This window comes from Streptomyces sp. NBC_00483 (genome assembly GCF_036013745.1).
Lineage (GTDB): Bacteria > Actinomycetota > Actinomycetes > Streptomycetales > Streptomycetaceae > Streptomyces.
The window spans coordinates 795,704-851,018 of record NZ_CP107880.1; the positions used below are offsets into that span (position 1 = coordinate 795,704).

At 70.6% G+C, this 55,315-nt stretch carries 55 protein-coding genes (2 of these 55 cut by a window edge); 36 read left to right on the plus strand and 19 right to left on the minus strand.

Annotated features, from left to right (window positions below):
- Positions 1–437 carry the 3' end of a phytase gene (locus OHA73_RS03385; RefSeq protein ID WP_327654103.1) on the plus strand. The gene continues 847 nt to the left of window position 1, outside the view, so 437 of the gene's 1,284 nt are visible here — the last part of the coding sequence; the start codon falls outside the window, past its left edge; it ends in the stop codon at positions 435–437.
- Here the strand turns inward: OHA73_RS03385 and OHA73_RS03390 are convergent.
- Positions 415–885, minus strand: a complete 471-nt coding sequence (locus tag OHA73_RS03390; protein WP_327654104.1) for a MarR family winged helix-turn-helix transcriptional regulator — start codon at positions 883–885, stop codon at positions 415–417. The two genes, OHA73_RS03385 and OHA73_RS03390, sit on opposite strands and share 23 nt — an antisense overlap.
- 164 nt (positions 886–1,049) lie before the next feature.
- Between OHA73_RS03390 and OHA73_RS03395 the strand changes: the two genes are divergently transcribed.
- The 3 genes from OHA73_RS03395 to OHA73_RS03405 all read left to right on the plus strand — a co-directional run bounded on the left by OHA73_RS03395 (position 1,050) and on the right by OHA73_RS03405 (position 3,719).
- On the plus strand, positions 1,050–1,607 hold the full coding sequence (locus OHA73_RS03395; protein WP_266717537.1) for a quercetin 2,3-dioxygenase: 558 nt from the start codon (positions 1,050–1,052) through the stop codon (positions 1,605–1,607).
- On the plus strand, positions 1,592–2,476 hold the full coding sequence (locus OHA73_RS03400) for an alpha/beta hydrolase (protein ID WP_327654105.1): 885 nt from the start codon (positions 1,592–1,594) through the stop codon (positions 2,474–2,476). Before OHA73_RS03395 ends, OHA73_RS03400 begins: the two co-directional genes overlap by 16 nt.
- A 73-nt stretch (positions 2,477–2,549) precedes the next feature.
- Positions 2,550–3,719: an alpha-hydroxy-acid oxidizing protein gene (locus OHA73_RS03405; protein ID WP_327654106.1), complete on the plus strand. Its 1,170-nt coding sequence runs from the start codon at positions 2,550–2,552 to the stop codon at positions 3,717–3,719.
- Positions 3,720–3,744: 25 nt separating this feature from the next.
- Here OHA73_RS03405 and OHA73_RS03410 read toward each other — a convergent pair whose 3' ends face one another.
- A complete protein-coding gene (locus OHA73_RS03410) occupies positions 3,745–4,593 on the minus strand; it encodes a LysR family transcriptional regulator (RefSeq protein WP_327654107.1) in 849 nt (282 codons plus the stop codon).
- A gap of 469 nt (positions 4,594–5,062) precedes the next feature.
- Between OHA73_RS03410 and OHA73_RS03415 the strand changes: the two genes are divergently transcribed.
- Genes OHA73_RS03415 through OHA73_RS03440 form a run of 6 tightly spaced genes read left to right on the plus strand, consistent with a single transcriptional unit; the run spans position 5,063 to position 11,168 of the window.
- Positions 5,063–6,007: a sulfurtransferase gene (locus OHA73_RS03415; RefSeq protein WP_327654108.1), complete on the plus strand. Its 945-nt coding sequence runs from the start codon at positions 5,063–5,065 to the stop codon at positions 6,005–6,007.
- Complete coding sequence (locus OHA73_RS03420) at positions 6,004–6,879, plus strand: ABC transporter permease (RefSeq protein ID WP_327654109.1); 876 nt, start codon at positions 6,004–6,006, stop codon at positions 6,877–6,879. Before OHA73_RS03415 ends, OHA73_RS03420 begins: the two co-directional genes overlap by 4 nt.
- Positions 6,876–7,667 carry an ABC transporter ATP-binding protein gene (locus tag OHA73_RS03425; protein WP_327654110.1) on the plus strand — a complete coding sequence of 264 codons (792 nt, stop codon included), beginning with the start codon at positions 6,876–6,878 and terminating at the stop codon, positions 7,665–7,667. The genes OHA73_RS03420 and OHA73_RS03425 overlap by 4 nt, the downstream gene beginning before the upstream one ends.
- Positions 7,664–8,635, plus strand: a complete 972-nt coding sequence (locus OHA73_RS03430; protein ID WP_327654111.1) for an ABC transporter substrate-binding protein — start codon at positions 7,664–7,666, stop codon at positions 8,633–8,635. Before OHA73_RS03425 ends, OHA73_RS03430 begins: the two co-directional genes overlap by 4 nt.
- A gap of 40 nt (positions 8,636–8,675) precedes the next feature.
- Positions 8,676–9,773 carry an LLM class flavin-dependent oxidoreductase gene (locus tag OHA73_RS03435; RefSeq protein WP_327654112.1) on the plus strand — a complete coding sequence of 366 codons (1,098 nt, stop codon included), beginning with the start codon at positions 8,676–8,678 and terminating at the stop codon, positions 9,771–9,773.
- 18 nt (positions 9,774–9,791) lie between these two features.
- The gene (locus tag OHA73_RS03440) at positions 9,792–11,168 is read left to right on the plus strand and encodes an FAD-binding oxidoreductase (RefSeq protein ID WP_327654113.1); all 1,377 of its coding nucleotides are present in this window, start codon (positions 9,792–9,794) and stop codon (positions 11,166–11,168) included.
- A gap of 18 nt (positions 11,169–11,186) precedes the next feature.
- Here the strand turns inward: OHA73_RS03440 and OHA73_RS03445 are convergent, their stop codons facing one another.
- Positions 11,187–11,981, minus strand: coding sequence for an N-formylglutamate amidohydrolase (locus OHA73_RS03445; protein ID WP_327654114.1), 795 nt, complete (start codon positions 11,979–11,981; stop codon positions 11,187–11,189).
- 128 nt (positions 11,982–12,109) lie between these two features.
- Between OHA73_RS03445 and OHA73_RS03450 the strand changes: the two genes are divergently transcribed.
- From OHA73_RS03450 to OHA73_RS03470, 5 genes are read left to right on the plus strand one after another with little or no spacing between them, the layout of a single operon-like run.
- On the plus strand, positions 12,110–14,125 hold the full coding sequence (locus OHA73_RS03450) for a CocE/NonD family hydrolase (protein WP_327654115.1): 2,016 nt from the start codon (positions 12,110–12,112) through the stop codon (positions 14,123–14,125).
- Between the two features lie 2 nt (positions 14,126–14,127).
- A complete protein-coding gene (locus OHA73_RS03455) occupies positions 14,128–15,024 on the plus strand; it encodes an ABC transporter substrate-binding protein (RefSeq protein ID WP_327654116.1) in 897 nt (298 codons plus the stop codon).
- A gap of 23 nt (positions 15,025–15,047) precedes the next feature.
- On the plus strand, positions 15,048–16,013 hold the full coding sequence (locus OHA73_RS03460) for an ABC transporter ATP-binding protein (RefSeq protein WP_327654117.1): 966 nt from the start codon (positions 15,048–15,050) through the stop codon (positions 16,011–16,013).
- Positions 16,010–16,744 carry an ABC transporter permease gene (locus tag OHA73_RS03465; RefSeq protein ID WP_327654118.1) on the plus strand — a complete coding sequence of 245 codons (735 nt, stop codon included), beginning with the start codon at positions 16,010–16,012 and terminating at the stop codon, positions 16,742–16,744. Before OHA73_RS03460 ends, OHA73_RS03465 begins: the two co-directional genes overlap by 4 nt.
- Positions 16,744–17,388, plus strand: coding sequence for an ABC transporter permease (locus OHA73_RS03470; protein WP_327654119.1), 645 nt, complete (start codon positions 16,744–16,746; stop codon positions 17,386–17,388). The genes OHA73_RS03465 and OHA73_RS03470 overlap by 1 nt, the downstream gene beginning before the upstream one ends.
- 48 nt (positions 17,389–17,436) lie before the next feature.
- Here the strand turns inward: OHA73_RS03470 and OHA73_RS03475 are convergent, their stop codons facing one another.
- The gene (locus tag OHA73_RS03475; protein WP_327654120.1) at positions 17,437–20,685 is read right to left on the minus strand and encodes an amidohydrolase family protein; all 3,249 of its coding nucleotides are present in this window, start codon (positions 20,683–20,685) and stop codon (positions 17,437–17,439) included.
- Between the two features lie 252 nt (positions 20,686–20,937).
- Positions 20,938–21,909, minus strand: a complete 972-nt coding sequence (locus OHA73_RS03480; protein WP_266717507.1) for an esterase/lipase family protein — start codon at positions 21,907–21,909, stop codon at positions 20,938–20,940.
- A gap of 318 nt (positions 21,910–22,227) precedes the next feature.
- On the opposite strand from OHA73_RS03480, the gene OHA73_RS03485 reads away from it, so the two are divergent.
- A complete protein-coding gene (locus OHA73_RS03485; protein WP_327654121.1) occupies positions 22,228–23,643 on the plus strand; it encodes a helix-turn-helix domain-containing protein in 1,416 nt (471 codons plus the stop codon).
- 146 nt (positions 23,644–23,789) lie between these two features.
- The gene (locus tag OHA73_RS03490) at positions 23,790–24,074 is read left to right on the plus strand and encodes a tetratricopeptide repeat protein (RefSeq protein ID WP_443063196.1); all 285 of its coding nucleotides are present in this window, start codon (positions 23,790–23,792) and stop codon (positions 24,072–24,074) included.
- 340 nt (positions 24,075–24,414) lie between these two features.
- Here OHA73_RS03490 and OHA73_RS03495 read toward each other — a convergent pair whose 3' ends face one another.
- Positions 24,415–25,326, minus strand: coding sequence for an aminoglycoside phosphotransferase family protein (locus tag OHA73_RS03495; RefSeq protein WP_327654123.1), 912 nt, complete (start codon positions 25,324–25,326; stop codon positions 24,415–24,417).
- Entirely contained in the window at positions 25,323–26,096 is a 774-nt protein-coding gene (locus OHA73_RS03500) for a hypothetical protein (RefSeq protein ID WP_327654124.1), read from the minus strand. The genes OHA73_RS03495 and OHA73_RS03500 overlap by 4 nt, the downstream gene beginning before the upstream one ends.
- 313 nt (positions 26,097–26,409) lie before the next feature.
- On the opposite strand from OHA73_RS03500, the gene OHA73_RS03505 reads away from it, so the two are divergent.
- Positions 26,410–27,609, plus strand: a complete 1,200-nt coding sequence (locus tag OHA73_RS03505) for a methyltransferase (RefSeq protein WP_327654125.1) — start codon at positions 26,410–26,412, stop codon at positions 27,607–27,609.
- Positions 27,610–27,615: 6 nt separating this feature from the next.
- Here OHA73_RS03505 and OHA73_RS03510 read toward each other — a convergent pair whose 3' ends face one another.
- Complete coding sequence (locus OHA73_RS03510; protein ID WP_327654126.1) at positions 27,616–28,275, minus strand: HAD family hydrolase; 660 nt, start codon at positions 28,273–28,275, stop codon at positions 27,616–27,618.
- Between the two features lie 56 nt (positions 28,276–28,331).
- Positions 28,332–28,790: a hypothetical protein gene (locus tag OHA73_RS03515; RefSeq protein WP_327654127.1), complete on the minus strand. Its 459-nt coding sequence runs from the start codon at positions 28,788–28,790 to the stop codon at positions 28,332–28,334.
- Between the two features lie 240 nt (positions 28,791–29,030).
- On the opposite strand from OHA73_RS03515, the gene OHA73_RS03520 reads away from it, so the two are divergent.
- Complete coding sequence (locus OHA73_RS03520) at positions 29,031–29,270, plus strand: chaplin (protein ID WP_323179649.1); 240 nt, start codon at positions 29,031–29,033, stop codon at positions 29,268–29,270.
- Positions 29,271–29,376: 106 nt separating this feature from the next.
- On the plus strand, positions 29,377–30,054 hold the full coding sequence (locus OHA73_RS03525) for an AIM24 family protein (protein ID WP_327654128.1): 678 nt from the start codon (positions 29,377–29,379) through the stop codon (positions 30,052–30,054).
- 63 nt (positions 30,055–30,117) lie between these two features.
- Here OHA73_RS03525 and OHA73_RS03530 read toward each other — a convergent pair whose 3' ends face one another.
- Positions 30,118–31,011, minus strand: a complete 894-nt coding sequence (locus OHA73_RS03530; RefSeq protein WP_327654129.1) for an NADP-dependent oxidoreductase — start codon at positions 31,009–31,011, stop codon at positions 30,118–30,120.
- 87 nt (positions 31,012–31,098) lie between these two features.
- Here OHA73_RS03530 and OHA73_RS03535 point away from each other — a divergent pair, with 87 nt between their 5' ends.
- Positions 31,099–31,737 carry a TetR/AcrR family transcriptional regulator gene (locus OHA73_RS03535; RefSeq protein ID WP_327654130.1) on the plus strand — a complete coding sequence of 213 codons (639 nt, stop codon included), beginning with the start codon at positions 31,099–31,101 and terminating at the stop codon, positions 31,735–31,737.
- An 8-nt stretch (positions 31,738–31,745) separates the two neighbouring features.
- Here OHA73_RS03535 and OHA73_RS03540 read toward each other — a convergent pair whose 3' ends face one another.
- Positions 31,746–32,204, minus strand: a complete 459-nt coding sequence (locus tag OHA73_RS03540; RefSeq protein ID WP_266717485.1) for an SRPBCC family protein — start codon at positions 32,202–32,204, stop codon at positions 31,746–31,748.
- A 179-nt stretch (positions 32,205–32,383) separates the two neighbouring features.
- Here OHA73_RS03540 and OHA73_RS03545 point away from each other — a divergent pair, with 179 nt between their 5' ends.
- From OHA73_RS03545 to OHA73_RS03565, 5 genes are all read left to right on the plus strand, one after another.
- Positions 32,384–33,901: an MFS transporter gene (locus OHA73_RS03545; RefSeq protein ID WP_327654131.1), complete on the plus strand. Its 1,518-nt coding sequence runs from the start codon at positions 32,384–32,386 to the stop codon at positions 33,899–33,901.
- Between the two features lie 119 nt (positions 33,902–34,020).
- Positions 34,021–34,785 carry a GNAT family N-acetyltransferase gene (locus OHA73_RS03550; RefSeq protein WP_327658398.1) on the plus strand — a complete coding sequence of 255 codons (765 nt, stop codon included), beginning with the start codon at positions 34,021–34,023 and terminating at the stop codon, positions 34,783–34,785.
- Positions 34,786–35,049: 264 nt separating this feature from the next.
- Positions 35,050–36,405: an MFS transporter gene (locus OHA73_RS03555; protein ID WP_327654132.1), complete on the plus strand. Its 1,356-nt coding sequence runs from the start codon at positions 35,050–35,052 to the stop codon at positions 36,403–36,405.
- Between the two features lie 183 nt (positions 36,406–36,588).
- Positions 36,589–37,026, plus strand: coding sequence for an NfeD family protein (locus OHA73_RS03560; protein ID WP_266717480.1), 438 nt, complete (start codon positions 36,589–36,591; stop codon positions 37,024–37,026).
- A 34-nt stretch (positions 37,027–37,060) separates the two neighbouring features.
- Positions 37,061–38,164, plus strand: coding sequence for an SPFH domain-containing protein (locus tag OHA73_RS03565; protein WP_327654133.1), 1,104 nt, complete (start codon positions 37,061–37,063; stop codon positions 38,162–38,164).
- Between the two features lie 80 nt (positions 38,165–38,244).
- On the opposite strand, the gene OHA73_RS03570 is transcribed toward OHA73_RS03565, so the two are convergent.
- Genes OHA73_RS03570 through OHA73_RS03580 form a run of 3 tightly spaced genes read right to left on the minus strand, consistent with a single transcriptional unit; the run spans position 38,245 to position 41,828 of the window.
- A complete protein-coding gene (locus OHA73_RS03570; RefSeq protein ID WP_327654134.1) occupies positions 38,245–39,261 on the minus strand; it encodes a 3-hydroxyacyl-CoA dehydrogenase NAD-binding domain-containing protein in 1,017 nt (338 codons plus the stop codon).
- Positions 39,258–40,370, minus strand: coding sequence for an NAD/NADP-dependent octopine/nopaline dehydrogenase family protein (locus tag OHA73_RS03575; protein ID WP_327654135.1), 1,113 nt, complete (start codon positions 40,368–40,370; stop codon positions 39,258–39,260). Before OHA73_RS03575 ends, OHA73_RS03570 begins: the two co-directional genes overlap by 4 nt.
- Positions 40,371–40,424: 54 nt before the next feature.
- Positions 40,425–41,828 (minus strand): spinster family MFS transporter, encoded by a 1,404-nt coding sequence (locus tag OHA73_RS03580; protein ID WP_327654136.1) that lies wholly within the window; start codon positions 41,826–41,828, stop codon positions 40,425–40,427.
- Positions 41,829–42,080: 252 nt separating this feature from the next.
- On the opposite strand from OHA73_RS03580, the gene OHA73_RS03585 reads away from it, so the two are divergent.
- Entirely contained in the window at positions 42,081–42,287 is a 207-nt protein-coding gene (locus OHA73_RS03585; protein ID WP_266719140.1) for an EF-hand domain-containing protein, read from the plus strand.
- Positions 42,288–42,450: 163 nt separating this feature from the next.
- Positions 42,451–42,912: a pyridoxamine 5'-phosphate oxidase family protein gene (locus OHA73_RS03590; protein ID WP_327654137.1), complete on the plus strand. Its 462-nt coding sequence runs from the start codon at positions 42,451–42,453 to the stop codon at positions 42,910–42,912.
- Here the strand turns inward: OHA73_RS03590 and OHA73_RS03595 are convergent.
- On the minus strand, positions 42,884–43,450 hold the full coding sequence (locus tag OHA73_RS03595) for a VanZ family protein (RefSeq protein ID WP_327654138.1): 567 nt from the start codon (positions 43,448–43,450) through the stop codon (positions 42,884–42,886). The two genes, OHA73_RS03590 and OHA73_RS03595, sit on opposite strands and share 29 nt — an antisense overlap.
- A 292-nt stretch (positions 43,451–43,742) precedes the next feature.
- Between OHA73_RS03595 and OHA73_RS03600 the strand changes: the two genes are divergently transcribed.
- From OHA73_RS03600 to proP, 3 genes are all read left to right on the plus strand, one after another.
- A complete protein-coding gene (locus tag OHA73_RS03600; protein WP_266717468.1) occupies positions 43,743–44,261 on the plus strand; it encodes a lytic polysaccharide monooxygenase auxiliary activity family 9 protein in 519 nt (172 codons plus the stop codon).
- A gap of 120 nt (positions 44,262–44,381) precedes the next feature.
- On the plus strand, positions 44,382–45,107 hold the full coding sequence (locus OHA73_RS03605) for a chitinase (protein ID WP_266717466.1): 726 nt from the start codon (positions 44,382–44,384) through the stop codon (positions 45,105–45,107).
- Between the two features lie 213 nt (positions 45,108–45,320).
- On the plus strand, positions 45,321–46,787 hold the full coding sequence (gene proP / locus OHA73_RS03610; protein WP_327654139.1) for a glycine betaine/L-proline transporter ProP: 1,467 nt from the start codon (positions 45,321–45,323) through the stop codon (positions 46,785–46,787).
- 13 nt (positions 46,788–46,800) lie between these two features.
- Here the strand turns inward: proP and OHA73_RS03615 are convergent, their stop codons facing one another.
- A complete protein-coding gene (locus OHA73_RS03615; protein ID WP_327654140.1) occupies positions 46,801–47,649 on the minus strand; it encodes a helix-turn-helix transcriptional regulator in 849 nt (282 codons plus the stop codon).
- A 224-nt stretch (positions 47,650–47,873) separates the two neighbouring features.
- Here OHA73_RS03615 and OHA73_RS03620 point away from each other — a divergent pair, with 224 nt between their 5' ends.
- Positions 47,874–48,632: an SDR family NAD(P)-dependent oxidoreductase gene (locus OHA73_RS03620; protein ID WP_327654141.1), complete on the plus strand. Its 759-nt coding sequence runs from the start codon at positions 47,874–47,876 to the stop codon at positions 48,630–48,632.
- Positions 48,633–48,673: 41 nt separating this feature from the next.
- Positions 48,674–49,036 (plus strand): hypothetical protein, encoded by a 363-nt coding sequence (locus tag OHA73_RS03625; RefSeq protein ID WP_327654142.1) that lies wholly within the window; start codon positions 48,674–48,676, stop codon positions 49,034–49,036.
- Between the two features lie 97 nt (positions 49,037–49,133).
- Here the strand turns inward: OHA73_RS03625 and OHA73_RS03630 are convergent, their stop codons facing one another.
- Positions 49,134–49,952, minus strand: a complete 819-nt coding sequence (locus OHA73_RS03630; protein ID WP_327654143.1) for a TetR/AcrR family transcriptional regulator — start codon at positions 49,950–49,952, stop codon at positions 49,134–49,136.
- 89 nt (positions 49,953–50,041) lie between these two features.
- Between OHA73_RS03630 and OHA73_RS03635 the strand changes: the two genes are divergently transcribed.
- Together OHA73_RS03635 and OHA73_RS03640 are read left to right on the plus strand one after the other, a co-directional pair.
- The gene (locus tag OHA73_RS03635) at positions 50,042–50,983 is read left to right on the plus strand and encodes an ATP-binding cassette domain-containing protein (protein WP_327654144.1); all 942 of its coding nucleotides are present in this window, start codon (positions 50,042–50,044) and stop codon (positions 50,981–50,983) included.
- Positions 50,980–51,801, plus strand: coding sequence for an ABC transporter permease (locus OHA73_RS03640; protein WP_327654145.1), 822 nt, complete (start codon positions 50,980–50,982; stop codon positions 51,799–51,801). The genes OHA73_RS03635 and OHA73_RS03640 overlap by 4 nt, the downstream gene beginning before the upstream one ends.
- Before the next feature lie 376 nt (positions 51,802–52,177).
- Here the strand turns inward: OHA73_RS03640 and OHA73_RS03645 are convergent, their stop codons facing one another.
- Positions 52,178–53,935, minus strand: coding sequence for a family 43 glycosylhydrolase (locus OHA73_RS03645; RefSeq protein WP_327654146.1), 1,758 nt, complete (start codon positions 53,933–53,935; stop codon positions 52,178–52,180).
- Between the two features lie 135 nt (positions 53,936–54,070).
- Positions 54,071–54,580 (minus strand): hypothetical protein, encoded by a 510-nt coding sequence (locus OHA73_RS03650; RefSeq protein WP_327654147.1) that lies wholly within the window; start codon positions 54,578–54,580, stop codon positions 54,071–54,073.
- A gap of 242 nt (positions 54,581–54,822) precedes the next feature.
- On the opposite strand from OHA73_RS03650, the gene OHA73_RS03655 reads away from it, so the two are divergent.
- Positions 54,823–55,315 carry the 5' portion of an alpha/beta fold hydrolase gene (locus tag OHA73_RS03655; protein WP_327654148.1) on the plus strand. It continues 380 nt past the right edge of the window, so only the first 493 of its 873 coding nucleotides appear in the window; it begins with the start codon at positions 54,823–54,825; its stop codon lies off the right edge, out of view.

A 55,315-nucleotide genomic window follows, 5' to 3' on the forward strand; every position in this document is an offset into this window, starting at 1 on the left:
ACAAGGTGAAGGAGTACGGGGTTCCGGGCACGTACGACGAGGCGACCGAGGAGTGTGTCGCGGGCGCCGACCCGGGCTTCGGCGGCAAGCGCCTCACCGCGGACGTCGAGGGCCTGACCCTGGTCACCGAGAAGGACGGCGACGGCCTGCTCCTCGCCTCCAGCCAGGGCGACAACACCTTCGCCGCGTACGACCGCGAGGTCTCCGACGCGAACGAGTACGAGGGCGGCTTCCGCGTCACGCCCGCATCGGCGGAGCTCGACGGCTCCGAGGAGTGCGACGGCGCCGCCGCACTGAACGAGCCGCTGGGCCGCCGCTACCCGAACGGTCTGCTGGTCGTGCAGGACGGCCACGACGCCCCGGGCGAGACGGACCGCCCCTCCACCAACTTCAAGTTCGTGGACCTGGGCGCGGTCACGGACGCGGTCGACGACTGACGGCCTCGGCGGGCCGCTCGTCGAACGGCCCGCCCCACGGAGCCTCCAGCGCCGCACGCAGCCCGCCGAGCACCTCCTCCCCGATGCGCTCCGCCAGCCGGGCCTCGAGACCGTCCAGGGCCCGCCGCGCCCGCTCATGGGCGCGCCGCCCCTCCGCGGTACGGCGGACCAGGCGCTGCCGGGCCGACGCGGGGTCCGGCACCTGCTCCAGGAGGCCGTCGTCGATCAGGGCGCGGACGGCCTGATGGACGGTCTGCCGGGTCACGCCCATGCGGCGGGCCAGCTCGGAGACGGTGGTGCCGTCCGCGTCGAGCATCGCGAAGAGCTGCACCTGGGTGGGCGTTATCGGCGCCACACCCTGCGCCTCCAGAGCCGCGAGCAGCCCGTCCTCGAACCAGCGCCGGGCGTCACCGAGGAGCTGCGGCAGATCACGTCGGGGCTGGCTCATCACTTCTTCGTCCTCCCGGACTCCCGGATTTCTCGGCACAGGCCCTGCCCTTGCTCTTGCCCGTCGACCCCTTGCTTGTCGACCTCTTGCCTGTCGACCGCTTCACATGTCAGGCTACCTGACACAGAACGTCAGGCACCCTGACACAGGCAAGGATGATCCGCATGACCATGGAGTTCGCGACGCGCTACCGCAGCGCCTCCCGCATACCGGCCGACCCGTCGAAGCCGTACGTGATCGAGAAGGGCGAGGGCGACCGGGCCCACCTCTTCGGCGATCTCGTCACCGTCTACGCGGGCGGCGAGCAGACCGACAACACCTTCAACTTCTTCACCGTCGAGGGCCCGAAGGGCGACATCATCCCGGCGCATGTGCACGCGGACACCCACGAGGTGTTCTACGTGACGCAGGGCGCGGTCCGGCTCTTCGCCGAGGACCCCGAGGGCGAGCAGCTGGAGCGCCTGCTCACGCCGGGCGACTTCGGTTTCGTGCCGAAGAACTGCGCGCACGCCTACCGCATGGAGCGCCACCACTCCCAGGTCGTCGGCGTCGCCGCGGGCCCCGGCGGAACCTTCGAGCGGTTCTTCGAGACGCTGGGCACACCGGCGGAGGAAATGGGCCTGCCGGCCCGGCCGTTCGTCCCCGAGCCGCACAAGTTCGGCACGGTCCCGCAGGAGTACGACGTGCGCTTCCTGCCCGACCACCAGTGGCGGACCTCGTGACGCCGGGCGAACTGCGGCAGTTGATCGCCGCGCCGCACCCGGACGTCACGCCGCTGCCCCGGTCGACCGAGTACGCGGGTGGCGTGCGCGCGCTGCGCGGCGTCCCGTACGCGGACGTGGAGGGCGCCCGCCCGCTGGAACTCGACCTGTGGCTGCCCGCGTCGGCGGGCCCGGCGCCGCTGGTGCTGTTCGTGCACGGCGGGGCGTGGCGGCGCGGCCGGCGTGACGACATGGGTGTGCGTACGCGGGGGTGGGCTCCCGGCCCGTTCGAGCAGCTCGCGGCGGCGGGCCTCGCGGTGGCCTGCGTGGACTACCGGCTCAGCGGCGAGGCGACGTTCCCCGCGCCGCTGGAGGACCTGCGGTCGGCGCTGCGCTGGCTCGGCCTGCGCGCGGACGAGTTGGGCATCGACCCCGAACGCACCGTCGTCTGGGGCGAGTCGGCGGGCGGCCATCTGGCCTCGCTGCTCGCGCTCACGCACGACGAGCCACGGCTCGCGGGAGCGGTCGTCTGGTACGGCCCTGCGGACCTGACGACGGCGCGGCCCCCGTTCGATCCGGCCAACCCGGCCACGCCCGAGGCGCTGCTCCTGGGTGACGCCCCATCTTCGGTGCCCGAACTGGCGGACGCAGCAAGCCCGTTGAAACGGGTGCACGCGGACGCACCGCCCTTCTTCGTCGTGCACGGCGAGGCCGACTCGATGGTGTCGTGCTCCCACGGCCGTGACCTGTCGGACGCGCTGCGGGCGGCCGGGGCGCCGGTCGAGCTGCGGACGGTGCCGGGGGCCGACCACGGCTGGCACGGCGCGGACGACGCCGAGGTCCGGCGGATCTTCACCGCTTCCCTGGACTTCGTACGGCAGCACACCTGACCACCCCTTTGCGCCGCGCAGTCGACCTGGCAGATTGGTGTGTCCCTGCCCCCGCCCGGTGAAGAGGTGCGCGATGAGCCCGCAGTTCGGCGACTACCAATTCGAGATCTACCTCGACGGACTGCGGGGCGTCACGCCCTCGCAGCCGATGGACTTCGCCACCCTCGAACAGCGGGCCCAGGCGGCCCTCTCCCCCTCCATCTGGTCCTACGTCGCCGGGGGCGCGGGCGACGAGCACACGCAGCGCGCCAATGTGCGGGCCTTCGAGCGGTACGGACTCGTGCCCCGGATGATGGTGGGTGCCACGCAGCGCGACATGTCCGTGGACCTGTTCGGGATGCGCCTCGCCTCACCGCTGTTCATGGCGCCGGTCGGCGTGATCGGGCTGTGCGCGCAGGACGGACACGGAGACCTGGCGACGGCGCGGGCCGCGGCGCGCACCGGTGTGCCCATGGTGGCGTCGACACTGACGGTCGACCCGATGGAGGACGTGGCCGCCGAGTTCGGTGACACACCTGGCTTCTTCCAGCTGTACACACCCACCGACCGGGCGCTCGCCGAAAGCCTCGTCAAGCGGGCGGAGGCGGCGGGCTACAAGGGCATCGTGGTCACGCTCGACACATGGGTCACCGGCTGGCGTCCACGCGACCTGTCGACCTCCAACTTCCCGCAGCTGCGGGGCCATTGCCTCGCCAACTACATGTCGGACCCGCGCTTCCAGGAGATCGCCGCGAGCACCGACCCCACGGACCTCGTACGGTCCTGGGTCGGCCTCTTCGGCAATCCGCTCACCTGGGACGACCTGCCGTGGCTGCGCTCGCTCACCGATCTGCCACTGATCCTCAAGGGCATCTGCCACCCCGAGGACGTGCGCCGTGCCAGGGACGGCGGCGTGGACGGCATCTACTGCTCCAACCACGGCGGCCGCCAGGCCAACGGCGGCCTTCCCGCGCTCGCCGCGCTGCCGGGAGTCGTCGAGGCGGCGGAGGGCATGCCAGTGCTCTTCGACTCCGGAATCCGCTCGGGCGCCGATGTCATCAAGGCGCTCGCGCTGGGTGCCACGGCGGTGGGCGTCGGGCGCCCGTACGCGTACGGACTCGCGGTCGGCGGCGACGACGGCCTCGTGCACGTCCTGCGCTCCCTGCTCGCCGAGGCCGACCTGATCATGGCGGTGGACGGCTATCCGACCCTGGCGGACCTGACACCGGAGGCGTTGGTGAAGTCGGGTCCCTACGGCGATTGAGCAGCGGAGCCCCGTGGCGTGGGGGCTATCGCAACAGGTCCCGTACCGCCGTGAGCGCGGCCTCGGCCGTGGCCGGGTCCACGCCCGGACGGGCGAGCGCGCTCATCGGGATGGGGGCGGCGTCGGGCAGTCCGGTGCAAGGGGTCAGGCCTTCGGGTTCCTGGCCGACCGCCGCGAGCAGCGCCACGCCCTGGCCCGTGCGGGCGAGGTCCAGGACCCCCGCGAGATAGCCGGCGTCGCCGACGACCGAGGCCGGCACCCCGCGCGCGGCCAGGGTCGCGATGGCCCTGCGGCGAATGGCGCAGGGGTCCTCGATCGCCACGAGAGGTACGGGCTCCGGGGCGGTCGGCGGCTGCCAGCCGGGGACGGCGTACCAGGTGAGCGGGAGTCCGCCGACGGGTGTGCCCTCGGTGGCCGCGGCCTCGGTGACGTACACCGCGACGTCGACCCCGCCCCGTTCCACGGCCTCCACCAGGCGGGCGGAGCGGTCGATGCGGAAGCGGACCCGGCAGCCGGGGCGCACCTCCTGGACGGCCGCGGTGAGCCGGGGCAGGAACTGGTCCGCGGCGTGCTCGGTGGAGCCGATGGTCACGGTGTCGCCGTCGGCGTCGAGCAGCGTGCGTACGGCCTCGTCGTGGACGGCGAGTATCTTCCGCGCCTGTTCGAGCAGCAGCCGCCCGTCGGGGGTGAACCGGGTGCCTCTGCCCTCGCGTTCGACGACTGGCCGCCCCAGGGTCTTCTCCAGCTTCCGGACGTGCTGGCTCACCGCGGACTGGCTCAGGGACAGGGCCTCACCGGCGCGGTGGAAGCCGCCGCAGTCGGCTATGGCCGTCAGGCTGCGCAGGGCGACGAGGTCCAGGAGGGGTCGGGGCATGCCGTGACAGTAGTCGTCATCGGCGATCGATCGCGATCCCTGATCGGTTTCGATCCGAATTCGTCGTTGGACGCTGTCGACCACGGCCGGTCATGATGGGCACATGTTGCACGCGCCGTCTTCCGCTGCCTTTCTGACGCGGCGCCGAGTCATCGACTTCGGCGTCACGTGCAGCGCGCGCTGTCGCTGACCTCCTGCCGCACTCCTCCCCTTCACCGCGTCGCGCCTCTTCACCGCGTCACGCGTCGCCCGGCTCACGCCTGCGCCGACGCGTGACCTCGCGGCGCCCGAAGGGCCCGGCCCGCTGCGCCTTCCCTTCCCCTCGGCACCCCTGATCCCCTCGGCACCCCTGACACCGCCGATCGCCCTCGCCCTCCCCCTCGCCCGATGTCCGCCTGCCCCGAACCGGGAGTCCCCTCCTCATGCCCTCACCCCATGCCGAACTGCCCTTGATCGCGGAGGCCCTGGCATGACCGTGACCACGACCGTCGCCGAGTTGCGCGAGCTGCTCGCCTCCGACGCTCCCCCAGCCCTGCTCGACGTCCGCTGGGCGCTGGGCGACCCGCACGGCCGCGAGCACTACGCCGAGGGGCACATCCCGGGCGCCGTGTACGTCGACCTGGAGACGGAGCTGGCGTCCGCTCCGACCGCGCGGGGCGGCCGCCATCCGCTGCCACCGATCGACCGACTCCAGGACGCCGCGCGCCGCTGGGGCCTGCGGCGGGACCGGCCCGTCGTCGTCTACGACGACCTGGGCAACACCGCCGCGGCGCGGGCCTGGTGGCTGCTGCGGTACGCGGGCCTGGACCGGGTGACGCTGCTGGACGGCGCGCTCGGCGCCTGGCGCTCCGCCGGTCTGCTGTTGGAATCGGGCCAACCCGCCGCCCCGCCGCGGGGCGATGTCGTCCTGCGCGAGGGCGCGCTGCCGCTCACCGACGCCGACGGGGCGGCCGAACTCGCGGCATCCGGGCTGCTGTTGGACGCCCGGGCCGGTGAGCGGTACCGCGGCGAGGTGGAGCCCGTCGACCCGCGCGCCGGACACATTCCGGGCGCGGTGTCCGCGCCGACCGGCGAGAACCTGGCGGCGGACGGCACGTTCCTGCCCGCCGACGAGCTGCGCAAGCGCTTCGCGGAGCTGGGGGCCGACGCGGCCGGGCCAGGCCCCTACGCGACCGGGCCGGGTGCCGACACGGCCGAGCCAGGTGCCGACACGGCCGAGCCGGGTGACGACGCGGCCGAGCCGGGCGCGAATTCCGCACCCCGCATCGGTGTCTACTGCGGCTCCGGTGTCACCGCGGCCCACGAGATCGCCGCCCTGGAGATCGCCGGGTTCCGTGCCGTCCTCTTCCCCGGCTCCTGGTCCGCCTGGTCCACCGACCCCGACCGCCCTGCCACGAAGGGAGAGCGGCCATGACGACGGACCACCTGGACGCCGCGGTCCTGCCACCTCCCGCGGACCATCCGCCCGCGCCGTCCGCCCGTGTCACCATCCGTGGCACCGCGAAGACCGGCCGCCGCCTCGCCGTGCCACGTTCCGTGCGCCGGGCCGCGGGACCGGTCGGGCTCGTCGTCCTCTGGTTCCTGGCCTCGGCCACCGGTGTGCTCCCGGAGTCGGTGCTCGCCTCGCCCGTGGACGTCGTGCGGCAGGCCGTCGAACTCACCCGCAGCGGCGAACTGCCCGACGCCGTCGCCGCGTCCGGCCGCAGGGCCGCCACCGGATTCCTGATCGGCGGTTCGGTGGCGCTGGCGCTGTCGCTGCTGGCGGGGCTCTTCCGGCTCGGCGAGGACGTGGTCGACTCCTCGATGGGCATGTTCCGGGCCATCCCCTGGGTGGGTCTCATCCCGCTGTTCATCGTGTGGTTCGGCATCGAGGAGACGCCGAAGATCGCGCTGGTCGCGCTCGGCGTGACGTACCCCCTGTACTTCAACATCTACGGCGGCATCCGCTCCACGGACGCCCAACTCGTCGAGGCCGCCCGGATGATGGGGCTCGGCAAGCTCGGCCTGATCAAATACGTGATCCTGCCGAGCGCACTGCCCGGCGCGCTCGTCGGACTGCGGTACGCGCTGTCGACCGCCTGGCTCGCCCTCGTCTTCGCCGAGCAGATCAACGCGGACGCCGGTCTCGGCTATCTGATGAGCAACGCCCAGCAGTACTTCCGTACGGACGTCATCGTGCTCTGCCTCGTCGTGTACGCGCTGCTCGGCCTCGTCTGCGACTTCGCCGTACGGATCCTTTCGCGCCGGCTGCTCGCCTGGCGCGCCAACTTCGAGGGCGAGGCATGACCCCCATGGCCGACACCGTCACCAAAACCGAAACCGAAACCGGCACCGGCACCGGCACCGGCACGCACACCACGGTCAACAGCGTTGAGATACGCGGCCTTTCGCGGGCCTTCGACGGTCACACCGTCCTGCACGACCTGGATCTCGACCTGCGCGAGGGCGAGTTCGTGGCGCCGCTCGGGCACAGCGGCTGCGGCAAGTCGACGCTGCTGAGGATTCTCGCCGGCCTGGACGAGGAGATCGGCGGCGAGGTGACCGTGCCCGCGCGGCGCAGTGCCGCCTTCCAGTCACCGCGGCTGCTGCCCTGGCTGAAGACATGGCGCAACGTCGTGCTCGGGCTGCCGGGCCGGCCCGACCGGGCGCTCGCCGACAAGGCCCTCGCCGAGGTGGGCATCGCGGAGCGCGCCACCGTCTGGCCCAAGACGCTCTCCGGCGGCCAGGCCCAACGTGTCTCCCTGGCCCGTGCCCTGGTCCGCGAGCCCGAACTGCTGCTCCTGGACGAGCCGTTCGGCGCCCTGGACGCGCTCACCCGGGGCCGGGTCCAGCAGCTGGTGGCCGAGCTGTGGGAGCGGCACGGCTGCGCGATCCTCCTGGTCACGCACGACGTGGAGGAGGCGCTGCTGCTCGCCGACCGGGTCCTGGTGATGGACGAGGGGCGCATCGCCCACGAGCTCACCGTCGACCTGCCCCGCCCCCGCGATCTGACCGCCCCCGAGTTCGTGACCCTGCGCGCCCGCCTCCTCAACTGGCTCGGCGTGACCGGCACCCTGGAAGGAACCCCGTCGTGATCCGCAGAATCGCAGCCGCCGCCCTGAGCCTCACCGCCCTTGTCTCGCTCACCGCTTGTGGCGCGGACTCCTCCGCGGACGCCGCCGCCGAGGACGGCCGGGCCACCCTCACCATCGGCGACCAGGCGAAGACCCTGCAGACCATGTTCGCCGCGTCGGGCGCCCTCAAGGGGGCGAAGTACAAGGTGAAGTGGGCCGAGTTCGAGGGCGCGGCGCCGCTGTACCAGGCGGTGCAGGCGGGCGCCGCGGACACCGGGTACTCCGCCGACCTGCCGGCGCTTCAGGCGCTCAGCGGCGGGCTGAAGATCAAGAACATCGCCGCCCTGAAGAACGACGGCTCGCACGTGGGCATCGTCGTCCGCAAGGGTTCCGGCATCGACAGCGTCAAGGACCTCAAGGGCCAGAAGGTCGTGGTGTCCTCGGCGAAGGGCAGCATCTCGGAGTATCTGCTGGCCAATGTCCTCAAGCAGCACGGGCTCAGTTACCGGGACGTCAAGGTGCAGTATCTGCTGCCGACCGACGCGCAGGCCGCGTTCGCCTCCGGGAAGGTCAAGATCTGGGCCACCTTCGGCGTCTACCAGACCGTGGGCCTCCAGCAGGGCGGCAAGCTCCTCGTCGACGGACAGGACGGCCGGGTCAGCGGGATCGGCTTCGTCAACGCCTCCGACGACGCTCTGGCCGACTCCTCGAAGAAGGCCGCGCTCACCGACTTCGTGAAGCGTCTCGGCACGGCCCTCAAGTGGACCAGCACGCACAAGGACGCCTACGCCAAGGCCATCGTCGAGCACAACGGCGCCGACCCCTCCGTGGCGAAGACCCTGGCATCGGGGGCGTACGGCAAGGTCCTGCCGGTCTCCTCCGATGTGAACGAGACCGTCCAGGACGTCGCCGACCTCATGAACGGGATCGGTGTCCTGAACCCGAACGTCGACGTGGCGAAGTCGGCGGACACCTCGCTGCTCAAGTGACCCACCCCCACAACTGACCTTCCGAGCCCAGGAGTTGTCCATGCCTGTCGAGTTCATCAGCGCCGTCCACACCGATTCCGGCGCCTCCGGTCCCGCCGCCGCGAGCCGCACCGGCTTCGACCCCGCCTATCTGCGCAGGTACGCCCGCGCCCTGGACGACGGGGGCTTCGACCACACCCTGGTCGCCTACCACTCGGCCTCTCCGGACGCCCTCCAGGTCGCCCAGTTCGTCGCCACGCACACCGAGCGCATCCGGCCGATCCTGGCCCATCGGCCGGGCGTCGTCTTCCCCACCCACGCGGCCCGCGCCCTGGCCACCCTCGACCGGATCAGCGACGGGCGGCTGTCGCTGCACATCATCTCCGGCGGCAGCGACGAGGAGCAGCACCGCGAGGGTGACTACCTCAACAAGACGGAGCGGTACGAGCGTTCGGACGAGTACATCCGGATCCTGCGCAAGGTGTGGCAGTCCGAAGGACCCGTCTCGCACGAGGGCAAGTACTTCCGCTTCGAGGGCTACCACTCGGACGTGAAGCCCGTGAACGGGCTCGTGCCGATCTCCGTCGGCGGCTCCTCCCAGGACGCCTACCGGGTCGGCGGACAGCAGGGCGACATCTTCGGCCTGTGGGGCGAGCCGCTGAAGGAGACGGCCGAGCAGATCGCCGCCGTGAACGCGGTCGCGGACGCGGCCGGGCGCCCGCATCCACGCATCTGGGTGTCGTTCCGCCCCATCGTCGCGCCCACCGACGAGCTGGCCTGGGAGAAGGCGCACCGCACGCTGGGGGCGCTCCAGGACCAGGCACGCAACACCGAGTTGCTCCGCCACTACCGCACCACGGGCCGCCCCGCCAATGTCGGCTCCCAACGGCTCCTGGACGTCGCCGGGCGCGGCGAGGTCCACGACCGCTGCCTGTGGACCGCTCCCGCCGTCGCCACCAACGCCGCGGGCGCCTCGACCGCCCTCGTCGGCTCGCCCGAGACAGTCGCGCAGGCGCTGCTCGACTACGTCGACATCGGCTGCGACCTGCTGTCGATCCGCGGCTACGACCCGCTCAACGATGCGATCGACTACGCCCGTCACGTGGTGCCACTGGTACGCCAGGAGCTCGCCCACCGGGCCACGACCCGCGCCGCCTGACCGAACCAGGACACCGAGATGACCACCGCACCCCAACGAACCGCCTCCGCCACCCTCCTCGGGCTGCTCGCCCGCGACCTGCCTCCCGACCGGCTGAGCACCGACCCGGCGGCCCTCGCCGCACACACCACCGACCGCTCCGGCACCCGCCCGGACGGGGAACCCCTGGCCGTGGTGCACGCCCGGCACACGCAGGACGTGGCACTCGCCCTGCGGCACGCCCAGGCACTGCGCGTGCCGGTGGTGCCGCGCGGGGCCGGTACCGGCCTGTCGGGCGGAGCCACCGCCGACGAGGGCTCCCTGGTCCTCGACCTCTCCCGGATGGACCGGATCCTCGAACTCGACGCCTTCGACCAGGTGGCCGTCGTGGAACCCGGCGTCATCACCGCGGAGTTGGACCGGGCGGCCGGTGCGCACGGGCTGCGGTACGCGCCCGACCCGGCGAGCGCGGCCCTGTCCACCATCGGCGGGAACATCGCCACCAACGCGGGCGGCCTTCGCTGCGCCAAGTACGGGGTGACCCGCGACAGCGTCCTCGGCCTGGAGGCGGTGCTCGCCGACGGAACGGTGGTCACCACAGGCCGCCGTACCGTCAAGGGCGTCACCGGTTACGACCTGACCGCGCTGCTCACCGGCTCGGAGGGCACCCTCGCGGTGATCACCGGGGCGACCCTGCGCCTGCGGCCCGTCCCGGTGGCGGTGGCCACGCTGGCCGCGTACTTCCCCACCTTCGAGGCGGCCGCCGAGGCCTCGTACGCGATCGCGCGGGCCGGCGTCGAGCCCGCGCTGGCCGAACTGGTCGACGGCCCGGTGCTGCAGGCCATCGACCCGGCGCTGCGGGAGCGGGGTGCCGCGCTGCTGCTCGTGCAGTGCGACGGGGCGGGCGCGGCGGTGGAGGCCGCGGCGATCGCCCGGCTGATCGCTCCTTCGGCCACCTCGGTGGAGACCACCGAGGACCCGGCCGAGTCGGAAGCACTGCTGGCCGCCCGCCGCCTGGCGCTGCCCGCGCTCGAGAAGCTCGGCCGCCCGCTCATCGAGGACATCGCCGTGCCACGCTCCCGACTCGCGGAGGCGGTGCGGGAGATCCGGGCGATCTCCGCGCGCCATGACGTGCCCGTGTTCACCATCGCGCACGCGGCCGACGGCAATCTGCACCCGATCGTCGTCGTGGACCGGGCCCTGGACCAACTGCCGGACGCCGCGTGGGAGGCGGCCGGCGAGATCTTCGCCCTGGCACTGCGGCTCGGCGGGACGCTCACCGGGGAGCACGGGGTGGGCCTGCTGAAGCGGCAGTGGGTCGCCGAGGAACTCGGCCCCGCGTCCCACGCGTTGCAGCGCGGCCTCAAGGAGGTGTTCGACCCGCGGGGCATCCTCAACCCCGGAAAGGCCCTGTGACACCAGGGGCGGGCGGGCTCAGCCGGCGGACACCGCGTCGATCAGGCGCGTGAGCGCGTCGGCGGCCTTCGCCAGTCCGTCGTTCGGGGTGACCGGCTCGTCGAGGTAGCGGTCGCGGCGCAGTTCCAGCATGAGGGCGGTGACGCGGGGCTCCGTGCCGTAGTACGTCAGGGGGACGTACGCGCCCGCGAAGGGTGTGTTCACGGCCGTGTCGCCGTACGGGGCGAAGGCCTCGCGGGCCCGGGCGAGGAGGGTGTCCGGTGTGTGGAACGGGTCGGTGCCCAGGCAGACCGGTGGGCGCGGGTCGCTGCCGTGCAGTTCGTAGGGCAGGGCCCGGCTCGGGTAGGAGTGGACGTCGATGACGACCGCCCGGCCGGTCGCGGCCAGGCGGTCCGCCACTGCTTGCGTCATGGCCTGGGCGTAGGGGTGGAAGTACGTGTCGAGCAAGGCCTGCTCGTCCGCCGGGGGTTCGGGGCGCAGTGGATCGCGGTGTGTGGTGCGTGTGTAGACCGCGCCCATGCCGACCGACCGCATCTCCTCGCGTTCGTCGGGGAACCGCTCCGGGTCGACGACCAGACGCGAGCGCTCGTTGACGAAGCACCAGGGTGTGACGGACGCGGCCCGCGCGGCGCGTTCCGCGACGGCCTCGGTGTGGGCGTCGGTGATGAGGTCCAGCTCGTGTTCGAGGGCGGCGTCGTCCAGCAGGAGTCGTGAACGCACCCGCTCCGGGATCTCACGGGAGGCATGCGGTACGTGCAGGAGCACCGGGGAGTCCGGGTCGCCGGGGTGCAGGCGGTGGGGCGGTGTGGCCATGTGTCCCACTCTCCCATCCGTCCATTTCTTGGGACAGGTGGTTTCGAGGTGTGGGCGAGGGGTAGGGAGCCCAGCCGCTACTACTGAATGGACAGTGAGTAGCTGAAGCGCGACAGGAGTACCTCACCTTGCCCGAAGCACCTGCAGAACTCGTGCGCCACCTGTGGATCCCGCTCGCCGACGGCACGCGGCTCGCCGCCCGTGTCTGGCTCCCGGAGGGCCCCGCACGCCCGGCGCCCGCGATCCTCGAGTACATCCCGTACCGCAAGAACGACGGGACGGCCGACCGCGACAACAGCCTGCACGCCCGCTTCGCCGCGTCCGGCTACGCCGCCGTCCGCGTCGACCTGCGCGGCAGCGGCGACTCCGACGGGCTGATGCTCGACGAGTACGCGCAGCAGGAGCTGGACGACGGTGTCGAGGTCATCGCGTGGCTCGCCGAGCAGGAGTGGTGCGACGGCACCGTGGGCATGATCGGCAAGTCGTGGGGCGGCTTCAACGGCCTCCAGATCGCGGCCCTGCGCCCGCCCGCGCTCAAGGCGATCGTGACGGTCTGCTCGACGGACGACCGGTACGCCGACGACGTGCACTACACGGGCGGTTCGCTGATCGCCTCCGAGATGCTGCCGTGGGCGTCGACGATGCTCGCCTACAACGCGCGGCCCGCCGACCCCGCCGTGGTCGGCGACGCCTGGCGCGAGCGGTGGCTGGAGCGGATGGCGGACACCCCGGTGTACGTCGAGGAGTGGCTGCGGCACCAGACCCGCGACGCCTTCTGGAAGCACGGCTCGGTGTGCGAGGACTTCGGGGCGATCGAGGCGCCGGTGCTCGCGGTGGGCGGCTGGTACGACCCGTACTGCGGCGCCGTACTGCGCCTCCTCGAAGGGGTGAGCAACGCTCCGGTGCGGGCGCTCGTCGGGCCGTGGGCACACACGTATCCGCACCAGGCGGCGCCCGGGCCCGCGATCGACTTCCACGGTGAAGTGGTGCGCTGGTTCGACCAGTTCCTGCGCGGCAAGGACACCGGGGCCCTGGAGGATCCGGCGCTGCGCGCATGGCTGCCCGAGTGGGCGGCGCCCGGCGGCGATCGCGAGCAGCGGCCCGGCCGGTGGGTGGCCGAGCAGCAGTGGCCGTCGGAGCGCATCGAGCGGCAGGAGTTCGCGCTGGCCGGCGAGTCGGCGGGCGAGGCGGTCGAGCACGACCCGCTGCGCTTCAGGGACGCGCACCTCGACAGCACGCGCGTGCTCGGCACTGCGGGCGGCAGCTGGCTCCAATTCGGTGACGCGGCCGGGCAGTTCGGCCCGCAGGGCGGCGACGACGGGCTCGCGCACTGCTTCACCACCGCGCCGCTCGACGAGCGCGCGGAGATCCTCGGCGCACCGTCCGTAACGCTGCGGGTGAGCGCCGACCGGCCCGCCGCGCAGCTCGCGGTGCGGCTCAACGATGTGGCTCCGGACGGCAGTTCGCGGCTCATCACGCGCGGCCTGCTCAACCTCACGCACCGCGAGGGCCACGAGGAGACGCTGCCGCTGGAGCCCGGGCAGGCCTACGACGTGAGCGTGCCGCTGGTGGCGACCGCGCACGCCTTCGCGCCCGGCCACCGCATCCGGGTCGCGGTCTCGTCCTCGTACTGGCCGCTGGCCTGGCCGTCCCCCGAGCCGGTCACGGTCACCCTGCACCCCTCCCCCGCCACCGCGCTCCACCTGCCGGTCCGGCCGCCGACGGACGCGGACGACGAGCTTCGCCCCTACGGGGAGCCGCAGCCGGACCTGCCGGTCGAGCTGTCCACGTCCGGTGAGGGCACCTCGCGGCGGATCGAGCACGACCCGGTCACCGGCCGCACGGTCGTCGAACTCGTCATTCGTGACGGGCAGTTCAAGGACCTCACCGACGGCCTGTGGAAGCGCGGCGACGCCGTCGATCGCTTCTCGCTCACCGAGGGCGACCCGTCCTCCGCCGTCGTGGAGTGCGAGCGCACCGAGGAGGGCGGGCGCGGCGACTGGCACTGGAAGGTCGTCACGCACAGCCGGATGACCGCCGACGCCTCCGCGTTCACCGTCGTCAACACCCTCACCGCCTACGAAGGGGACACCCGCGTCTTCGACCGCACCACGGACGCAGTGATTCCCCGGCAGGGAGTCTGAACATGCGCAGACGCACGTTCCTGACCGGCTCGCTCGGTGTCGTCGCGGCCGCCGGAGTGGCCACGGCCACCGGGTCGGCCGCCGGCACGGGCCCCGTGATCACGGTCGGCTCCAAGCAGTTCACCGAGTCGTGGGTGATGGGCGAGCTGTACGCCCAGATCCTGCGCAAGCGCGGCTTCGACGTCGTCCTCAAGTCCAACGTGGGCAGCGCCGACCTCATCGACCGCGCGCTGCGCAACGGGCAGATCGACCTGTACCCGGAGTACACGGGCGTCATTCTGCAGACGTTCGCGATGCCCAAGCACATGCCGACGACGGCGCGCGACACATACGAGGCGGCGAAGAAGTTCGAGGCGGGGCGCGGGATCTCGCTGCTGCCGCCGACGCCCTTCCAGAACCGCAACGCCGTCGCCGTGCGCACCGCCGACGCCCGCAAGCACAAGCTGAAGACCGTCGGCGACCTCAAGCGTCTGGGGAAGATCTCGTACGCCGAGTACCCCGACAACATCACGGGACCGCTCGGCTTCGACGCCGTCGTCAAGGCGTACGGGCTGCACGACATGAAGGTGCGGCCGCTCAACATCGGCCTGCAGTACCCGGCACTGAAGAACGGGGACGTGGACGCGGCCGACGTGTTCACCACCGACCCTCAGCTGCGCCGCTACGACTTCACCATCCTCGACGACGACCAGGCCATCTTCGGGTTCCAGAACGTCTCCCCCGTCGTGCGCACGTCCCTCGTCGAGAAGTACGGCAAGCGGCTCACCGAACCGCTGAACGCCGTCGACGAGTTGCTCACGGAGGAAGCCATGCAGGCCCTGAACGAGGCCGCCGCGATGATGCGGCTGAGCCCGGCGAAGGTCGCCGACCGGTTCCTGAGAGCGAACAAGCTGATATGACCGTGACCGAGGAGCATTCCACGATGCAGACCGCTGGCGCCGCCGACGACATAGTTTTCGACTCGGCCACCAAGACGTACGACGGCACGGGCGAGCCCGCGGTCGACGCGCTGTCCCTGACCGTCCCCGCGGGCGAGATCTGTGTCCTGCTCGGCGCCTCCGGGTGCGGCAAGACGACCGCGCTCACCCTCGTCAACCGGCTCACCGAACTGACGAGCGGGGACATCCGGATCGGCGGCAGCAGCATCCGCGAGCAGGACGTCATCGAACTGCGGCGCGGCATCGGCTACGTCATCCAACAGGCCGGTCTCTTCCCGCACTTGACGATCGAGGAGAACGTCGCGACGGTGCCGCAGGTGCTCGGCTGGAAGAAGCCGAGGATCGCGGAGCGCTCGCGCGAGCTGCTCGAACTGGTCGGCCTCCCGCACAAGGAGTACGCCCACCGCTACCCCTCGCAGCTCTCCGGCGGCCAGCGCCAACGCGTCGGCATCGCACGGGCGTTGGCGGCAGACCCGCCCATCATGCTGATGGACGAGCCGTTCGGCGCGCTCGACCCGGTGACGCGCGAGCACGTGCAGGACGAGTTCCTGCGCCTCCAGGAGCAGGTGCAGAAGACGACGCTGTTCGTCAGCCACGACATCGACGAGGCCGTCCGCATGGGCGACCGCATCGCGATCCTCGCCAAGGGCGGCAAGCTGCTCCAGTACGACACCCCGGAGCGGATCCTGCGCGAGCCCGCCGACGACTACGTGGCCCGCTTCGTCGGCACGGACCGTGGGCTGAAGGCGCTGACCCTGCGCACGCTCGGCGACCTGAAGCTGGAGCCGGCGGACGAGGACGGGTCCGACGACGTGCTGCGCACGAGCGACACACTGCGCACCGCCCTGTCGGTGCTGATGGCCGGCGGCGCCGAGCGGCTGTCCGTCACGGACGAGGCCGGAAAGCCGGTGGGCTCCGTCACCGTCGAGCTCATACGGGAGGCGGCGTGAGCGGGTTGCTGTCCCTGGCGGCGGGGCCCGACCCCGTCATCCCCGACTTCGGCACGGTCAGTTCGTGTGTGCGCGACAACGGCGTGTTCTGCGTCGACTGGTTCACCGCAAACTTCTCCAGCGTGTTCGGCCCGGCCCTCGTCCAGCATGTGCGCCTCACGATGATCGCGGTCGGGATCGGCTTCCTGATCGCGTTCCCGCTGGCTCTCCTTGCCCACTTCCGGAAGTGGCTGGTCAGGCCGCTGGGCGGGCTGACGTCGTTCCTCTACACGATCCCGCCGATGGCGCTGTTCACGCTGCTCGTCCCTGTGTCGGGGCTGTCCGTGCTCACCGCCGAGATCGCCCTGGTCGCGTACACGCTGATGGTGCTGTTCAAGTCGACGGTCACCGGGCTCGGCGAGGTGCCGGAGGACGTGCGCCGAGCGGGGGTCGGCATGGGCCTGACCCGGCGCGAGATCCTGTGGCGCATCGAGCTGCCGCTCGCGCTGCCCGCCGTGATCAGCGGGCTGCGGGTGGCGACCGTGACCACGATCAGCGTGGTCGAGATCGCCGCGTTCATCATCGACCAGGGGCTCGGTTCGCCGATCATTCAGGGCCTCCAGTCGCCGTTCAACACGCAGTTCATCGGGGCCGGTCTGCTCGCCGTGGCGCTCGCGCTCGCCGCCGACGGACTGCTCGTGCTGCTCGGCCGGGCGCTCACGCCGTGGGCCAGGACGCGGAGGACCGTCTGATGCACACCTTCCTCTCGAGTTTCTCGTTCATGGCCGACCACTTCGGCCTGCTGCTCAGCCGGACCGTCGACCATCTGCTGCTCTCCGCGGCCGGCGTCGCCGTGGCCCTGGTGATCGCGGTGCCGCTCGGTGTGTGGCTCGGGCACCGCGGCAAGGGCTCGTTCCTGACGGTCAGCATCTCCAACATCGGCCGGGCGCTGCCGTCCCTGGCCCTCATCGCGATCTTCCTGGGCCTGCTCGGCATCGGCTTCGTGAACGTCATGACGGCGCTGGTCATCATGGCGATCCCGCCGGTGCTCACGCACGCGTACCTGGGTGTGGAGCAGGTCGACGCGGACCTGGTGCGGGCCGCGCGCGGCATGGGTCTGACGCAGTGGCAGATCCTGTGGCGCGTCGAACTGCCCCTCGCCCTCCCGGTGTTGTTCACCGGCATCCGGATCGCCGTCGTGTACGTCATCTCCAGCGCGACCCTGGCGGCCGTCGCGGGCGGCGGCGGGCTCGGCGACATCATCCTCAACCAGGTGTCGTACGGCCTGTCGGGCGTCATCGCCGCGGCGCTGTGGGTGGCGGTCCTGGCGCTGGTCGCCGACGGCCTGTTCGGGGCCGTCGGCAACCGGCTCTCGCCGCGTGGGACGCGCGTCTAGAACGACCGTCTGGGACGACCGTCTGGGACGGGCGTCCGGGACGCGCGTCTAGATCCCCGCGTCGCAGCAGCCCTCGCGGCGCATGTGGCGGCCCACTTCCAGCCAGTCGTCTCCGGTGGCCCTCAGTGTTCTGGAGGCCACCGGTTCGAACGAGCCGACAAGGTCGGCCTGTTGGAAGGGGACGCCGCCGCGCAGCACGGCCGTCGTACGGATCAGGTCGTCGAAGTCGGCGAACGGGTCGCCGTCGACGATCGTGAGGTCGGCGAGCTTGCCCTCCTCCAAGGTGCCCAGGTCCGCGTCCGCCCCGAAGATCCGTGCGGGCATGAGCGTCGCCGTGTGCAGCGCCTGGGCCGGGGACAGCCCGCCGCGGTGCAGCGCGCGCAGCGCCAGGTGCAGGTGGAGGCCGACCGGGACGAGCGGCTGGTCGGTGCCGAGCGCGATGTGACCGCCGGCGGCGAGGACACGCCGGTACACCGCGAGCTCCGTGTCCAGGGTGGCGAGTTGGGCAGCCGTGGGCGGAGTCTTGGCCAGCTTCTCCACGGCAGCGGTGTCCCATGGCGGCATCAGGCGCACAACGCGGGGGTCGTCCGCGAGGGCCGGATCGGCGCCGATCAGCGGCTGTGCCGTGAACGGAGTCGCGATGAGATGGAAGTCGCCGGTCCTCGAGTAGATCTCCTGGACGTCCTCGCCGGAGTGGCCCGTCGCCGTCGTCGCGTGCCCGAACTCAAGTCGCTGGGTGGCCTGCAGATGGGTCGTCAGGTCCTGGCCGAGCTGGATTCCCGGTGTGCACAGGTGGCTGCCACTGCGCACCCCGAGATGTTCGTGCGCGAAGGATGCCGCCTCCTTCATCACCCAACCCGGCGCCCGCACATAGGTTTTGACGAAGTCCCAGTCGAGCGCGGCGGCCCGGTCGAGGGAGCGGCGCAGGCCCGCGCGAGTGCGGTGGGCGCGTCCCATGCTGTAGGCGACGCGCGGCCCGTCGAGCAGTTCTCCGGTGGCGAGGAGCCGCGGCCCCGCGAGCGCCCCCGCGTACACCGCCTCGCGGATGCGGGCCTGCTCGTAGGCGAAGCCGCCGAGGGAGACCGCGGCGGTGATGCCGTACGCGAGTTGCAGCGCGGTCTGGCGGCCGCCGTAGGTGGACTGCCAGGGGTGGGTGTGGGCGTCGAAGAGGCCCGGGATCACGGTCTTTCCGGAGGCGTCGATGCGCTTCGCGGATGCCCTGTTGCCCGCGCGGTGCGGGGTGACGGCGGTGATGCGGCCGCCCTCGATGGTGACATCCACGTCGTCGCGGACCTCGGATCCCGTGCCGTCCCAGAACCGGCCTGCGTGCACGACCGTGTCGGCGGGGCGGGGGCGGCGGTGGTCGAGCGGGATCCTGACCGTACGGGCGGTGCCCTTCGCCACGTCGAGGAGGCGGAGCCGGCCCGCGCTCAGGTAGAGGAGCTGCCGGCTGTCGGCGGACCAGCTCGGGTGGTCCGCTGCCTCGTCGGTGACCTGGCGGGGGTCGCCGTCCGGGGTGCCGTCGGCGCGTACCGGCAGCAGCCACAGCGCGGACTCGACGACCACGGCCATGGTGCGGCCGTCGGGCGACCACACCGGCCCGGAGTCGTAGCGGTCGGCGATCGAGACGTGCGGGGCGACCGCGTGGACGACGGCCTTAGCGGTCTTGGTGTCGACGACGCGGATGAGGTTGTAGCCCTCGCGGAAGCGCTGGTTGAGGCGGCTGCGGTCGCACAGCGCGACGTATCTGCCGTCGGGCGACCAACAGGGCCTGCCGGGCAGTCCGCCGCTGCCCATCGGCGCGGCAAGGACGCGTTCGGTGCCCGCGGTGAGGTCGCGGAGGACGAGGTTGCCGGACATGTCGATGCACGCCAGACGTGTCCCGTCGGGTGAGAGCGCTGGGAACACACGCCCGCCCTCGGCGAGCACCGTCTCCTTGCCGCTGTCCAGGTCATGCCGGCGTACGGAGAACAGGCCCGCCCGGTCGTCGGCGTAGACGAGCGCCTTGCCGTCGGGGGTCCAGGTCGGGGCGAGTACGTAGCGGGTCTGCGGGGCCTGTACGACCTTGCGCGGGGCGCGCCCGCCCGAAGTCCCGCCGATCCACAACGAGTTGAGCGCGGCGAAGGCCACCTGCTTGCCGTCGGGCGACAGCGCCGGCAGGTGCGGGGAGCGGACCGGGCGGACTCCCCCGGCCTCGAAGTCGTACTGCTTGACGCGGTAGCGCGGCCGGTCGACCGGGAGCTTCGCGGTGAACGCGATCCGTTCACCCTCGCTCGGGGCGGCGGGGCGCACAAGACGGAAGCGGCCGTCGACGGTGAGCAGCAGGGCGTCCGGGCCCGTCCAGCGTGGCGGCACGGGGGCGAGGTCGCCGGGGACGTCGACCGGCTTTCCGTCGACGACGAGGGTGCAGGTGGCGGCGGGTGACGCGGTGGTCCGCAGGTAGGCGAGAGAGCCCTCGCCCTTCGGGGCGACGGCGGGGGTCATGACCTGGGCGCCGGAGTCGTCGGTGTGTTCGGTGGTGACAGCCCCGGTGCCGTCGGCGGCGGCCGAGGCGAGGGTGGACGCCTGGAGGGTTCCGGCATCGGTGACCACTCCTCGTACGAAGAGCACGCGCGTGCCGTCGGCGGACCAGGTCGGGTCGAAGTCCTCCCAGGCACCGGCCTGCCCCGGGCCTTCCTGGCCGGGAGCGCCGGTGAGGCGGGTGAGGGTTCCGTCGCGTACGTCGATGGTCCAGATGCGGTACGGGGCGGCCGACTCGGGGTCGCCGCCGCGCTCGGAGGCAAAGGCGATCCGGTGGCCGTCCGGGGACCAGGCGGGGCCGCGGTCGTCCCACGGCCCGTCGGTGAGCTGCTTCGGCGTGCCCCCGTCGGCGTCCAGAAGCCACAGGTGGAAGCCGCCGCCCTGGTAGCCGCAGACGACGAGCCGTTTCCCGTCGGGGGCGAACTGGGGGCGGGTGGGCTCGAGTTCGGGGGTGGTGAGCGGTCTCGCGGTGCCGCCCTTGCGCGGGATCGACCACAGGATGTTCTGGATCTCGGCGACGAAGCGGTCACCGGACGGGGCGAGGGTGGCGGCCCCATTGGTGGCGGCGGTGAAGAAGAGCGACGCGGGGGCGGTCGCCACGGCCGCCGCCGCCGTCGCCGGTTCGAGGAGCGCACCGGCGCCCGCGGCGACGGCGCCGGCCGTGGCGGTGGTGGTCTGCAGGAACCGGCGGCGGGTGAAGGACGGACCGGTAACAGGGACGGTGCCCGGAGTGGTGGCGGAGGTGGTGACGGGGGTGGTGACGGGGGTGGTGTCCATGAGACTCCCATTGCACGGAGGGCATGTGGGCCCACGGGACCGAGGGGGCCCGTGGGCCTTGCGGGACCGAACTGTGCGCGAGTCGGAGAAGGGACGCACAGCAACATACGTGGCACCCGCAGTGAGTCAACATGGCCGTCACCGCGAACCGGCCGAAGGACACACGGAAGCCGCCCGCCGGAGTGGACACGGCGGACGGCTTCCAGGAGCTTGAAGTTCGGATCGGCCCGCGGCTCTGCGTTCGGCTTTCCGCTACTGCTCGACCGGCCCGGTGGGTCCGGTGAGCGGCAGCACCGTCTGGCACTTCACCGCGCGGGGGTGGGCGGGGTCGAGCGCGTTCAGTACGTGGGTGAGGGTGATGGGGTCGTACGGGGCCTGCAGATGGTCGGAGTAGTCCTTGGCGCAGGTGTCCTGGAGGCGGATGTTGCGCACGGTCGCGCCGGGGCCCGCCTTGAGGAAGGCGTTGGTGTAGGGCGTGACCACCTCGTCGTACTTGGTGGCGATGACGGTGTAGTCGACGCCCGGCACGGTGTCGCCGCCGGCGTCCAGGGCCTTGTTGAAGTCCGAGCCGATCTCCTGCTCGGAGAGGGCCGGTGCGGTCTTGTCGAGGAACCCGTTCACCGGTTGCAACAGGTGGAGTTGGCGGCCGAGTTCGGTGATTCCGGAGAGCGTGGTGCCGTGGTTGGAGGGGGTGATGCCGACGAGCTTGTCGACCTTGCCCGCGGCGCTCGGGTCGTCCTTGAGGTAGGTGCGGGGCAGCGGGCCGCCGCCCTGGGAGTGGCCGACGAGGTCGACCTCGGCCGTGCCCGTCGCGCCGCGCACCTTGTCCACGAAGGCGCCGAGTTGAGCCGCGCTCTCCTTCATGTGGGCGGTGCCCTGGATCGGCGACGTCTGCTTGTCGGCCCCGTAGTTGAAGGCGAAGACGCAGTAGCCGTTGTTCGCCAGCAGGGGCGCCGCGCCGCGCCAGTTGTCGTTCATGTTCTCGAGCGTGCCGTGGACCAGGACGACGGGTCGCGGATGTTCGCCGCTCGGCTTGCAGCCCCAGTCGTTCGCGCCGGGCGGCGCCTCACCGGCCTTGAAGAATCCGGCCAGGAATCCCTTGGTGAAGTTGTACTCGACCGGCCGTTGCTCCTCGGCGGCGGTCGCGTGCGGGGAGCCGAGCGAGACAAGTCCCGCGATTCCGAGGACACCCGCGGCGGCCGCGCCGAAAACCCTGCGTCTCATTTCCAGTACCGTCCCTTGTTCTGGAATGCCGCGTACTGCGCGGCATCGGACGGCGTGAAGCTAGGAGACACCGGAGGGGCCCGGCAATGGTGTTGGCACGGCGGTGCGTTCGGCGCGCAGAACGGTGCCAGGTTTCCGTACGCACGCCGATCGAAAGTGTCACTTGGGTGAGCGCTTCGCCGCTCCCGCGACCCCAGTGATCCGCAATATCGCTGGTGAACGACCGACTAGCACCGGTAGTTGACTTCCTGTCAACATCTTGACCCGCGAGTAACCTCGACCCATACTCGGCGGACGGACGGACCTGGGAGCGAAGGGATGAACGGTTCCGACACGGCGGCAATGCCGTCTTTCGGCGGCGCATGGGCAGTGTTTCCGCAGCGCCTCGGAGACGAGCTGCGCAAGGAGAACCGCACCCTGGCGGCCGAGATCATCCATGAAATCCGGCGCCAGATCCCGGAATTCTCCCGGCCGTTGTCGGGGAAGTTCGGGGCATTCATTCGAAACGGCGTGGAAACCGCTCTCGCCGAATTCGTCGACCGGGTAGGCGAGGGCGGCGGCGAACTCGACGCGCGGCGCCTTCCGGTCTACCGGGCGCTGGGGCGCGGCGAGTTGGCGGTGGGACGGAGCCTGGACGCGCTGCAGGCGGCATACCGCCTGGGCGGCCGGGTGGCGTGGCGCCGCTACGCGCGGGTGGCGCGCCGCCTGTCGCTGGGCACGGAGGCGGTGGCGCAGCTCGCGGAGACGGCGTTCACCCACATCGACGAGATCGCGGCGGAGTCTGTCGCCGCGTACGCCCGCGCCCAGGCGGACGCGGCGGGAACCCTGGGGCGTCGCCGCCACCGTCTCCTCACGTTGCTGATCGCGTCGGACCCGCCGGCGGCGGACGCCTTGGAGCAGGCGGCGCGGGATGCGGAGTGGGCGTTGCCGGAGATGGTGGCGGGGGTGGCGTTGGGGCCTCGGCGGGTTGCGGGGTCCGGTGCCGGGGTGACTGGTCCGGGGACGGCGCTTCCCGGCGGTTCACGGTCACCCGCATCCGGCACCGGCGGTCCACCGTCACCCGCGCCTGGGACCGGCGGCTCCCAGTCACCCGCACCCGGCACCGGCGGGTCCCAGCGGCCCGCATCCGCCCCGGGTGGGCAGCCCGCGGCATCCGCCCACGACGACGCGGATGCCGCGCCCACCTTCCGGAAGCCACTCCCCCAGGACGTGCTCGCCGAGCTCGACGGCCCCGCCCCCTGCCTCCTCGTCCCCGACCCCGACCCCGGCACCCTCCTCACCGACCCCCGCCTGCATCGGCTGCTGCACGAACGCTCGGGTGTCATCGGCCCCGTCGTCCCCCTCGCCCAGGCCGCCGATTCGCTGCGCTGGGCCCGGACCCTGCGCGAACACGGTCCCGCCGACACCCACCGGGAGGCGGGCCGACACCTCCCGGACCTCCTCCTGCTCGCCGACCCCGCGCTCGTCCGCCTCATGGCCACGCGGCGCCTCGCGCCCCTCGCAGGCCTCACTCCGAAACAGCGCAACCGCCTGGCCCACACCCTCCTCGCCCACCTGCAGAGCCCGCACGGCAGCGCACCCGAACTCGCCGAGCGCCTGGACATCCACCCCCAGACCGCCCGCCAACGCCTGCACCACCTGCAACGCCTCTTCGGCCCCGCCCTCACCGACCCGGACGCCCGCTTCGAGCTGGAGGCGGCGCTGCGCGCGAAGACACCGGAGACCCAACCGTAAGCCCGTGACCAGCGGGAACGCCCGCCGGTCACCTCCAAGGAATACCCCACCCCGTACCTCCGTTGAAGGGCTCGAGCAAGGAGGCAACAGTGGAGCAGCAGTACTACACGCACGGGACGGCCGCGGAGCGCTGGGACCGTGCCCAGATGTTCTTCGACGCCAAGGAGTACGCGAACGCCGCCCGGATCCTCGACGGCCTCGTCGAGGAGGTACCCGAGCAGACCGGCCCCCGCCTCCTCCTGGCCCGTTCGTACTACCACTCGGCCCAACTGGGCCGCGCCGAGACCGAGTTGCGCACCATCGTGGAGCGCGACCCGGTGGAGCACTACGCCCGCCTGATGCTCGGCCGCACGCTGGAGCGGCAGGGCCGGGGCGACGAGGCGGCGCCGCACCTGCGGATGGCGTCGGCGCTGGCGGGCGACTTCGACTAGCCGGTCGCGCGCCAAGCACAGATCAACAGACACAGAACAGCATGCGGGTCCTGCCATCCGGGCAGGACCCGCATGCTGTTGAGGCTCGTACAGGTCTAGCTCAGGACTAGGGCCCTTCTGACGGATCTTGCCGGAGTCGCGGGCCCTGGCACGCACATCTGCGGCGTTGTCGTCGGTTGCCAACTCCCCCACCCTCGAACCAGGCTTCGCCAGGCTCGGGCGGGAGGTACCCCCTTCGCGTTGACGCCCTCCTCCGCCTTGCAGCTGCACGCACCAGACCCCGCTCGCCCGTACCGAACATGACAGTCGACCGTGTCCAGCCTGATCCGTCAGAAGGGCCCTAGCGCAGGCCGGATGCCAGAACTCGCCCGAGCGCCGCCCTGCCCGCAGGCCCCCACGTCGGCTTGCCGCCAGGAAGGCCCCGATCGCCGTTCTGGCCCATGAGGATGAGGAAGAGGCTCTTCATGGCGGCCAGCCCTCGGGCACGCCGGACCGTCGCGTCGTCCGCACGCGCGTACGCCTCGAAGAACCGTGAGACCACGCCCGCGGGAAGGAGCAGCCACGCCGCCGCGAGGTCCCACACCGGATCACCGGCGAACATGGCATCGAAATCGACCACGCCCGAGAGGGTCCCGTCCGAGACGACGACATTCGCGGGATGAAGGTCACCGTGCAGCCATACCGGTGGCCCCTGCCACTCGGGGGCCGCAACAGCGTCGTCCCAGACGTCCCGGACGGCCCCGACCTCGGCGGCAAGACCGCCGGCGTCGATGGCTTTCAGGAAATCCTCGAAGCCGTCCGTGCACTTCTTGGGGTGAGCGCCGCGGTCCGAACTGGCCGGCGCCTCGGCGGGCGCCTCCACATGCAGCGCCCCGAGGAACCCCGCCAGCGCGTCGGCCGCGTGGTCGCCGCGACTGATCGCGGCGGAGTCCAGCGGCTCGCCGCGAACCCACGTCATGACACTCCATGGCCTCGGAAAGCGCGCGGACGGTTCACCGATCCGCACAGGGGTCGGCACCGGGAGCGGAAGACGCGGGGCCAGGACAGGCAGCCAGCGGCACTCCTTGCGCAGAAGCTCCGGGACACCTTCCATACGCGGCACGCGCACGGCCAAATCGTCCCCGAGACGCCACATCTTGTTGCCCCAGCCGCCCGCCACTTCGCGGATGGGCAGCCCCGCGAGGTCCGGATGCTGGTCGGTGAGCAGGTCGTGCACCAGCTCTGCAGTGATCTCGATCTCGCCGTCGGTCATGCGAAGCCACAGTAGGTGCATTCCTGCTGACGACTCAGCCGTGTTGCGTGTTGGTGGCTCAGCCGTGTCGCCTGCCGGTGGCTCAGCCGAGTCGCCGGCGGACGGTGACCGCGAGACCCAGGAGAGCGCTGCCGCTGTGCCGGTGAACGGGGTCGGCGCAGGCCGTACAGCCAGCCCGAGAGCAGTCCGGCCAGGCTTGCGGCGGCAACGACGGGTGCGGCCGCCCCAGGCGTTCCGTGCTCGGTGGCAAAGGCGCTCACCGAGAGGCTCATGGTGCCGAAGTACAGGCCGATGGCCAGGTTGAGTGCGGCGAGAAGGAGGAATTCGGGACGCAGCAGCGTCGGCTCGGTGCGAAGTCCCTCGGCGTGCCGGCGGGCAGGACAGGGGGCGGTCCGAGTCTGGAGTGTGAGGGCTCCTCCCCCGCCCAGTACCAGGGCTGTGGCGAGGGCGCTGGCAAGCGGAGCCGCCCCGGCCGCACCGAGGGCGGTGACCAGGACGGGGCCCAGCAGAAAGGCACTGGCGTTGGCGAGTGATTCCAGGGAGAAGGCGGTGGGCAGTTCGTCGTCGCGTCCGTCACGGAGCAGATGGGCCCAGCGCGCCCCGGAGAGCGCCCCGAGCTTGCCGTACGAGCCGGTGCGGGCGTGCAGCAGCCAGACCAGACCGATGCCGGTCATGGCGATGCCGACGCGGCCCAGGGCCGCGGAGAGGAAGAAGGCGGTGGCGCCGGGGATGCGCAGCAGGGGGCGATAGCCGGAGGCGGCGGAAGGCATGACGATGTCCTTCGGTGCCGCCGGGCGGGACGGGCCACCCTGGATCGCCGGCGCCTGGCACCGCATCGGGTGCGACGAAATCACTGGTGCGATCCGTGGCCCGCCGGGGACGTCCAGAACTGCGGAAGGACGGGACACGCGTCCTTGCCGCCGCCCCAACTCACCAGGCGGAGTACGCTATTTCGGTCCGGGCCAAGGTGGACCCGGACGACTGCGAGGACCGTAGCAGGAGCCGGAGCGGAGCAGCCGTACGGCCGGGGAGCCACGGAGCCCGCGCACCCGTGAGCTGGGACTCGGCTAGCCTTGCTGGACGATGAACCGCACAGATCAGCCCGCGCCGGCCCCTCGCCTGACCACTCCCTGGGGAGACGTCGACCTCGCCCGCTTCCCGGAGAACCCCCGCGACCTGCTGCGCGCATGGGACGCCGCGGACACGTACCTGCTGCGGCACCTCGCCGACACGGGAACGGACCTGACGGGCGCGGTGACGGTGGTGGGCGACCGCTGGGGCGCGCTGGCCACGGCGCTCACGGGGATCCCCGGCTGTACGCCGACCCTGATCTCGGACTCGTACCTCGGCCAGCAGGCGACGTACGCGAACCTGACCCGGAACGAGCACACGGGCACCCGCCTCCTCACCACGCAGGACACCCCTCCCGCGACCATCGACGTCCTCCTCGTCCGCGTCCCGAAGAGCCTCGCCCTCCTCGAGGACCAGCTGCACCGCCTGCGGCCCGCCGTGCACGCGAACACGGTGGTGATCGGCACCGGCATGGTGAAGGAGATCCACACCTCGACGCTGAACCTGTTCGAGCGGATCATCGGCCCGACGCGTACGTCGCTGGCGGAGAAGAAGGCGCGGCTCATCTTCACGGAGCCGGACCCGACGCTCGCCCCGGCCCCGAACCCGTGGCCGCACACCTACGAACTCCCGTCCGACATCGGCCCGTTGTCCGCCCGCCCGGTGGTCAATCACGCGGGCGTGTTCTGCGCGGAGCACCTCGACATCGGCACCCGTTTCCTCCTCCAGCACCTCCCGCGGGCCACGGACGCGCGCAGGATCGTCGACCTGGGCTGCGGCAACGGAGTCGTCGGCACGAGCGCCGCGCTCACCCACCCGAACGCGGACGTCCTCTTCACGGACGAGTCGCACCAGGCGGTGGCCTCGGCGGAGGCCACGTACACCGAGAACGTCGGAGACCGACCGGGCAAGGCCGAATTCCGCGTCGCCGACGGCCTCGCCGACACACCTCCCGGCAGCGTGGACCTGATCCTGAACAACCCGCCGTTCCACACCCACCAGGCCACGACGGACGCGACGGCGCACCGCATGTTCACCCAGGCCCGCGCGGCACTCCGCCCCGGCGGCGAGCTGTGGGTGGTGGGCAACCGGCACCTCGGCTACCACGTCAAGCTGCGCCGCCTGTTCGGCAACAGCCAACTGGTCACCAGCAACGCGAAGTTCGTGATCCTGAAGGCGGTCAAGCAGGAGCCTCGCGACCGGCGCGGCTGAGCGCGTTCAGGCGGACCGGACGACGTGGTGGATCGCGGCCGCGACGTCGACGGCGACATGGGTGGGCCGGTAGCCGTCCGCGGCCCAGGCCCGCCCACCCGAGACCCATACGCTCCGCAGCCCGAGCGCGTGGGCACCCGCGATGTCGGCATGGGGTGAGTCACCGACGACCCACGCCCCCTCCAGGGGAACGCCGACGGCGTCGGCGGCCGCCCGAAAGATCCCCGGATCCGGCTTCTTGTGACCGACGGCCTCGGAAACGGCCCACCCCTGAACAAGCCGGTCGAGCCCGCTGGTCCGCATCTTCGCCACCTGCTGAGCAGTACGGCCGTTCGTCACGATGCCGCAACTCCAGCCCCCCGCCCGCGCTTTGACCAACGCATCGCGAGCGTCCTCCGCCAGGACGACACGATCCGCACCACCCCCATCAAGAAGCGCACGAACGGCCGCGACAGGCACCACATCGCCGTACCTGTCCGCCATCGCCGCGGCGACTTCCCCACGCGCCGCGTAGCCACCGCCATCCAGATCCATCACCCATCCGACATCGACGGCGGCCAAGCCGTACTCGGCGAGGAAGTCCACGACGGCTGCACGGAATGCGGCATCTCGGTCGACCAGGGTGTTGTCCAGATCCAGCAACAGGAGCGGCAGCGGAAGCGGCATGACCGGAAGTGAATCACGCTCCGCAAAACCGAGCGCCGCCGCACGCTGTCGGCTGGTTACGCACGGGCCACGCCATGCCAGTACGCCGCGATCTTCGAGGTCTGCCGCACGATGCGGTCGGGTTGCGGCGGCGCAGGCCAGAACTGGAGGAGGTAGTGGTCGGCCGCATCGCCCTCCACACGCGTGTCAAGATCATGCCCACGGTCCATCCCCCGCCCGCTGTAGCGCACCCGGTAGTCGGTCTCCTCGAGTCCGAGCGGCCAGTCCCGCTCCCCGGCCCACTGCTGCAAGCAGGAATCGCCGGAGAGGGGCCGGAAGGACACCTCCACGATGTCCTCCCACACCGGGTCGACAGCGGGTTCACGGTCGTGGACTTCTACGGTGAAGCCCACATCCCCCGTGTGCAGTCCGGTGACCAGCCACAGAAAGCCCGGGACCGCCGCGCCGCACAGACCGGATGCCTGTCCGGCGAACGTCTCATCCAGATCCGGTTGGTCATCGTGATCGCTGACCACGTAGACCTGCCCATACGAAACATGAACCTCACCCGTAACCGGCCTGTGCACCAGGGCCCCTCCCCATACAGGCCGCCAGCGTCAGCGGCCATCGTGGCGTCATGCTAAGCGGCCCCACTGACAGTGCGAGGTGCTGCCACCTGCGGCCCATCCCGAGAGGCGCGACAGTGAAAACTATGAGTGCCTGAGTGGTGACGGGATGCGTATCCGTCACGTCTTCGTCTCACTCAAGGAGTCTTCATGAAGCCCATGATCAAGCTGGGTCTCACGGCAGCTGCGGCCGGCGTCGCCGTCCTCGGAACAGCTGGCATCGCCGCCGCCGACACCGACCCGTTTGGTGTGGCGCAGAATTCGCCGGGCGTCGTCTCCGGCAACGTGGCTCAGGTCCCGGTGCACATCCCGGTCAACGCCTGTGGCAACTCCCTCGATGTCGTCGGCCTGCTCAACCCGGCCTTCGGGAATGCCTGCTTCAACAAGTAGTGACGCAACGAAGCCCCCTCCGCCGCAAAGGCGGAGGGGGCTTCGTCGTTCGCCGGCCCTGACCCGCACCTTGTAGGAACGTCCCCCTCCGGGCCACGATGCCCGCATGAAGGGTGATCTTTTTGCGAGCGAGTACATGGTGCAGCCCGCCGTCGCGCCGGGCATGACCGTTCAGAACGCCAAGTCGATCCGGTATGTGATCGACGGCGAAATGCTGGCTCGGCAGGGGGCGATGGTCGCGTACCGGGGGAATCTGAAGTTCGAGCGGAAGGGGCAGGGCGTCGGCGGCATGCTGAAGCGTGCCGTCACCGGGGAGGGGCTTCCGGTGATGAAGGTGCACGGCCAGGGCGAGGCCTGGTTCGCGCAAGAGGCGCAGAACGTGTTCGTCGTGGACATCGAGCCCGGCGACGTGTTCACCGTCAATGGCCGCAACGTGCTCTGCTTCGACCCCACATTGACGTACGAGATCAAGACGGTGAAGGGCGCCGGGATCAGCGGCGGCGGGCTGTTCAACAGTGTCTTCACCGGGCACGGCCGGCTCGGACTCGTCTGTGAGGGCAATCCGCTGGTGCTGCCGGTCTCGCCGCAGCAGCCCGTGTACGTGGACACGGACGCGGTCGTCGGGTGGACCGCCGGTCTGCGTACCTCACTGCACCGTTCGCAGTCGCTCGGCTCGATGATCCGCGGCGGGTCCGGGGAAGCGGTGCAACTCATGCTGGAGGGCGAGGGGTTCGTGGTCGTACGGCCCAGCGAGGCGACCCCGCAGAAGCCGCAGCAGCACTAGCGCCGGTGTAGTCAGTGCTCCGGTACCTGACCAGTACCGGAGCACCAGCAGAGCGGGAATCGCTCAGACGATCAGGACCCGGCGCCCGCGCGTGTGACCCGCCTGGCTGTCGACGTGCGCCGCCGCGGCCTCGGCCAGCGCGTACGACCTCTCGACCGGGATGTGCAGCTTCCCCCGAGAGATGAGGTCCACGGCCTCGGCCAGCGCCTGCGGCACACTCCCGGCCGCGCCCGAGAACCGGACCCCGAACTCGGGCGCACCGAGGTCGGCGATGGAGATCACCTTCTGCGGGTCCCCGGTCAGCTCGACGAGTTCGCGGATCACGCCCGAGCCGGCCAGGTCGAACGCCGCGTCGACCCGGCCGATCCCCCGCACCCGCTCGACCCAGCCCTCGCCGTACGTCGTGGCGTGGGCGCCCAGGCCGCGCAGGTAGTCCTGGTTCGCGGCCCCGGCCGTACCGATCACCTTGATGCCGCGGTCGCGGGCGATCTGCAGCACAGCAGAGCCCACTCCCCCGGACGCGCCGCTGACGAGCAGTGTCTGCCCCGGCCGGACACCGGCCTCGCGGATGAGGCGCAGCGCGGTCTCCACCACGGACGGGTATCCCGCGGCCTCTTCGAACGTCAGCTCCTCGGGCATGCGGGCCCAAGCCGTCAGCACGGCGAACTCGGCGTAGGTGTCGATTCCTTCGCCGAACGCCCGGTCCCCGACCTCGGCCCCTTCGACGCCCTCACCGACCTCGTCCACCACCCCCGCGGCGTCAAGGCCGACCCCGGAGGGCAGTTCGATCGGATGGGCCCCCAGCACCTGCCCCTCGCGGATCCTCCAGTCGACGGGGTTCACGCCGGCAGCGCGCACGGCGATGCGTATCCGGCCGGGGCCCGCATGGGGATCCTCGGCGTCGATCAGGTGCAGCACGTCAGGGCCGCCGAACTCGGCGAAGCTCACTTTTTTCATGCGGCCGACCGTAACACTAACCGTTAGTGTTTCACGACGGTTAGTTTTTTATAGCTGTTGTTCTTTTGCATCTGCTAGCGTTCGAGCATGACCGAGCCGCCGTCCGGACGTCGCGAGCGCAAGAAGGCCGCGACCCGCCAGAAGATCGCCGATAACGCCCTGCGGCTCTTCCTGGATCGCGGGTACGACGCGGTGGGCATCCGCGACGTGGCCGCCGAGGCCGACGTGGCCGTGACCACGGTCTTCTCCCACTTCGCCTCGAAAGAGGCCCTGGTCTTCGAGCAGGACCAGGACTTCGAGCAGCGCCTCACGCGGGCAGTCAACGACCGGGCGCCGCACGAGCCCCTCATCCCCGCACTGCGCCGCGAGATCGAGGCCCTGGTCCGGCACTGCACAGCGGACAGCTCCGCCCCGATCTGGCAGATGATCGAGTCCTCGCCGGCCCTGCGGAAGTACGACGAGTCGATGCGGCTGCGCCACGCGGAGTCGCTGGCCGCGGCCATCGCCGCCGACCCCGACCTGCCGCACACCGCCACGGCCTGCCGGACGATCGCGAGGTTCGTGATCGACGCGTTCGCGCTGGCCCGCGAGGCGGCCGAGCCGGACGGCGCACTCGACGAGATCTTCCGGATGGTCGAGGCCGCCTGGGAGGCCGGCCGCCCCGCGACCGACGCCGACACCGACGCCAACACCGATACCGACACCGGCGCTAAAGCGACGGCCTGAGGGTCACCCTAGAAGACGTGCGGCGTCGCGTTCGCGTGTTCCTCCACCGCGATCCGCGCCAACTTCGTCAGCATCATTCCGTTGCGGACCGCCACCAGATAGTCCACCGGGAGCCCGTGCATCCGCGTGCCCGGGCCCCTGAGCGGGTGCCAGTCGAGGACGAAGAGGGTGTGCTCGGCCCACGGGATGAGGGTCATCGCGATGCGGGCGGCCCCGAACGGGTCCGCCTTCGCCTCGAGTTCGAGGCGCTGCTCCGGCTCGCAGATCCGGACCGTGCTGGTGTCGTCGAGGGTCAGCGGGCCGAGGCCGACCCGCACCTTGAGCGCGGCGCCCACATCCGGCCACGCGGGATCGACGTCGAGCACCTGCCGGGTTCCCGTCACCCACTCCCCGTAGCGGTATCCGTCCGAGAGCAGCGCCCAGACCTCGGAGGGTGAACTCAGGATCAGTCGACGGGTTCTGGCCATGGGGTCCGTCACGCTCCTGTTCCCGTGTTCCCAGCGGACACGGATGCCGTATTTCAGGACAAAACTAACAGCGGGCCCGCCCCCTCGCCCGAGGAGGCGGGCCGCGCCCGGATCGGTCCATCGGTCCCGAAGGACGCGTATACGTCGCGTACACACGGGGGCTCCGCGACAATTGCGCGATGACAGCGACGGCTGGTCCTACTCCCGACGCCGCCCCCGGCATCCGGCTCTCGTCGGCGCGCGGGCGGTGGATCCTCGCGTGCGTGGTGCTGGCGTCCGGGATGGCCATGCTCGACGGGACGGTCGTCAACGTCGCCCTCCCGACCATGGGACGCGACCTCGGCGCCTCCCTGTCCGCGCTCCAATGGGTCGTCAACGCCTACATGCTGACGCTGTCCGCACTGCTCCTGTGGGGCGGCGCGATGGGCGACCGGATCGGGCGACGGCGGGCGCTCGTGCTGGGTGTGGCGTGGTTCGCGGTGGCCTCCGCGGCGTGCGGACTCGCCCCGAACGAGGGCACGTTGATCGCGGCGCGGGCGCTGCAGGGGGTCGGCGGGGCGCTGCTGACCCCCGGGTCGTTGGCGCTGGTGCGGTCGGTGTTCCACCCCGACGACCAGGCCCGCGCGGTGGGCGCCTGGTCGGGTCTTACCGGCGTCGCGGGGGCGCTCGGGCCGTTCCTCGGTGGGTGGCTGATCGATGGGCCCGGGTGGCGGTGGATCTTTCTCATCAATGTGCCGATCGCCGTCGTCGTGCTGGTCATCGCCCTGCGCCACGTCCCCGAGAGCCGGGACGCCGCGGCCGCGGACGCCCCCTTCGACCAGGTCGGTGCCGTGCTCGCGGCGGTGAGTCTGGCCGGGGTGAGTTACGCGCTGATCGGGTCGTCGGGCGGTGCGTTCTCCGTGGCGGCCGGCCTCGCCGCGCTCGTCGGTGTCGCCGCGGGTGTCGCCTTCGTGGCCGTGGAGCGGCGGCGGGCCGCGCCGATGCTGCCGCCGTCGCTGTTCCGCTCACGCCTGTTCAGCGCCGCGAACGGGATGACGCTGTGCCTCTACGCGGGGATCGGCGGCATCCTGTTCATGCTGCCCGTCCAGCTTCAAGTCGCCCTGGGATACGACGCGTTGCAGGCGGGAGTGGCGACGTTGCCGGTGACCGCGATGATGCTGCTGCTGTCGCCCAGGGCCGGTGATCTGGCACGCCGGGTGGGGCCGACGCCGCCCCTGGTCGTGGGACCTGTCGTCGCCGCGGTCGGGGCGCTGCTCATGTTGCGGATCGGTCCGGGGTCTCCGTACGCGGCCGATGTGCTGCCCGCGGTCGCCGTCCTCGGGCTCGGCATGAGCCTCTTCGTGGCCCCGCTGACGACGACGGTGCTCGCGTCGGTGGAACCGGAGCACGCCGGCCTCGCCAGTGGCGTCAACAACACGGCGGCGCGGGTCGCACAGCTGCTGGTGGTCGCCGCGCTGCCGCTGGCCGTCGGCCTGTCGGGCGATGCGTACACGCGGCCCGAGTCCGTGGACACGTCGTTCCACCGGGCCGCGGCCGGCTGCGCCGCGCTGTTCGTACTGGGCGCCGCCACGGCGGCCCTGTTCATCCGGCCACGCTCGGTGCGCCCGCGCCTGGAGGCCGCGCCCCGCCCGCAGTGCCGGTCCCATCTCGGGGTCTCCGCACCGGCGTTGGAACCGGGCGACGAGCGGCGCCGGTAGGCAGGGCGCAGTCGTACGTCGGCCGCGGCCGCGAATTCGCGTGCACGCGGCGCCCGACCCTGATGGGATCATCCGTCGTGAACGATCATTTCCTCAGCGACCCGGACCTGACGGACAGGATGGAGCGGAACCTGGCGGAGCACGCCTGCCATCTGCATCGCGGCATGGACGGCGCGACCGTCACGGAGGCCGATGACCTCCTGATTGCCGACAGCGGCCTGGACGACGACACCTTCAACATCGTCGCCGCGGCCCGCTTCACCGACGGCACCTCGGCGGCACGTATCGCCGAGACACAGCGCGCGCTGGCTCGCACCGGGCGTCCGTTCTCCTGGTGGGTCGGGCCCGCCTCGACGCCACCGGACCTCGGCGCCCACCTGGCGGCGGCCGGTCTACCGACGGCCGAACGCGAGACGGCGATGTGGGCCGAGCTGGACGACACCCTGCCGGCGCCCGACGTGCCCGGACTGGACATCCAGGCGGTGGCCACGCCCGAGCAACTCGCCGACTACGCCGCCGTTCTCGCCGCGAACTGGACCCCACCCGCCGACACGGTCCGCCGCTTCTTCGCCCAGGCCTCACCGCAGGCCCTCGACCCGCGCTGTGAGGCCCGCTACCTGGTCGGCTACGTGGACGGCCGCCCGGTCTGCTCGGCCGAGATGTTCCACCACGCGGAGGTCGCCGGGATCTACAACATCAGCACGCTGTCCGCCCACCGCCGGCGCGGCTACGGCGGCGCCATGACCCTCGCCGCACTCCACACGGCCCTCGACCGGGGCCACCGCATCGCGGTCCTCCAGGCGTCCCCCGACGGCGAACCCGTGTACCGCAGGCTGGGGTTCCGCACCTGCGGCGAGTTCACCGAACACGCCGTCACGCCCTGACCCGGCCCCTCGAAACCATCACGGGCCGGGTGTGGGCGCCGGAGGTCCGTGACCTGCCCCTGCGGCAGTCGGCGGCGCTGTCGGACCCGGCGGGGCCGCCCCGACAACACGTAGCCGGCTGACGTAAGGTTCCTCCCCGCGGCCGCTGCCGCCCCACCCAATGTCAGGGCGCCAGCGGCCGTTGGTACGCCCCCCACCCACCCCGAAAAAGCGCGCCGGCACAGCACGGCGCCGCACTGACGATCCCGGAACGAGGCCCCCACCGTGACCGAGACCGGTACCCGACCCGCCGCCGCGGCGGACCTTCCGCCACCCTCCCTGTCGACGAAGCGGCGCCGCTTCCTGACCAAGCTGTGCGTGGTGATCGCGGGCGGCATGTTCATCGACGGGTTCATCCTCGGCAGCACGGGCGTCGTGATGCCGGCGATATCGAAGGACCTGGGCCTGTCGTCCGCCGGCGAGGGGCTCATCGCCGCGGCCGCGCTGCTCGGCATCTTCCTCGGCGGCCCGGTCGGCGGCTATCTGGCCGACCGGTTCGGCCGCAAATCGATGTTCACCATCGACCTCGCCCTGTTCCTGGTCTGCTCCGTCGCCCAGTTCTTCGTCACCGAGGCGTGGCAGCTCGTCGTGGTCCGCCTCGTCATGGGCCTGGCCATCGGCGCCGACTACTCCATCGGCTGGCCGCTGCTCGCCGAGTTCGCACCCGCCCGCCTGCGCGGCCGGCTGCTCGCCGTACAAGAAGTCGCCTGGTACGTCGGCTATCTCATCTCCTACGCGGCCGGCTACGCCCTGATCGCGTCCACGTCCGTCAGCTGGACCGTCATCCTCGGGCTCAGCACCGTCCCGACGGTCATCGTCCTGCTGCTCCGCCTCGGCACCCCCGAGTCACCGCGCTGGCTGATGAGCAAGGGCAGGACCGAGGAGGCCACCGCCCTGGCGAGCGAGTACCTGGAAGAGGAGGACCAGCGCGACCTCCACACCCCGGCGCCGCGCACCGGGGGAGGCTTCGGCCGGCTGTTCTCCCCCGAGTACCGCAAGGCCACGATCTTCGTGAGCGTCTTCTGGGTCTGCAACGTCACCCCGTACTTCGCCATCGGCGCCTTCGCACCGACCGTCCTGGAACACCTCGGCATCAAGGACGGCCTGACCGGCGCGCTGGCGATCAACGGGCTCGTGGTCGTCGGGTCGATGGTCTCCGTGCTGCTCATCGAACGCGTCGGACGGCGCAAGCTGGCCGTTCCGCCGTTCTGGATCTCCACCGTCGCCCTGGTCGTCGTCGCCTTCTTCTCGGGCACCTCCGCCGTCCTCGTCCTGGTCTGCTTCCTCGTCTTCTCCCTGGTGAACGCCGCGTCCACAGCGCTGTCCGGGGTGTATCCGGGTGAGGTGTTCCCCACGGAGATCCGCGGCGCGGGCGTCGGTTTCGCCACCGCCGTCTCCCGCGTCGGCGCCGCGGCCGGCACCTTCCTCCTGCCGCTCTCCGTCGACAGCCTCGGCACCTCCGTGACGATGCTCCTGGCGGCCGCCATCAGCCTGATCGGCGGCATCGTCTCGCACCGCCTGGCCCCCGAGACCAAGGGCCTGACCCTCAGCCAGGCCTGCGCCCCCGCGCAGTCGGCCTGAACCCGTAGCACCGCGACGACACGTCCCGGCTCCTGCTCGTCGGCAGGGAAGCGAAGAACCGCGACGAGCGGGAGCCGGGGCGTGAGCTCCACGTACACGCCAGAACCACGCCGGTTAAGTCTGTTCTGTCCGGTGTTCCAGGCGGTAGCTTTGACAAGAGGTCGCCCGAGGGAGGCTGATGCCATGCCGTGGTACGTCTGGCTGCTTGCCGCCGCGGGTCTTGGCGCCGCGGAGTTCTTCACGCTGACACTGGTCTTCGGGCTGTTCGCGGGTGCGGCCCTGGTGGCGGCGGTGGTCGCCGGCGTGGGTGTCGGCCTGCTCGGCCAACTCGTGGCGCTCGGGGTCACGGCGGCCGCGGGCCTGATCCTCGTACGGCCTGTCGTGCTGCGCCACCTGGCGCAAACGCCCCTCATCCGCGACGGCAGCGATGCTTTGATCGGCAAGCGCGCCGAGGTCATGCAGGAGGTCACCGCGACCCGCGGCCTGATCAAGCTGTCCGGGGAGCAATGGTCCGCCCGCACCCTCGACGAGAGCCACGTGATCCCCGTGGGGGCGCTGGTCGACGTCATGGAGATCGAAGGCGCGACGGCGGTCGTCTACCCCCGCGAGCTCCTGCCCTGAACCGAACGGCCGACCATCCAGCAACGGAGGAAGCGTGGACGCAATTGTCATCCCGATTCTGGTGGCGGCCATCGTCGTCATCTTTCTCGTGGCCACCTCCGTGCGGATCGTCCCGCAGGCCCGCCGCTACAACATCGAACGGTTCGGCAGATACCGCCGCACCCTGCAGCCCGGCCTGAACCTCGTGCTGCCGGTGGCCGACCGCGTCAACACCAAGCTCGATGTGCGCGAACAGGTCTATTCGTCCGACCCGAGGCCGGTCATCACCGAGGACAACCTCGTGGTGAACATCGACACCGTCCTCTACTACCAGATCACCGACCCCAGGTCGGCGGCGTACGAGGTGGCCGACTACCTGCAGGCGATCGATCAGCTCACCGTGACCACGCTGCGCAACGTCATCGGCAGCATGGACCTGGAGGAGACGCTCACCTCGCGCGAGGAGATCAACACCCGGCTGCGCACCGTCCTCGACGACGCCACCGGCAAGTGGGGCATCCGCGTCAATCGCGTCGAGATCAAGGCCATCGACCCGCCGAACACGATCAAAGAGGCGATGGAGAAGCAGATGCGGGCCGAGCGGGACAAGCGCGCGGCCATCCTGCACGCCGAAGGGGAACGACAGGCCAAGATCCTCACTGCGGAGGGCACGAAGCAGAAGGACATCCTGGAGGCACAGGGCACGCAGCAGGCCATGATCCTGCGGGCGGACGGCGAGGCCAAGGCGGTGGAGCGCGTCTTCCAGGCCGTCCATCGCAACAACGCCGACCCGAAGATCCTCGCCTATAAGTACCTCGAGACGCTGCCGCACCTGGCGAAGAGCGAGAACAACACGTTCTGGGTGATCCCGGGAGAGCTGACGGAGGCGGTCCGCTCCGTCTCCAGCGCCTTCGCCGACCATTCGACGATGGGGCTGCCCAAGAACGTGCAGGCCGAGGAGGCCGCCTCCGGCCACGCCGCCGACACCGCGGACGACAGCGGAACCCAGGAGATCGAGCCGGGCCCGCAGAACACCGCCGCCGCGGCCGCCGACGAGGTCGCCAAGCAGGCCGCCGCCGCGGTGAACAACGCGAAGGCCGAGGCGGAGGCCGCGCGGACGCCCCAGGTGCCGGGCCGGGGGAAGCCGTCCACGGACTGAGCGAGTCCAACTCGCCTGCTTCAGCGCGTAGTTGACTGCCCGATGTGGCGATCGACGTGATCCCCCTCCCCGACCATTCCTCACCGGTCGGTGTCCGGAGGTGGGACCGGCCGCTCCGACAGCACGGGTTCCGCGCGGAGTTCGGGCCCGCGCAGGCTCAGCAGCGCCTCGAACTCCCGCGTGCGGCCCGCCTGGTACGCGGCGATGCTCTCGGGGTCGTACTCGTAGAAGCCGGTGTGGTCCTGGAGGCCGCGGCGGTGGGTCGCCATGTTGTCCTCGACCACGGAGGGCGCGCGGAACCGGTCGCCGAGCTGGGCGGTGAGGTAGCGGGAGGCGTAGTACAGGATGTCCCCGCCGCCCCAGTCGATGAACTCCAGCGGGCCCAGCACGGAGAAGCGCGTTCCGAGGCCGGCGCGTACGGCGAGGTCGATGTCGGTGGCGGTCGCGACGCCCTCCTCGACCATGCGGGCGGCCTCGTTCATGACGAGGACCTGGAGCCGGGGCACGATGTAGCCGGCCGCGGGTCCGCACACGACCGGTATCTTGCCGATCCGCCGGAGCAGCCCGGTCATCCGCTCCACCTGCGCGGGGTCGGTACGGTCACTGCGGCTGACCTCGACGAGGGGCATGAGGTCGGCGGGGTTCAGCCAGTGGGCGTTCAGGACGCGGCTCGGGTCGTCGACGAGGTCGGCGATCTCGGTGACGAGGAAGGTCGACGTGGTCGAGGCGATGACCGCGTCGTCCGCCACGTGCGCGTCGACCCAGGAGAGGATGTCGCGCTTGACGTCGATGACCTCGGGCACGGCTTCGAACACCACGTCCGCGTCGGCGAGTTGGGCCACTGCGGACTCGCGGTCGCAGACGACGAGTTGGGGTGGCCGGCCGGAGTCGGCGTCGGCTCGCAGGCGTTCCAGGACCTGTTGCTCGGCCGCCTTCCGGTATGGCGCCCGGTCCTCGTCCGTCTCCTTGACGTCCGCGAGGGTGACGTCCATGCCCGCGGCCAGGAAGGCGCGCGCGATGCCCTGTCCCATGCGTCCGGCACCGACCACCACCACGTCGATGCGTTGCGTCGCTTCGGTGTGCTCCGTGTCCGTCATCCCGGCAACCCTTCGTGAAGCAGCTTGGTCAGTTCGGGACGGGTGAGCCGCGCCAGGCCGAGGGACTCCAGCGTGCGGCCTTCGGCGTACAGGTCCTTGCCGGTGCCGGCGGACGCGATGCTCAACAGGCCCTGTGCGACCGCTGTTTGGATGCCGGCCCAGCGTCCGACCGACACCAGGAACGACAGGCCGAGGCGGGTGTCCTCCAGCATGTACCGGTGGTCGAGCAGGTCGATCTTCTCCCGCCAGTCGCCGCTGTCTGTGAGCCGTTCGTGGGCCGCGCGACCGTACATCCACTCGTCGCCGTCCGTCGCGTAGTGGTCGGCGAGCGGGAAGTGCGGGGCGGCGTATCCGAGCGCCTCGCGGACCGCGATCCGTTCGGCGTCGAGGGCGTCGGTGACCCGGCGGATCGACGGCTGGGTCCCTTCGTTGTGGATGTCCCAGGACGAACTGTGCTCCAACGGACCGGCGTTCATGAGGATGAGCGGCGGATGGATCACCGGGCCCGCGTTCATGAGCGCGCCACTGAGGCTGTCCTCGACCGGTTCGACGGACGGGTAGGCCTCCCGCAGCACGCGGAACGCGGCGTCGGAGGAGCGGACCGGGAAGACGCCGGTGGGCAGCCGCGTCGCGTACCCGCTCACCACCACCTCGGCCGGTCCGTGCGTACGCGCCAGATAGGGCAGCGTGCCGGTCTCGGCGAGCGCGACGTCCGCCGTGTTGCCCGCCTCGGCCATCGCCTTGGCGAAGAGCAGCGTGCCGAAGGTACCCGGCGGCAGGAACACCACCTGGCCGTCCTGGAGCAGCGGTGCCACCCGGGCGGCCAGGTCCTCGTGCACGGTGGCCGGCAGCGGCACGACCACGAGTGTCGCGCCGCGTACGGCTTCCGCGAGGTCCGCGACGGGATGGATGGCCCCGGCGCGTGCCGTGTCGCTCACCGGTACGTTCCTGCTGCCGCGATGGTCGCGGACGCCGAGGGCGCCGAGGGCGCGCAGCGCGTCCAGGGCCATGGTGTCCCGGCGCCACCAGCGCACGGTGTGGGCGTTCTCCGCGAGTTCCGCCGCCGCGGCGAAGCATCCGTGTCCGCCGCCGAGGATGGTGATGTCCATGAGTGGTCCCGTTCCCTTCAGTTGAGCGTACGAAGCGCGGTTGCGCGGGTCGTGCTAGGTGGCGACGTTCGGCTCCTGTGCGATGGCGCCCGGTCCTTGGGCTGCGAGCCGTTCCTCGCGTGCGAGGCTCCGGCGGAAGTGTGCGCAGCCGCGCCACAGCAGCACGATGCTGCCGACCGAGGCGACGCCGTACACGAGCGACAGGGACGTGCCGATGCGCCCGGCCGATCCGAGCAGTTCGTCCGTGACCAGCGCGACCAGCGTGGTACCCAGGCCCACGGCGGCCAGGTTCGAGATGAGCAGGAAGACGGCGGACACCTGGGCGCGCATCTGGTTCGGGCTGAGCACCTGCATGGCGGCAGTGGACGCGGGCATCGGGAACGAGGCGAAGAACATCGTGACCGCGAGCAGCGCCAGCGACAGCCACAGGGGTCTGACGTGCGGGAAGACGATGACGGGGACGAGCATGCCGATCGCGCCGATGACCCCGGCGCGCATCGCTCCGTCCGGGTGCCCGAGCTTGGTGAGACGGTCGACCAGCCACCCGCCGAAGAGCACACCGGAGCCGTTGGCCAGCAGGACGACACCACCCAGCACATAGCCGACCTCGGTCGCGCTCAGCCCGAACGCGCGCATGTAGAAGGCCGGTACCCATGCCATGAGGCCGAGCAGCACCATCGCGTAGCAGGAGAAGCCCGCGTAGTGGCAGAAGAACGTCCGTGCGTGGCTGCGCAGGAAGGTGAACACATCGCGCATGGCCACCTTCCGTACGGCGCCCGCGGAGTCCCGTGCCAGCCCGCGCCGCACCGGGTCGCGGACCGTCAGCAGGAACACGAGCGCGACGAGTAGTCCGGGCAGACCAATGATGAAGAACGTCAACTGCCAGGCGTGCACGTCTCCGACGAGCGGCAGCGACACCCGGTCGACGTCCTTGAGCAGCCCGATGACGTACCCGCCGATGAAGAACGCGGCGCTGCCTCCGATGAACGAGCCGAGCGAGTAGATCCCGGCCGCCCGGCCCAGCCTGCTCTTCGGGTACATGTCGCTGAACATCGAGTACGCGGACGGGGTCAGCGACGCCTCGCCGACACCCACCCCGACGCGGGCCAGGAACATGTGGGCGAACCCCTTGCTCAGCCCGGAGAGCGCGGTGGCCAGGCTCCACAGCGCGATGCCGATGGAGATGATCACGGGGCGCGAACGGCGGTCGGCGAGCGCCGCGATGGGCAGTCCCATCACCGCGTACAGCACGGAGAAGGCGAGCCCGCTCAGGAGGCTGAACTGCGTGTCCGTCAGGCTGAGATCGCGCTTGATGGGCTCGATCATCAGCGACAGGGCCTGGCGGTCCACGAAGGACAGGACGTACGCGGCCGTACAGATGCCGACGATGTAGGACTTGTACCGCTCGGACATGCGGGGTTCGGGTTCGATTTCGGACAGCAGTGATGGCTCGGTCATGGGGCGGCGCCTCATCGGGTCTGGGTGGGGTGGTGCCCGGTACGAGATGGTGCTGGCCAAACGAGTTCAGAGGCTATCCACGCCCAACTCGCCCAGCCATCCCGGGAATCCCGGTGCGGAGTCGGGGATTTCCCGCATCACCTCGGCCGCCGACTGTCACCGCGGCGATGGGCGGTGCGGGAGCGGGTGCCTGGAGGTCCTAGAGTGGGGCCGGTCTTGAAACAGCAAGGAAATGGGGATCAAGTGGTCGACATGGCAGCCGCGGCGCGGAAGGTCTTCGACCGGTACGACGTCGACGGGGACGGGCAGTTGACTGCCGAGGAGTACCGGCAGGTCGTCGCGGAGCTCGGCGACACGGGCGTCACCGCGGAGGCCGCGCAGGAGCTCATCGACACCATCGACAGCGATGGTGACCGCAAGGTCTCGTTCGAGGAGTTCCGGGCCTCCATGGGGCTCTGACCCCGAGCCACCGCGTGTGCCCCCGGATCCGCGGATCCGGGGGCACAGGCATGTGTGCATCGGCAGGCACCGGACATGAAGGTGACTTGCGGTGCTTCAGTCGCTGGGAGTAGGTCCTGCGCCCGAGGCGCGCCTCGCACCTGCTTGGCTAGGGTCGGCCCTCATGGAGACCACAGGAATCGTCCGCCGCCGGACGGCGGAGCGCTTGCGCGACGCTCTGGGGCGGCTCGCCACCGAACGGGACGTATGGGTGTCGACGGCCCACCCCGATCACGGTCCGCACCAGGTGCCGCTGTGGTTCCTGTGGGACGGGAGCGCGGCGTGGCTGTGCACCGGCGCCGCGTCCGCGACTGCGCGCAACGTCCGCGAAGAACCGCGTGTGCACCTGTCGCTGCCGGACACCTTCGACGTACTGCTCCTCCAGGGTGAGGCGGAGTGCTTCCCTGACCAGGAGGTACCCGAGGGCGCGGCGGCGGCGTTCGCCGAGAAGTTCGGGTGGGATCCACGCTCGGAGGACGGCTCCTTTGTGTACGTACGCGTGGTCCCGCGGACCGTGCGCGCCTGGCGCGGCGAGCCGGAACTGCGCGGCCGGGTCATCATGCGCGACGGGATTTGGCTGGAATAGGGGCACCCTCTTCGTCCGGTTCGTCGGCCGCTTCGGCGCGTGGCCGGCGCCACCAGTGGTCGCGGCGCGGGTGCAGTGCCCGGCCGAGCCTGCGCCCGATGAGCAGATAGCCGAGGAAGGCGCCCGACGCGTTGAGGATCACGTCATCGATGTCGAACGCCCGGCCGGTGACCAGCAGCCCCTGAGCGACCTCGACGGTCAGCATCACCAACGCCGTCATGAGCACCACCCGGACGAAGCCCCGGGTGCGCGGGAAGAGCACCGGCAGCAGCACTCCGAACGGCATCCCGAGGACGACGTTCCCGCCGACCTGCTTGATCGTGTCGAGCCAGTCGGGCTGGTCGAAGTACACGCGGATCGAACTTCCCGGGTCCAGGTTGGTGTGCGTCAGCGATTCCGACATGGGGGACGGGACGAGGGTGGCCTTCGCCAGCCCGACGGCGAAGGCCACCATGCAGACGAAACCAACCGCCATGACGAGGGCGCGGACCAGCCGCCGCCCCCACGAGCGCCTCTGCGTGCGGGATTCGGTTTCCATGTGCCGTCGTTTACCACGGAGTCGGCGCCGCACACGCCCTGTGTACGGCCGGAATCCATCGGTCCACTGCGGACGCGGGTTTCACGCCAAGACCTTGACACGCTCACGACCACTTGTATGGTCTAGTCCAAGCAACGGCCGTTCTGCACAAGGGAGTTCACCCGCGCCATGCGTCGGGTGAACTCCCTCCTGCCCCACTTCGCGCCTCTTGGCCCCACCCTCGAGAGGCCGGCCCGAGCGTGCGCCCCCACTTCACGCACGCCCCGGGAAGACCTGAAGTGAAGGAGTACGCATGAACGCCAGAAGGAAGACCGCCGCGCTCATCGGCGCGGCCCTGGCCCCGGTCATCGCCGTCAGCCTTCCCGCCGGTTCGGCGAGCGCCCACGGCTACATCTCCACCCCGCCCAGCCGGCAGGCACAGTGCGCGGCAGGCACCGTCTCCTGCGGTGACATCACCTACGAACCGCAGAGCGTCGAAGGCCCCAAGGGACTGACGAGCTGTAGCGGCGGCAACAGCCGGTTCGCCGAACTCGACGACGACTCCAAGGGCTGGGTCGCCACACCGGTCTCCCGCAATGCCGCCTTCGAATGGAAGCTGACGGCGCAGCACGCCACCAGCACCTGGCAGTACTTCGTCGGCGGCCAGGAGATCGCCGAGTTCAACGACAACGGCGCGAAGCCGGGCGCCACGGTCACTCACCAGGTGGACTTCGGTTCACTGACGGGCCATCAAAAGGTCCTGGCCGTCTGGAACATCGCGGACACGACGAACGCGTTCTACTCCTGCATCGACGTGAACGTCGGCGGCTGAGCGAGCACCCCGGTACGGCGGCGCCGCGGGCCCTTCCCCCACGGCGGGCCCGTCCCGTCACGGCCGGCGGCGCCGTACCCCCCACCCCCACCACTCCCCCCTCGATCGGAGTGCTTTGCCATGCGCCTCCGCACGCTCAGTCTGCTGACCGCGACCGCGACCGCCGCCGTCCTCGGGTCCCTGACCCTGGCCGGCCCCGCGTCCGCCGAAAAGGTCGACGCGCAGGCCGACTTCGTCGTCAGCCAGGGCCAGTTCGACCAGATGTTCCCGGGCCGGAACTCCTTCTACACGTACGAAGGCCTGACCGCCGCGCTCAGCGCCTACCCGGGGTTCACCGGGACGGGTAGCGACACCGTACGCAAGCAGGAGGCCGCGGCCTTCCTCGCCAACGTGAGCCACGAAACCGGCGGACTGGTCTATGTCGTCGAGCAGAACACCGCCAACTACCCGCACTACTGCGACAGTTCACAGTCGTACGGCTGTCCGGCGGGCACCGACAAGTACTACGGACGTGGCCCGATCCAGCTCAGCTGGAACTTCAACTACAAGGCCGCGGGCGACGCGCTCGGCATCGATCTGCTCCACAACCCCGATCTCGTGCAGAACGACGCGGCCGTCGCCTGGAAGACCGGCCTCTGGTACTGGAACACGCAGAGCGGTCCCGGCACCATGACCCCGCACAACGCCATGGTCAACGGTTCCGGATTCGGCGAGACCATCCGCAGCATCAACGGCACCTTGGAGTGCAACGGGGCAAACCCCGGGCAGGTCCAGAGCCGTATCGACAACTACAAGAAGTTCAGCCAGATCCTCGGCGTCGACCCGGGCGCGAATCTGAGCTGCTGAGCCGAAAACAGGGTGTCGGCGCCGTCATGGTGTGCCGAGCCACGTGCCGGGAAGTCGTCCTCGAGGTGCGCCGAGTGATCAATATGCACAGACTCGGCCCTGACGAGCAGAGATGAGGACGACAGCGAGAGGCGGCATCGGCACGTGGCCCACACACCTTCTGACGGCCCGACCCCCAGAGGCCGCAAGCGTATGCCGGAGACAGTCGCGGGCATGCCCCAGCATGTGCGCGAGGAACTGGCTCGCCGGCTGCGACGCACCAAGCGGGCCTATCGCAAGCAGGACGTCCAGGTCGTCGAGAAACCCCTGCTCAAGCGGGCTGTCGGCGCCTCGGCGCTCGGCAACTGCATGGAGTGGTTCGACTTCGGTGTCTACAGCTATCTCGCAGCCACCATCGGCAAAGTGTTCTTCCCGGGCGCCTCTCCGGGTGCCCAGCTGATCTCGTCCTTCGCAACATTTGCTGCCGCATTCGTGGTGCGACCGCTCGGCGGCCTGGTGTTCGGCCCGCTCGGTGACCGGATCGGGCGGCAGAAGGTACTCGCCACCACCATGATCATGATGGCGGCGGGAACGTTCTCGATCGGACTCATCCCGAGCTACGCGACCATCGGCATCGCCGCTCCGATTCTTCTGCTGCTCGCCCGAATGGTGCAAGGCTTCTCGACCGGTGGCGAATACGGCGGTGCCACCACCTTCGTCGCCGAGTATTCGCCGGACCGACGGCGCGGCTTCCTCTCCAGCTGGCTCGACTTCGGCACCTTCGTCGGCTACGCCCTGGGCTCCGCGCTGGTCACCGTGTTGAACGTGGTCCTCACGGACGACCAGATGCTGACCTGGGGCTGGCGCCTGCCGTTCCTGATCGCGGGACCGCTGGGCATCATCGGCCTCTACATGCGGCTGAAGCTGGAGGAGTCCCCCGCCTTCCAGCAACAGCTCGACGAACACGAGAAGAGCCTCGCCCAGGACTCGGTCGGCAGTGAGTTCAAGACCATCATCCGTGAGCACTGGCGCCCCCTGCTGGTGTGCATGGGCCTGGTCCTGCTCTACAACGTCACGAACTACATGGTCACCGGCTATCTGCCGACCTATCAGACGGAAACGCTGGACCGCTCCAGTACCTCGGCGGACATCCTGGTGCTCATCGGCATGGTGTGGATCGTCCTTCTCATCACGTTCCTCGGGCGCCTCAGCGACCACATCGGCAGGCGCCCCCTGTACGCGGGCGCGGCAGTCGCCATGATCATCCTCGCCATCCCCGCCTTCCTCCTCATCAAGGCGCAGGGCACCTGGCCACCCATCTTCGGCGTGCTGATCCTCTCGACGCTCCTTGCGTGCTTCGCCGCGCCGAGCGCCGCAACGCTCCCCGCGCTGTTCCCCACCGCGGTGCGGTACGCGGCGATGGGCATCGGCTTCAACTTCGCCGTGGCGGCGTTCGGAGGCACCACCCCGCTGGTGACAGAGGCGCTGGTGAACGCGACCGGCGACAAGCTGGTGCCCGCCTACTACTTGATGGTGGCTGGAGTCATCGGCCTGGTGACCGTCAAGTTCCTGCCGGAGAGCGCCCAGTTGCCCCTCAGCGGGTCCCAGCCCATGGTCGGTTCGGCGGAGGAACAGAAGGAACTCATCGACACGTCCCAGGACCTGTACCGGTACGCCAAGGAAGAGTCCTCGACGCGCTGACCACGCTCGACGATCAGCGGTGGAACCGGGGGTCCGGTTGGCGCCGGGTGGCGTGGATGGAGCCGAGCAGATCGAGGGACTGGGCGCTGGGGCTGCCCGGGTCGGCGTGGTAGATGACGAGCTGCTGGCCCGGCGCTTCGCGTACGTCGAAGGCCTGGTAGTTGAGCGTGAGGGCACCCACGTCCGGGTGGAGGAAGTGTTTGGCGTCCTGGGTCTTTCCGCGCACGGTGTGGGCGTTCCAGAGGCGGGCGAAGTCCGCGCTGTGCTCGGTCAGGGTGCGGACGAGCTCGCGCAGCCGTGGGCTGTCCGGGTCGAATCCGGTTGCCTCGCGGAGGTTGGCGACGGTGGCCTGTGCCGCCCGGTCCCAGTCCGCGTAGAAGGTACGGCCCGCGGGGTCGAGGAAGGCCATGCGGGCCAAGTTGTCCGCCGGCTCGAACGGGGCGTAGAGGGCATCGGCCAGGGCGTTGACCGCGAGGAGGTCCAGGGTCCGGTTCATGACGAACGCCGGCGTGTTCGCGTAGCCGTCCATCAGCTGGCGCAGCGCCGGGCCGACCCGCTCGGCGGCGTGGACGGAGGGCCGGTCGTCCGGCGTGGCCCCGGCCAGTCGGTACAGGTGTGTGCGGGCGTCCGCGTCGAGGCGCAGCGCGCGGCTGAGGGCGTCGACCACCTGGGCCGAGGGACGGCGTTCGCGTCCTTGTTCCAGGCGGGTGTAGTAGTCGGCGTTCACTCCGGCCAGGACGGCGACCTCCTCGCGGCGCAGTCCGGCGACTCTGCGGGCCCCATGGCTCGCCATACCGACGTCCTCCGGCTGAAGGCCGGCTCGGCGTGTGCGCAGGAAGTCTCCCAGGAGGTTGTCGTCCATGCGTTCAGGCTAGGCGGCGGCCGGATGTGCTGCCTGGGTGTGCTGCACCCAGGCAGCACACGTCCTGGTTGATGGCCACTGACCTGCGCAGACTCGGTGCGGCGGGAAGAACCGCAGCGTTCGAGGAGAGCGGGAGCGGTCGTCATCGTAGGCGGGCCAAGAGCCCCAACACAGCAGTCCGCCAGTCATCCAGTCGGCATCAACGAGAAACAAGGACTCCACCCATGACGGGACAACGACTTGACGGCAAGGTCGCCCTGATCACCGGCGCGACCGGCGGCCTCGGTACAGCGACCGCCGAGCTCTTCGCCCGCGAAGGCGCCCGGCTGGTGATCACCGATGTCGCCGAAGGTCCCCTGCGGGACCTGTCCGACCGGATCGGGGCACACGGTGCGGAGGTCGTCGCCGCCCACCTCGATGTCTCCTCCGCGCGGGAATGGGACGAGGTGATCACCCTCGTACGGGACCGATTCGGAACCCTGGACGTGCTCGTGAACCTCGCCGGCATCGTGGACTGGCCAGGCGTCGAGGACACGCGGGAAGAGGCTTGGGACCGCGTCATCGACGTGAACCAGAAGGGCACATGGCTCGGCATGAAGGCATCGTTGCCGCTCCTGCGCGCGAGCGGCAACGCGTCGGTGATCAATACGTCGTCGGTACTCGGCCTGGTGGGAAGCGGTGCGGCTGCGGCCTACCAAGCGTCCAAGGGGGCCGTGCGCCTGTTGAGCAAGACCGCCGCGGTCGAGTACGCCCGGCAGGGAGTACGGATCAACTCGGTGCATCCCGGGGTGATCGCCACACCGATGATCCAGGAAATCCTGGACGACCAGGGCGACCAGCAGCCGGACATCCGACGCACCCCGATGCGCCGCGCCGGCCGCGCCGACGAGATCGCCCCCGCGATCCTCTTTCTCGCCTGCGAAGACTCCTCGTTCGTCACCGGCTCGGAGCTGGTGGTCGACGGCGGACTCACCGCGCACTGAGCAGACCGACCGGGGCGCGCGGCGTCCACGACCGTCTGGCTGTGTCCACAGAAGCATCCGAATCCACCGAGTTCGCCGGGAAGACCGCCCTTGTCACCGGGGCCACTCGGAAGACCGGCCTCGCCCTGCTCGACCGGCCGCTCAACGCACCCCGAGACGTCGCGCGTTGCTCGGTCAGTGGCGGCGGACCAGCGGGAAGGGCCGGGCCCGGCCGGCCTGAGGAGGACGCCGAGACCTCGATGCTCGCGCTGCACCTGCTCCGGTTCGCGCTCGTGCACATCAACACCCTGCTGCCGCAGCGCGAGGGCCGGGCACAGCGGCAGTTGACCCGAGGTCGAGCCGCTTGCCCATATCCAGGCGGGAGCTCCGGTATTCAGGCTCTTCCGGCAGCAAAATCGACGTGAAGTCGTGGACGAGGACGTCGGATGCAGAACCGCAGTGGCGTACTACGGCCGCGAGGAACATCGGTACAGCCGTGGCATTCAAGGCACGGCTGTGCGTCTATCCAGTCCTTGATGCCCTCTCGGACGGTCGACTACGAGCCCGCCCCGGCCCGTCCTGTTCTTCCCGCCCCTCTCGGTGCGCCGGCATCGGGGCCCCGGCCGCTGGCGGGAGGGCCGCGGCGATGCAGTCGAGGACGCGCTGGAGCCCGTGCCGGAACTGACCTTCGCGGCTCAGGTGCGGCTGGCGCGCCTCCGTCACGATCTTGGTGAAGATCGGGTACTCCCCGCTTTTCACCAGCCCGTCGATGTACGGGTAGCTCCGCTCCATCCATTCCGAGTCGCTGAGACCGCTGCGGCGGACTTCCCTGGCCGTGCTGATCTCCTCGCGGACGATGCCCTCGACGTAGCTGTTCAGCAGGGCCACGAGGCCGAGGTTCTCGTCGATGGGGACGAAGGCGTCGAGTACGCCCATCAGCCCTTCGACCAAGCGCAGTTGGTTGGGGCCGAAGCTGGGGAGTGACCGCTGCACGGTGGCGATCCACGGGTGCCTCATCCACATGGTCCGCAGCCCGTCGGCGTAGCGGGTCAGGTCGGCGCGCCAGTCGCCCGAGGGCATGTCCGTGACGTCGATCTCGCCCATCACCTGGTCGGCCATGAGCTCGATCAGGTTCTCGCGGCTCGGGACATACCGGTAGAGCGACATCGCGCCGGCGCCGATCTCGGCGGCGATCCGCCGCATGGTGGCGGCTTCCAACCCCTCGGCGTCGGCGATCCGGACGGCCGCCTCGGTGATCTTCGCGCGGCTGTGGACGGGCGTCGGCCCGTAGGCCGAGCGCTCGGGCCGCATCCAGATGTTCACGTACTCGGCGTCGGTCACCGTTTCCACCTCCTTGGTTGCGTACATAGTACCCAGTCGTTTAGCGTGCCCGTCGAGACCGCGTACAAGGTACCCAGTGGAGGGGTCTTATGCCTGATCCGATCGTGGTCGCCGAAGGGCTGCACAAGTCGTTCGGCGACAACCACGCCCTGCGGGGTCTGGACCTGAGCGTCCCGAGAGGAAGAGTCTGTGGCGTGCTGGGGCCGAACGGCGCTGGCAAGACGACCGCAGTGCGCATCCTGGCCACCTTGTCCGATCCCGACGCCGGGCACGCCCGCATCGCCGGACACGACGTCGTCCGCGAGGCCGGCAAGGTGCGCGCCAGGATCGGGCTCGCGGGCCAGCACGCTGCCGTGGACGAGAAGCTCACCGGCCGCGGCAACCTGCGCATGTTCGGGCGCCTCTCCCACCTGTCCCGGCGTGAGGCACGACGACGGGCCGACGGGCTGCTCGAACGCTTCGACCTGATGGACGCCGCCGACCGGCAGGTCGCCGGCTACTCCGGTGGCATGCGCCGCCGCCTCGACTTGATCACCAGCCTCATCCTGCGCCCCGAGGTGCTCTTCCTGGATGAGCCGACCACGGGCCTGGATCCGCGCAGCCGCGGCGAGATCTGGGACAGCATCCGTGAGCTGGTGGCGGACGGCACCACGGTGCTGCTCACCACGCAGTACCTGGACGAGGCCGACCAACTGGCAGACGACATCGCCGTCGTCGACCACGGACAGGTGATCGCCACGGGCTCACCCGACGAGTTGAAGGCCACCATCGGCGACCGCCTCGACGTCGAACTCGAAGACCCCGCCGCCCTGGACACGGCGGCGACCGTGCTGAAAACCCTGGCCGGAACCGATCCCACGGTGACCGCCGACCGGCTCAGCGTCGCCCTGCCGGGCGGCGGCTTCCGGCTCTTCGACGCCATGCGCGAGCTCGACCGCGCCGGGGTCGCCGCGGCTGATGTGCGGCTGCGCCGTCCCACCCTCGACGAGGTGTTCCTGCGCCTCACCGATCGGAAGGAACTGGTCCGATGACCGATCTCGCCCCGCCGCCGGGTCACCGCCTGCGATGGACGTTCACCGACGGTCTGACCCTGGTCGGCCGCGAGCTGGGACGGCTGCGGCACGCTCCCGGCGAGCTCGTTGCCGCTTTGATCTTCCCGGCCGTCATGGTCGTGCTCTTCGGGTACGTCTTCGGCAGCGCGATCCAAGTGCCGGACGGCGGCGACTACCGCGAGTACCTCATGCCGGGCCTGTTCGCGATGGTGACCTTCTCCGCGTGGTTGGGGGTCATGACGCGGATGGCCGCCGACGCCTCCCGCGGTGTGATGGACCGGTTCCGCTCCATGCCGATGGCGCGCTTGGCGGTGCCGTTCGGGCAGACCGGCGCCGACCTGCTGACCGGACTGCTGATGCTGGCCGTGATGGTGGGCACGGGCCTGCTGGTGGGCTGGCAGCCGCACCGCGGCCTGATCCCCACCGCCCAGGCGTTCCTGCTGATGATCGTGCTGCGGTACGCGCTGAGCTGGGTGGGTGTCTATGTGGGTCTCGCGGTGAAGAACGACCAGGTCGCCGACGCGATGGTGCCGCTGGGCCTGCCGTTCACGATGCTGTCGAACGCGTTCGTCCCGACCGACGGGATGCCGGGGTGGCTGCGCTTCCTGGCCGACTGGAACCCGGTGAGCGCGCTCACCGCCGCCGCACGGGAGCTGTTCGGCAACCCGGGCACCCCGTCCGGAGACGTGGCCTGGCCACTGGCGCATCCGGTGACCACTGTCCTGCTCTGGTCGTCCGCGCTTCTGGTGATCTTCGTCCCGCTGTCGCTCCGCGCCTACATGCGCAGAGGACGCTGACCACTCCAGGCATCTGCCCCGCAGACCGATCGCCGCTCACCGCGCCAGAGCGGCGCTCAACGACACCGACGCCATGGAGACGTCATGAGCTTGTTCCGGCTCGACGCCAGCATCCTTCCCGGCACATCCGACAGCGCCGAACTCGCCGACCTCTTGGAATCGGAGTGGACCGCAGTCCACCGCGACGCGACGGTGGTACGCCGCCATCTGGGCACCGACCCACTGCCCGCCGAAGCCTGGGCACATGCCCACACCGCAATGCGACGCCCGGACCCGACCGCACTCCCGCCCAGCGCGACGCGCTCACCCTCGCTGGGTCGCTCACCGCGGAACTCGATGCCGCCTGGGCGGTGGTGCTCGCCGTGCCCTCCCCACCTCACCGCACCACAACCGGCACCGTCACCCTCACCGCCTCCGCTCGTCCCCCGTGGCGCGCCTGGTGCACGTCGCGGTACGACCCGTCCGCCCGGCGCCGCTGGTACACCAGCGTCAGCCGTGCCGTACCCCTGCGCAGGCCATACAGCGTCACCGTGCCGTCCTCGACGCGTACCGACGCCAGGCCGGCCGGACGTACTTCGGCCCGCACCCGGTTCTCCGGTGCCGACAGGTCGAACGCGGCGCCCGCGGCGCTGCGCACCACGCAGGCGACGTCCGCCGTCCCGCCCACGTTCACGGCAACCGGTCGGGCGGTGAGCCTGAACGGGGCGGTCCCGGCGGGCACCGGTTCGTCGCCGGTGGACTGGTCGATGGTGAGCAGAGGATGCCCGGCCGCATCCGGACGGTGGTCGTCGATACGCAGCCGCTCGGTGTAGACGACGCGGTCGGGCGAGGTGGGCGACGTCCGGCCGTGGTGCACGTAGTACAGCTCGCTGCCGTCCGGTGAGGCGGTCAGACTGCCGTGGCCGGTGGAGTACATCCCGACGTCCGGATTCTGCGAGAGCACCGGGTTGTTCGGGTACTTGCGCCACGGGCCCAGCGGGTGATCCGCGACGGCGTAACCCACGCCGTAGTACTGGTTCTCGAAGTTGTTGGCCGAGTAGGTCAGGTAGTACAAGGTGCGCCGCTCACCGGCGTGGACGTAGTCGTGCCGCCAGGCCGTGGAGCCCTCTTCCCAGCGGCGGTCCTTCTTCGAACCACCCGACGTCGCATGGTCGTTGACGTGTGCGTCCTCCCAGGGCTGCGGGTCGGCCGCGTAGGTGAGGACGGGCACGAACCCGTCCCGGCGCAGCTCGTCGGCAGTGCCGGTCCGCGCGTTGGCGTCGGCGTAACGGGGGTGGATGGTGGGCATGGTGGCGCCCTCGGGGTCCCGCCACCAGTGCGTGGTCAGCTCGACGGCGGCGATGTTGGATTCCTCGATGTACTTGCCGAGGCCGGTGTCCCACACCCAGTTGCGGTAGGCGTTGCTGGAGAAGTAGAGGTAGATCCGCCCTTCGTCGAAGAGCAGGTTCGCGTCGATCATCGGTATGTAGGAGCCCAGCGGAGCGGTGCGCCCCTCCTCCTCGGTGGCCGGCGGGGTGAGCTGGTCGGCGTCCATGATCAGGTTGACGTCGTGGTAGTCCGGTTTGTACGGGTGGTAGTCCAGCGGCCGGTCGTCGATGTTGTGGAACGGGCCCTCGGGCGTGCGGGACACCGCGACCCCGATCGAGCACGGCTCCTCGAAGTCCGCGTGGAGGAAGTACTGTTCGGCCATCGTGCTGCCCATGCGGGCCGCGTAGAACAGGTAGTACAGGCCGGTGTCGGGGTTGCGGTAGACCTCCGGCGCCCAGAACCAGTCCTTGCCCCACTGCTTCGGATCGTCGGCACGCAACGCACCACCGGGCAGCCGCTCCCACGTCGACAGGTCGGGCGAGCGGTGCACGCCGAAGTAGTAGCCGTCGTCCGAACCGCCCGTGCAGTACGCGTAGTAGTAGCCGCTGGGCTCGTCGAACAGTACGTAGGGGTCACCGCCGGACGTCATCGCGTCGTTGGCGTACGTGGCGTCGGTGGCGGTGAACGCGCGTGTGCCGCGGTCGGGTTGCCGCGGCGAGGCGACGGCGGCGCCGGGCGCCAGGGCCGCGGCGGCGAGGGCCAGCGTCCCGCCGAGGACGGCGCGTCTGGCGGGCGGGAGAGAGGGGCCTTCGGGCCGGCGGCTCATGACTGCACCTTTTCAACGTAACCATGCGCTTCAACGAAGCGACGAACAAAGGGGGTTGGGGTGTGCGGTCCGGTGGGACCGCCGGTCTGCGGTTCGGTGGGACCGCCGGTCTGCGGTCCCACACATCTGCCGTGGTCAGCAGCCGCCGCAGTTGTAGAACGTCACGTCCCAGTGGTTGCCCTCGTCGGCGTACACGTTGCCGGACGCGGCCTTGTACTGCGGGGCACCGTCGCCGCGCAGACCGATGTAGGTGAAGTGATTCTTGACGTAGTTCGTGACGCAGGTGCTCTTGCCGAAGTCGAGCTTGTAGCCGTTCCAGTGCGAGTACGTGCCGCTCGCGTGGCCGGTCTCGGTGCCACCTGTGATGTTGAGCGCGCACCCACTGGCCGACTTCAGCGTCTGGGCACCCTGGGCGGTGGCGAGATTGAGCTGGTCGAACGACGTGCACGTGGACACATTGCGGTCGGAACAGCCGCCGGACGAGGACCAGGTGATCCCGACCGATCTGAACATCGACGTCGCCGTCGCGTGCGAGATCTTCGTGGCGGCGAACGCGTCGGTGGCGGTCGTCAGCACACCGAATCCGGGGGCGACGAGAGCGCCCGTGGTGAGGGCGAGCGCGGTGAGCGCGGAACGAATACGCATGGGAATCGCGGTCCTTCCTGCCAGTGCCTGAGTGGGATGTGACAGCTGTGGTGCAGGTGGATCGGCACAGATCGTGCCAGGGTCTACGCGCGTGGGGAAGACCTGGGACGGTCGGGGGCGCGGCGGGCGACCGGACAGGACCGATGCCGTCACCGATCGGCGACGACCTCGAGATCGCCGCACCACCCCAAAGGCGATACGATACGTCTCGTCTAGCGTTGGCCCTGCCCTGGAGGAGAACCATGGAACGCTTCATCGACGCAGCACCCGGTGTACGGCTGTGGACGGAAGACCGGGGTGACACCGACGCGTCTCCGATGCTGCTGATCATGGGAGCGCAAGCGTCCGGCCTGGGCTGGCCGGACGAACTGGTGGACATGCTCGCCTCGCGCCATCGCGTGATCCGCTACGACCACCGCGACACCGGTCGCTCCACCTGGGCGTTCGACCAACGGCCCTATCCCCTCAGCCAACTTGCGGAAGACGCCGTCACGGTGCTGGACGGCCTCGGCGTCGAACGCGCCCACATAGTGGGCATGTCACTGGGTGGCATGCTCGCCCAGCTCCTCATCGCCGACCATCCGGACCGGTTGCTCAGCGCGACGCTGATCGGCACGAGCGCGCTCAGCACCATCCCCTACATCCAGCCGGACGGAACCCGGATCCCGCCTGAGGAACTCCCCGGTATCGCACCCGATCTGCTTGAGATGTGGTCCCGTCCCGTTGTGGACCTCG

Coding starts and splice junctions, on each gene's coding strand:
- OHA73_RS03530 (WP_327654129.1), bottom strand. CDS start 31,011: ATGAAAAAAGTGAGCTTCGCCGAGTTCGGCGGCCCTGACGTGCTGCAC.
- OHA73_RS03640 (WP_327654145.1), top strand. CDS start 50,980: ATGACCGATCTCGCCCCGCCGCCGGGTCACCGCCTGCGATGGACGTTC.
- OHA73_RS03410 (WP_327654107.1), bottom strand. CDS start 4,593: ATGCCCCGACCCCTCCTGGACCTCGTCGCCCTGCGCAGCCTGACGGCC.
- OHA73_RS03460 (WP_327654117.1), top strand. CDS start 15,048: ATGCAGACCGCTGGCGCCGCCGACGACATAGTTTTCGACTCGGCCACC.
- OHA73_RS03510 (WP_327654126.1), bottom strand. CDS start 28,275: ATGCCGCTTCCGCTGCCGCTCCTGTTGCTGGATCTGGACAACACCCTG.
- OHA73_RS03480 (WP_266717507.1), bottom strand. CDS start 21,909: ATGAGACGCAGGGTTTTCGGCGCGGCCGCCGCGGGTGTCCTCGGAATC.
- OHA73_RS03395 (WP_266717537.1), top strand. CDS start 1,050: ATGACCATGGAGTTCGCGACGCGCTACCGCAGCGCCTCCCGCATACCG.
- OHA73_RS03570 (WP_327654134.1), bottom strand. CDS start 39,261: ATGACGGACACGGAGCACACCGAAGCGACGCAACGCATCGACGTGGTG.
- OHA73_RS03495 (WP_327654123.1), bottom strand. CDS start 25,326: ATGACCGACGGCGAGATCGAGATCACTGCAGAGCTGGTGCACGACCTG.
- OHA73_RS03585 (WP_266719140.1), top strand. CDS start 42,081: ATGGCAGCCGCGGCGCGGAAGGTCTTCGACCGGTACGACGTCGACGGG.
- OHA73_RS03415 (WP_327654108.1), top strand. CDS start 5,063: ATGACCGTGACCACGACCGTCGCCGAGTTGCGCGAGCTGCTCGCCTCC.
- OHA73_RS03550 (WP_327658398.1), top strand. CDS start 34,021: ATGGAGCGGAACCTGGCGGAGCACGCCTGCCATCTGCATCGCGGCATG.
- OHA73_RS03650 (WP_327654147.1), bottom strand. CDS start 54,580: ATGCGTATTCGTTCCGCGCTCACCGCGCTCGCCCTCACCACGGGCGCT.
- OHA73_RS03470 (WP_327654119.1), top strand. CDS start 16,744: ATGCACACCTTCCTCTCGAGTTTCTCGTTCATGGCCGACCACTTCGGC.
- OHA73_RS03595 (WP_327654138.1), bottom strand. CDS start 43,450: ATGGAAACCGAATCCCGCACGCAGAGGCGCTCGTGGGGGCGGCGGCTG.
- OHA73_RS03645 (WP_327654146.1), bottom strand. CDS start 53,935: ATGAGCCGCCGGCCCGAAGGCCCCTCTCTCCCGCCCGCCAGACGCGCC.
- OHA73_RS03505 (WP_327654125.1), top strand. CDS start 26,410: ATGAACCGCACAGATCAGCCCGCGCCGGCCCCTCGCCTGACCACTCCC.
- OHA73_RS03535 (WP_327654130.1), top strand. CDS start 31,099: ATGACCGAGCCGCCGTCCGGACGTCGCGAGCGCAAGAAGGCCGCGACC.
- OHA73_RS03425 (WP_327654110.1), top strand. CDS start 6,876: ATGACCCCCATGGCCGACACCGTCACCAAAACCGAAACCGAAACCGGC.
- OHA73_RS03580 (WP_327654136.1), bottom strand. CDS start 41,828: ATGACCGAGCCATCACTGCTGTCCGAAATCGAACCCGAACCCCGCATG.
- OHA73_RS03490 (WP_443063196.1), top strand. CDS start 23,790: ATGTTCTTCGACGCCAAGGAGTACGCGAACGCCGCCCGGATCCTCGAC.
- OHA73_RS03560 (WP_266717480.1), top strand. CDS start 36,589: ATGCCGTGGTACGTCTGGCTGCTTGCCGCCGCGGGTCTTGGCGCCGCG.
- OHA73_RS03545 (WP_327654131.1), top strand. CDS start 32,384: ATGACAGCGACGGCTGGTCCTACTCCCGACGCCGCCCCCGGCATCCGG.
- OHA73_RS03525 (WP_327654128.1), top strand. CDS start 29,377: ATGAAGGGTGATCTTTTTGCGAGCGAGTACATGGTGCAGCCCGCCGTC.
- OHA73_RS03440 (WP_327654113.1), top strand. CDS start 9,792: ATGACCACCGCACCCCAACGAACCGCCTCCGCCACCCTCCTCGGGCTG.
- OHA73_RS03620 (WP_327654141.1), top strand. CDS start 47,874: ATGACGGGACAACGACTTGACGGCAAGGTCGCCCTGATCACCGGCGCG.
- OHA73_RS03420 (WP_327654109.1), top strand. CDS start 6,004: ATGACGACGGACCACCTGGACGCCGCGGTCCTGCCACCTCCCGCGGAC.
- OHA73_RS03520 (WP_323179649.1), top strand. CDS start 29,031: ATGAAGCCCATGATCAAGCTGGGTCTCACGGCAGCTGCGGCCGGCGTC.
- OHA73_RS03575 (WP_327654135.1), bottom strand. CDS start 40,370: ATGGACATCACCATCCTCGGCGGCGGACACGGATGCTTCGCCGCGGCG.
- OHA73_RS03390 (WP_327654104.1), bottom strand. CDS start 885: ATGAGCCAGCCCCGACGTGATCTGCCGCAGCTCCTCGGTGACGCCCGG.
- OHA73_RS03635 (WP_327654144.1), top strand. CDS start 50,042: ATGCCTGATCCGATCGTGGTCGCCGAAGGGCTGCACAAGTCGTTCGGC.
- OHA73_RS03435 (WP_327654112.1), top strand. CDS start 8,676: ATGCCTGTCGAGTTCATCAGCGCCGTCCACACCGATTCCGGCGCCTCC.
- OHA73_RS03590 (WP_327654137.1), top strand. CDS start 42,451: ATGGAGACCACAGGAATCGTCCGCCGCCGGACGGCGGAGCGCTTGCGC.
- OHA73_RS03405 (WP_327654106.1), top strand. CDS start 2,550: ATGAGCCCGCAGTTCGGCGACTACCAATTCGAGATCTACCTCGACGGA.
- OHA73_RS03540 (WP_266717485.1), bottom strand. CDS start 32,204: ATGGCCAGAACCCGTCGACTGATCCTGAGTTCACCCTCCGAGGTCTGG.
- OHA73_RS03485 (WP_327654121.1), top strand. CDS start 22,228: ATGAACGGTTCCGACACGGCGGCAATGCCGTCTTTCGGCGGCGCATGG.
- OHA73_RS03455 (WP_327654116.1), top strand. CDS start 14,128: ATGCGCAGACGCACGTTCCTGACCGGCTCGCTCGGTGTCGTCGCGGCC.
- OHA73_RS03605 (WP_266717466.1), top strand. CDS start 44,382: ATGCGCCTCCGCACGCTCAGTCTGCTGACCGCGACCGCGACCGCCGCC.
- OHA73_RS03445 (WP_327654114.1), bottom strand. CDS start 11,981: ATGGCCACACCGCCCCACCGCCTGCACCCCGGCGACCCGGACTCCCCG.
- OHA73_RS03600 (WP_266717468.1), top strand. CDS start 43,743: ATGAACGCCAGAAGGAAGACCGCCGCGCTCATCGGCGCGGCCCTGGCC.
- proP (WP_327654139.1), top strand. CDS start 45,321: ATGCCCCAGCATGTGCGCGAGGAACTGGCTCGCCGGCTGCGACGCACC.
- OHA73_RS03500 (WP_327654124.1), bottom strand. CDS start 26,096: ATGCCTTCCGCCGCCTCCGGCTATCGCCCCCTGCTGCGCATCCCCGGC.
- OHA73_RS03475 (WP_327654120.1), bottom strand. CDS start 20,685: ATGGACACCACCCCCGTCACCACCCCCGTCACCACCTCCGCCACCACT.
- OHA73_RS03615 (WP_327654140.1), bottom strand. CDS start 47,649: ATGGACGACAACCTCCTGGGAGACTTCCTGCGCACACGCCGAGCCGGC.